Below are 56,848 nucleotides of genomic sequence, written 5' to 3' on the forward strand. Positions count from 1 at the left end.
CCGCCGACGCCGCCCTGGCCGCCCCCTTCGGCCCGGAGAACCTGCGCGGCAAGCGCGCCTGCAAGCGGGCCCTGCAGCGGGAACTGGGCCTGGAGCCCGACCCGACGGTGCCGATCGTCACCATGGTCACCCGCCTCGACACCCAGAAGGGGCTGGACACCGTCGAAGAGGCCTGGCGGGACCTGGTGAAGCGGAAGCTGCAGTTCGTCCTCCTCGGCACCGGCGAGGAGGCGCACATGAAGCGCTTCGCCCGGATCGAGGGGAGCCGCCCCGGCCAGGTCTCCATCAACCTCTCTTTCGACGAGGCCCTGGCCCGGCGCATCTACGCCGGCAGCGACCTCTTCCTCATGCCGAGCCGCTACGAGCCCTGCGGCCTCGGGCAGCTCATCGCCCTGCGCTACGGCACGGTTCCGGTCGTGCGCAGGACCGGGGGATTGGCGGACACGATCACCGACCCGCGGGAGAGCCCGCGCCGGGCCAACGGCTTCAGCTTCGAGGAGCCGAGCGCCGCCGCCCTGATGGAGGCCCTCGACCGGGCCCTCGACCTCTACGAGCGCCGCCGCCCCTGGCTGACCCTGGTGCGGCGCGGCATGTCCCGGGACTCCTCCTGGGCCCGCTCGGCGGAGCGCTACGTAGAGCTCTACCGCCGGGCGATGGAGATGCGCGATGTCTGATGGGGGGGAAAAGGACACGGCCGGGGCCGGCCGGCAGGGAACCATCGGGGAGGAGACAGCCGCGATGGCCGCCGACCTGGACGCCATTCAGCAGGAGGTGGGAAAGCGCATCCGGGACAACCGGCGCTTCCTCGCCCGGTTCATGGACGAGGACTTCATGGACGAGGACTTCATGGACGAGGACTTCGAGGACGAGGACGAACGGGGAGAGGACGTCGAAGGAGAGGGGGATGCGGACGGGGAGTGATCCACGAGAAGGAGGGTCGAGGGGCCTACCCCTTCCCTTCGAGCCGCGCCAGGTACTCCCCCCACTCCACGGGCAGCAGCGACTGCTTGCGGCTGTTGCACTCCTTGCAGGCCGCCACGCAGTTGCCCTTGGTGCTGCGGCCGCCGCGCACCAGGGGCACGATGTGGTCGAGGGTCAGCTCCTTGGGAGGAACCTGCGCCCCGCAGTAATGACAGCGGCCCTGGCCGACGCGGTTCTTCCACCACTGGCTGCGGCGCAGCTCCCGCGCCTTGGACCGCTCCCGGCGGATCTGCTCCTCGGAAACCTCGATGATCGGATCGGACACGCTCCCCTCCCTTGTTAAAAAACCGACCCCATTGTAGCCAAGCCACCGGCCCGGCACAACCCCTGCCCGCCCCCCTGCCGCCGCACATCTTGCACAAATTTCCAAATTGTGCGATGTATACGATCGTCGTCGCCGGGGATTTTCTCCGGCGTCCCCCTTTTCACAGAGAACCGCGGACATGAAGATACTCATCATCGGCGCCGGCCAGGTCGGCTACTTCCTCTGCGAGCGCCTCTCCCACGAGGGTCACGAGGTGACCCTCATCGACCGCAACGAAGAGCAGCTGGGCCGGGTGCAGGACCGCCTCAACGTGCTCGGGATCCTGGGCAACGGCGCCAGCGCCGAAACCCTGGAGCAGGCCGGCATCAAGGAGACGGAGATCTTCATCGCCGTCACCGACATGGACGAGGTGAACATCCTCGCCTGCCTGCTCGCCCGGGAGTACGGGGTGGCCACCCGGGTCGCCCGGGTCAAGAGCATCGAGTACACCGGCCAGAGCGCGGTCCTCTCCAAGGAGAAGCTCGGCATCGACCTGCTCATCAACCCCGACGACGCGGTCGCCGACGAGATCGTCAAGATCGCCACCCGCTCGGGGGCCTTCGACGTGGCCGAGTTCGTCGAGGGGCAGATCCAGTTCATCGGCTACCACATCGGCCAGGAGAACCCCCTGTGCGGCCTCACCCTGCGCGAGCTCGGCGAGATCCGCGGCATGTACCGCTTCGTGGTCACCGCCATCGGCCGCGGCGACCAGACCATCATCCCCCGGGGGGACGACACCATCCAGGCCGGCGACCGGATCTTCATCTTCGCCCACAAGGACGAGCTGCCCTCCATCCAGTACCTGCTCCATGTGGAGGAGCCCTCGCGGCGCGGACACCGGGCCTTCGTCCTCGGCGGCGGCCACATCGGCCTGCGCATCGCCCGCCAGCTGGAGAAGATGCGCTTCGCCGTGCGCCTCGTCGACCGCGACGAGGAGCGCTGCGCGAGGCTCTCGGCGACCCTGAAGAAGACCATGGTGATCCACGCCGAGGGGACAGACATCCGCACCCTGGTCGACGAGGGGGTCGAGAACGCCGACGTCTTCATCGCCGTCACCGATAATGACGAGACCAACATCCTCTGCTCCCTGCTCGCCCGCCAGCACGGCGCCCGGCGCACCCTGACCCTGGTCAACAAGCCCGAGCTGCTCAACCTGGCGCCGACCCTCGGCATCGACGCCTGCGTCTCGGCGCGCCTCGCCGCCGCCGGTGCGATCCTCAAGTACGTGCGCCGGGGCGAGGTCATCTCCCTGGCCGCCATCGAGGGGAGCAACGCCGAGGTCATGGAAATCCAGATCAAGAAGGGAAGCGCCATCCTCGGCACCCCCCTCAAGGAACTCAACTTCCCCGCCGGAGCGATCATCGGGGCCATCGTCCACGGCCAGAACTACGAGATCCCCACCGGGGAGAGCACCCTGAAGAAGGGCGACCGGGTGGTGGTCTTCGCCCTGCCCGAGGCGCTGGCCCCGGTCGAGAGGTTTTTCGAATAGATGAACGGGATGCTGACCCTGCGCATACTCGGGGCCCTTTTGCTGTTTCTCTCCGGCGCCCTGCTCCTGCCCATCCCCCTCGCCCTGCTCGACGCCGACGGCACCGCCGGCCCCTTCGCCCTGGCCGCCGTCGTCACGCTCGCGGCGGGTTCGGCCCTGTTCAAGTGCTGCAAGAGCGGCAAGGAGCTGACCCTTCGCGAGGGCTTCGCCGTGGTGAGCTTCGGCTGGGGCCTCTACGCCCTGTTCGGCGCCCTGCCCTTCGTCTTCTCCGGGGCCATCCCCTCCTTCCTCGACGCCCTGTTCGAGACCATGAGCGGCTTCACCACCACCGGGGCGACCATCCTCACGGACGTCGAGGCCCTGCCCCGCTCCCTGCTTCTGTGGCGGGCGCTGACCCACTGGCTCGGCGGCATGGGGATCATCGTCCTCTCCCTGGCGATCCTGCCGATGCTCGGGGTCGGCGGCATGCAGCTGTTCAAAGCCGAGGTGCCCGGGCCGACCGCCGACCGCCTCAAGCCCCGCATCCAGGACACCGCCAAGCTCCTCTGGGGGGTCTACGTCCTGTTCACCGCCCTCGAGACCCTGCTCCTGATGGCCGGGGGGATGGGCCCTTTCGACGCCGTCTGCCACGCCTTCGCCACCCTCGCCACCGGCGGCTTCTCCACCCGCAACGCCTCGGTGGCCGCCTACGACAGCGCCTTCATCGACTGGACCATCACCCTCTTCATGTTCCTCGCCGGGGTCAACTTCTCCCTCCACTACCACGCCCTGCGGGGGCGTTTCGGGGACTACTTCCGGAGCGAGGAGTTCCGCTTCTACCTCGCCCTGACCCTCGGGGTGACCGCCCTGCTGGCGGTGCTCAACTACGGTTCCAGCTACGACTCGGTGGCCGACACCCTGCGCTACAGCGCCTTCCAGGCCTCCTCCATCCTCACCACCACCGGCTTCGGCACCGCCGACTACGAGCTGTGGCCGGTAGTCGCCCAGTTCCTGCTGGTCTTCCTGATGTTCGTCGGCGGCTGCGCCGGCTCCACCGGAGGCGGCATGAAGGTGGCCCGGGTGCTCCTGCTGTTCAAGCACGCCCAGGTCCAGCTCTTCCGCCTCATCCACCCCCGGGCGGTGCGCCTTGTCAAGCTCGGCGACCTCCCTGTCGACCGCGAGGTGATGCAGTCGATCCTCGGCTTCTTCGCCCTCTACGTCGGCAGCTTCGTCGTCGCCACCTGCCTGATGGCCGCCACCGACCTCGACGTCGTCACCTCGGCCGCCTCGGTCGTCGCCACCCTCGGCAACATCGGCCCCGGCCTCGGCGCGGTCGGCCCGGTCGACAATTACAGCCAGATCGCCCCCTTCGGCAAGAGCGTCCTGATCGGCTGCATGCTCCTCGGCCGCCTCGAGCTCTTCACCGTCCTGGTTCTCTTCTTCCCCTCCTTCTGGCGCAAGTAGCGGCGTCATCTCCCGCACTCCTGGCCCCTCCGGCTCTCTATTGATTTCAACCCCATGACCTGCCGGCCGGCGGACCACGCGGTATACTGGGGGCATGAGCTCCCTTTTCATCCCCGGACGGCGCCACGCCGCAACCCTTCTCGCGGCCCTGGCCGCAGCGATCCTCGCCGTCCCGACCGCCGCGGCCGCCGCCATGGAACACCGCTACATCTACTTTCCCGAACGCCAGCTGGTCGCAACCCCGGCCTCCTACGGCCTCATCTACGAAGACGTTTCCTTCGACGCCGCAGACGGCGTCACCCTGCACGGCTGGTACCTCCCCGGCGAAGAGGGGAGGCCCCTGGTCCTCTTCTGCCACGGCAACGCCGGCAACATCTCCCACCGGGTCGAGAACCTCGCCCTCTTTCACCGCCTCGGCCTGCCGGTCTTCATCTTCGACTACCGCGGATACGGCAGAAGCGAGGGCCGGGCGAGCGAGGAGGGGACCTACGACGACGCCCGCGGGGCCCTCGCCTGGCTGCGGAGCAGGAGCTGGGAGCCGGAGCGGATGGTCTACTTCGGCCGCTCCCTCGGCGCCGGGGTCGCCGTCCAACTCGCCCTCGAAGAGCCGCCGGCGGCCCTCGTCCTCGAGACCCCCTTCCCTTCCATCTCCGCCATGGGCTGGCACCACAGCCCCCTGCTCTACCTCCTGCTCGGCTGGAGCCTCGACGCCCGCTACGACACCCTCGGCAAGATCGGGCAGGTCTACGTGCCGCTCCTGCTGTTCCAGGGGGACCGGGACACCATCGTTCCGGAGAAGCTGGCCCGGCGCGTCTTTCGGGCCGCCAACAAGCCGAAGACCTTTCACCTGATCCGCGGGGCGGGGCACAACAACACCTACGATGTGGGCGGGGAGGCGTACTGGGAGGTTTGGCGGGGGTTTCTGGATGGCCTGTTCGGGAAGGAATAGGCTCCTCAGAAAGTTCCGACGGGACTTGTTTCCCAGCCATCCCCTGCTACCCTTCATAAAGCCGATTCAACACAACAGACCGAAAGGAGACGATCATGATGCGTAGTATAATGTTCGCGGCGGTGACCCTCGTCGCGACGGGGATGCTCCTCATGGGCATGGGCAAGGCCCCCGAGGCCGGCGAGGTGCCCCGGATGACGGCGCAGGAGTTGAAGGGGCAGCTCGGCACCCCCGACTTGGTGATTCTCGATGTACGGAAGGGGAAGGACTGGGAAGAAAGCGACCGGATGATCAGCGGGGCGCTCCGCGCCGATCCCAAGTCCCCCGGAAAGTGGACCGCCGACTACCCCAAGGGAAAGACCATCGTCCTCTACTGCGCGTGACCGAACGAAGGGACCAGTGCCAGTGTGGCACGGCAACTGATGAAGATGGGATACACCAACGTCTATGCCCTCAAGGGGGGATGGAACGGGTGGCTGGAAGCCGGCTACCCGGTGACGGCGAAGTAGTTTTTTCGGCCCTGAACCAGGGGCCCGGCCTTGCGAGAGCTCAGCCTCGGCTAGTTTCTCGAGGGCCAAAATTCAACGGGCGGCCGGATCGGCCGCCCGTTGTTATTTAAGATTCCAGTGCGCTATATCGCCGGAAGAACCTCAGCATTGCCGAAGAAGTGGCACGGGACAACGTGCCCCTCGACTTGCGACTGCCCTGCGGCAGGGTCACTCAAACACTTGATGAATCTTTATGATGACGGGCGGCCCCCAGTCAGTCCACTTCTTGGCATTTCTCTTGGATTGTGAAGAACCCGTCGACAGCTCCTCGATGCTTTTGAACATCGGTTCCTCGACCTCGGGGAACTCGATGGTGATCGTCACGTCGCCGTCGAGCAGCGAAGCGCCATCGAGCAGTCCATCCCTTATCAAGTCATCTGCGGTACTGACATCTTCGGTGGTGATGGTTGTCGTCACCTCCTCGCTGTCCTCTTCGGTAAACAGAAGCGCGTGCGGCGTCTCGCCTACCACCTCATCGATCATGGCATAAATGTCTTCATCAACCATATCGACGGCAAGGTGATGAGCAAATGCAACCGTGAAAGCGAGTACGACCATCATCGTCGTCAAAATTAATACTTTGGCCATGTTGTCCTCCCCAGCCAATCCGATCTTCGTAAGCAGGAACGCTCGTGCGTTGCGAAAAGCCTCGGTCGAATGAACAATCGGTTTCCAGAAGGGAAAAACACTTTCAAATGAACCACCCCCCTTCGTGGCTTGAGGTTCACGGCTTGGTCCCGGGGTGCGCCTGCGTCACCAAGGCCAATTGCCCCCGAGCGGTTTTCGCGTAAAGAAACCCTTTGTTTCCTGAATAATGACAGGGGCCCACCTGCTGTCAATCGCTTTTTACGTTAAATTAGGTGGATTCTTTTTCGAACAATTTCAAAAACTTACACAAACCTGCAAGCAGAAAGTTGTCAACTGCCGCCGCTACCCAATCAACGTACTACGACAATGTGCCGTAAAAGCACTACCGGCAAATACAACAATCAATGCAGTACAAATCAAAGGATCATTTCAGGCGCCAGGCGAATGAAACCGGTCTGTGTCCGGAAAATTGTTCAAAAACGCCATGGGTGCGAATGACCTCGGGTTAAGCTGCTGTCAGTTAACTACTTAAGAACGTCCCCCAGCCCGCCTCATTATTCCCCCCCCTTCAGTTCCCGAGGCAATCCCTGGGATTCTTTGCCCAAGCGAGTGAGCGGGCCATCTTCAACTGACAGAGGCGGAAGGAGCACACCAGTTCCAGGCTCGGTGCCGGGTCGCCGTAGATCTGCCACGGCCCCCGGCAACTCAACGGCTCCAGCCCGCAGCCCATGAAACCGAGAACATCCTTGAGAGGATAACCGAGGATGACGCCGACTTCGTGGGGCATCCCCCCCTCGTCGAAGCGCAGCTGCATCTCCCGCAGCAACTGCTCCGTTCCCCCCTCCGGATTGAAACCCCGTTCCCGTAAGAACCCAGTCACCGCGGGGCAGGCGAGTTGGCGCTTCAGCAAATCCTCGCGGTAGAGATAGACCAGCGTGTTGCGTCCGTTGTCGCGCAGGGTGAAGGCCAGCAGGGGGCTCTCGGCGAGGAGGTCGGCGCCGTGGCGTAGCCAGAGCTCGTACATGTACTGCCCGCAGGCCATGTGGCGATTGACGATGTTGACCAGGTTCCCGGGTTTGGCCCCGCCGAGGACTTCGGCAGCCTCGAATGCGAGGAAGGATGCAAGGCACTCCTTCCCCTCGAACCGCCGGCCGATCGGGGCCCAAATCGGCGGTTTGACAAGGGCGTCTGGCAACGCCTCCCTTAACGTGGTCATCGGCGGACTCCTCTTGGTGGAATTGAAAGTCGTTTTCAGTTTGCGTGAAAATACCCCGATCTGTCAATGTTTTTTTTGGCCATTTCGTTGAGGGTGGCAGGTGAAGCGGCGGGGGGAAATCAAAGTCGCCGGGTTATCGGCGAGCGGGGGGCGCGGGATACTATCGGTTTTGTGCGGGTCGAGAAAACGTACCTGAAATTTTGAGTTTCCCCTGGTCCGCCTGATTCTACATGCAATATTTGGGTTTTCGCATTGGGGCGGGGAAACGTAAAGGGTCACGCCTGAAATATCTAATTTTCAAGAACGTCCCCTTTTGTCCTTTTGTCACCCTGTGGGGTGCCCGCTCGGCAGGTTGTTCCCTAGCACAAAGGGGGACCCTGGCAGCCCATTGTCAAAACCTCAACAGCGCCCCCTCCTCCCCCCCACGGAAAAGGCCGAAGATAAGGGACGTCCATGCAGTTATGCGTTTCCCCTCTCGCCCTTTCACCGAGCCGGCTTGCATGCCGTCAGGCCCAAGCCTTGTCGGCGAGACTGCCGTCCCCTTCTTCGTGCGACTTACGCCAGATGTAGCCGATCGCCTCGCGCACGGCCTTGACCGGCCCCTTGTCGCGGTTGCCTTCCCGCCAGCCGAGATTCAAGGGGACCGAGCCCCAGCCCTTGTCCCAGATCAACGCCTTCCCGCTGGCGGCAAGGGGCCGCGCCTCGTCCTCGCGCATGATCCCCACCCCCTGACCGGCGATCACGAGCTCCCGAACGATCTGCTCGTTGGCCGCGGTCACGATCCTGCCGGGAGCCATCCTGAAACCGCCCATTTTCTCCTGCATGACCTGGTAAAAGGGGAACTTGTCGCTGACCCAGACCCAGGGCAGGTCGGCGAGTTCCTGCCAGTCGCGCGGCGGGCCCGCGGCCGCCAGGTTGCTCGGGATCACCACGCAGATGCGAACCTGGGTGATGGCGGCATGGTCGATGTCGGGCGCCTGCAGCGGGCCGTAAAAGAAGCCGAGGTCGATCGTTCCGTTTCTGAGGCTCTGGGCCGTGCTCGTGGTTTCGCTGGTATGGAAGATCACGTTCAGGTCGGAGCGCAGCAGGGCGAGGCGCTGGTTGATCTCGCTGACCCGCAGAAAGGTCGGGTCGGTATTGAGGCCGATGGTGACCGACGCGGTGATGCCGCGGCTGAGGGTTTCCGCGGTGCGCTGCAGGACGCCGGCCGCCTCGAGGGTGCCCTGGGCGTGGCTCAAAAGGATGCGGCCGGGTTCGCTGAGCCGCATCCCCCGCGCGGTCCGCTCGAAGAGGCTGACGCCGAGTTCCTCCTCGAGGGCCTTGATCTGGCAGGAGAGCGCCGAAGGGCTCAGGTGCCGCAGGTCGGCGGCCCGGGTCAGGTTCCGCTCGCGCGCGATGGCGACGAACGACCTGAGCTGGTAAAGCTCCATGGTCATCTCCGTGGATTCGGCAGCGTTTGAAAAATTCAAACACAGCCTAGAAAAACTTCAATTGGACTGCCAGTGTAAAACACGGTAAAAACTCAGTCCAGCAGTTTCATAACGCTTCAGCTCAACCGGGAGCGTTGCAAAAATATTCACAAAGGAGACGCCAATGTTAGGATTGGAAGGACTGGGAGTGCCGGCCGGCTTCGCCCTGACCCTGCTCAGCGCCCTGCTGTGCATCTGGTACGGAGTGAAAAACTGGAACCGCGGGCACCTGAGCGACGATGAGGCCCGCCGGAAGCAGGCCTGGGCCCGGGAAGAGCAGAAGGTCGAAGAGAACCTTTGAGCCGAGGAGAGCAGAAGTGAGTATTCCGTTGCTGACCAGCGTCGTCCTGGTCTACCTGGCGATCGTCGCCTGTCTGACAGTCAAGGCCTACCGGAGCACCACCAGCGCCGCCGACTACATGCTCGCCGGGCGCGGGATTCACCCCTTCGTCATGGCCATGTCGTACGGCGCCACATTCGTCAGCACCTCGGCGATCATCGGTTTCGGCGGCGCCTCAGCGGTCTTCGGCATGAGCGTGCTGTGGCTGACCTTTCTCACCATCATGATCGGCATTTTCATCGCCTTCGTCTTTTTCGGCCGCCGCACCCGCCTGATGGGCCTCAACCTCGAAGCCCACACCTTCCCCGAGTTTCTCGGCCGGCGCTTCGACTCGCTCGGCCTGCAGGGGCTGACCGCGCTGCTGATCTTCACCGCAATGCCGCTCTACGCCAGCGTGGTGCTGATGGGCGGCGCCAAGTTCATCTCCCAGGTGCTCGCGATCGACTACGGCGTCGCGCTCTTTTTCCTCACCGCGATCATCGCCCTTTACGTGATCATGGGCGGGCTCAAGGCGGTCATGTACACCGACGCCTTCCAGGGAAGCATCATGTTCAGCGGCCTGCTGGTTCTGCTCGGGGTCACCTACTACAAGCTCGGCGGGGTGACCCTCGCTCACCAGCGCCTGAGCGACATGCGGGAGATCGCGGTGCAGGTTTTCGGGGCCAAGGGGCACACCGGCTGGACGGCCTTTCCCGAACTCGGTTCCGAATACTGGCTGATCGTCGTGACGACCATTATCCTCGGGGTCGGCATCGGAGTGCTCGCCCAGCCCCAGCTGATCGTGCGCTTCATGACGGTCAAGAGCAACCGCGAGCTGAACCGCGCGGTCCTGATCGGCGGGATCTTCATCCTCGTCGCCGTCGGGGTGCCGTTCATCGTCGGGCCGCTCTCCAACGTCTTTTTCTACTACGAAAACCCCGCGACCCAGGGACAGATCGCGCTCCTCGCGGCCGAGAAGAACGTCGCCCGGATCATCCCCATGTATATCAGCTCCGCGATGCCCCAGTGGTTCACCGCCCTTTTCATGGTCACCCTCCTCTCGGCGGCCATGAGCACCCTGAGTTCCCAGTTCCACGCCATGGGCACGTCCCTCGGGCGCGACATCTACGAAAAGGCCCTCGGGCGCAGCGGCAACCCGGTGCTGCTGACCCGGATCGGCATCCTCTTCGCCATCATGCTCAGCTACTTTCTCGCCTGGGGGCTCCCCAGCTTCTTCGAGGGGGGGACGGCGATCATCGCCCGCGGCACAGCGATCTTCTTCGGCATCTGCGCCGCCGCCTTTCTGCCGATGTATTTCGGGGCCATCTACTTCCGGGGCATGACCAAGCTGGCCGCCTACGCCGGTTTCGTCTGCGGCACCGCGGTCAGCTTCTTCTGGCTCTTCTTCGTCCACCTCAAGGAGTCGAAGCCGCTGCTGCTGTGCAAGGCGCTGTTCGGGGTCGATTCCCTCGCCATGGGGACCAAGTGGGCGCTCGTCGACCCGCTGGTGATCGCCCTGCCCGCCTCGGTCGCGGCGACGCTCCTCTTCAACCTGTGGGGGCGGCGGCCGTCCCGCCAGCACGTGGAGCGCTGCTTCGACAACGTGAGCTGACCCGCTGCGGGCGCCCTGCCCCGGCGGCAAGAACGACGCAACCGATGACAAGCGCCTCTGAGTCCCCCGGGACCAGAGGCGCTTTCTTGTTGGGGTTTGCGCCCGGCTGTTTGGCGGCGGGCCGCAAACCTTTAATCCCGACGGGGTTGTCGATTTTTCATGTTAAAACTCAAGCCCATGGGGCCACAGAAAAAATATCCAGGAAAAGGGTGAACTCCCCCTGACCGGAGGCCCCTGGCAGGACCGTGAGACGACAGAGTAGACCCCTTCTCAGACCGATGTTCCGCCCGGCCCTTTTTCGGGGTCCCCTTTCAGGTGGTACTTCTTGCGAAGCTGCTCCAACTGCCGTTTCTCCAGTTCCCGCTTGGCCTCGGCCTTGGCTGAGCGCCTGATCGCCTTGTCCAGGTTCTGGCGAGACTCCGCCAGGTCTTCATAAGGCGTGACCGCATCGCCTTCGGCTCCCCGCCTGGGGCCATCCAGCAGCGCCTTCAGATTCTCCTCGATGGCCAGGTTGGCCGCCTCCAGCTCCTGCTCGGCAAGCTCGGCCCGGCTCTGCGCCGCGCCGAGGGCATCCTCGGCCTCGGCCAGCAGGCCGGCGGCACCTTCCTCCGGTTCGGCATCGAGTTCGATCTGTTGCGCGGCAACGACCAGGGCGACCAGTGGCAGCTTCGGCAGAAGGTTGTCGGCGGATTCCCCCGTACAATCGATGATCTGCCCCTCTTTCAGGGCCAAAGGCAAGACCACCAGGCTGGCATCCGCCGAACATCCGATCACCGTGGCGCTTTTGCAGTCCGCGACAACGACGGCTTCGGCGTCGATCCGACCCTGCTCGAGCTCCTTCTTCAAGGCCTCGATCGTCCCCTCGCGATCCTCATTCTGAACCGCGGCCAGCACCCTCAGTTCGGCCTGTTCCCAAAAGGGGGACCGCGTCATCATGTGGGCCAGGAGCAACATCAGCGCGCTGCTCTTTCGATGCTCGTACCAGATATCGATCCGTCGTTCATCGGCGGCCTGATTCTCCAGGCGCTGCCATTCCTGCTCTTTCGCATCGAGCAGCACCAGGTTGTAGCCGAGCCGCAGGCCCGCGCGCAGGTTTTTGCCGAAGTTTTTGAGCTGTTCGGCATAATGCTGCTGGGTGTTGATGCCGTGGTGATTGATCAGGACGGTGTTGGCCCGCAGGGGGCCGACCCCGTAGGATTGCAGCAGCAGCGAACTGCCGACCTCGAAGGACGGGGCATTGACCACCAGCGGAAATGCCTGAACGCCGCTGGCGGCGATATCCTCATACAGTTGACTTTCGGCGGCGGCCTTCTTCAGGGCTCTCTGCGGGCCGCTCTCCTCGAGGATGCGCACCAGGGTTGTCAATCCGCTCCCGCCTTCGAGCCAGGAGGAGAATTTCAGCAGCCGCCCGCGACGGACACGGCTGTCGGAGAAGGCGAGAATCTGCGGCCGCCAGTCCCGCGGGTGCTCCAAGTCGTGCGAGGCCTGCAGCAGGTGCTCGCGCACCCGCTGCAGGTGGTAGGAGCGGCGGCTGTCGGCCCAGCGGCTTTGCTGTGCGGTGCGCTGCAGGTACTGATAAAGGCTAAACAGCACCGCCACCGCCAATGCCCCGGATTTCCAGTCGATGGCCAGCATCGCCACCAGGCAGACCAGGGCTCCGGCGAGGCTGGCGTGTTGATGAAACCACTTGAAGCGCGGTCGGAACGAGGGGCTGGCGGCCTTGGCTTCAAAATAGGTCGCGTAGTTGAGCAGACCGTAGGAGATCAAAAAGAACATCGCCACCACGCTGGCGATCAGGTTCAGGTTGCCGAGGCCGACGGTCAGCACGGCGATCGCCGCAGCCAGCAGGACGCCGCGTTGAGGGTTGCTGGCAGGCCCCGCCCCCTTGGAAAAAGGGTTCAGAAGGGGAAAGATTTTGTCGCCCGCCAGCGACTGCAGAATCCGGGGGGCGCCGAGAAAAGAGGCCATGGCCGAAGAGAGGGTCGCCGCGAAAACCCCGGCGACGATCAAAAAAGGCAGCCAGGCGACCCGGTTCATGGCCTCGTAATCACCGACCATCAGTTCTTGGGGCAGGGTGCCGGCAAACAAGAGTGCAGCGGCGAAATAGACCAGGACCGAAACGCCCACGGCAAGGAAGGTTCCCAGCGGCAGACTCTTGCCCGGATCGCGAAGGTCTCCCGACATGCTCACGCCCTGGGTGAAGCCGGTGACGGCGGGGAAAAAGACCGCGAACAGCGCCCAGAACCCGGGGCTCTCCCCCGCGGGCCGCCAGTTCGCCTGCAGAAGTTCGCCATCCCATTGCTGCAGCCCGCCGAGGAAAAAGGAGACCAGGGCCAGGCAGAGAATCCCCATAACGGCATACTGAAACCGGGTCGCCCAATCGGCCCCCTGCCAGGCGAGGACGAACAGGCCGGCGATCGCCAGCAGCGCAATGACCTGCGCCCCGCCGCCGCCCACCCCGAACAGCCCGGCGGCCACCTCTCCGAAACCGATGCAGTAGAAGCCGATCGAAACCGATTGGGCCAGAAAGAGCACCAATCCCAGTGCGCCGCCGAACTCCAGCCCCAGGGTGCGGGAGATCAGGTAATAATCGCCGCCGCCGCGGACCGTCAGGTTGGTGGCGATGGCCGACAGCGAGATGCTGGTCAGCACCGAGATGGTGTTGGCAATGAGAATGATCAGCAGGGCCTGCTGCAAGCCGGCGGCTCCGACCACGTAGCCGAGCCGCATGAAAAGGATGATCCCGAGGATGGTCAGAACGCTCGGGGTGAAGACCCCGGCAAAGGTTCCCAGCTTGTTCGTGTCCTCCAACTGCCGTCGCTGGTTGCTCATCGATTCTCCCCGAAGGCCCGAAGCCGGATCGTGGCGACACCATGAAAGTCTACTACCTCCGGAGAAGATCCGCTATCAAGGCGAGTGCAAAAGTGGCCAGCCCTTGATGCCGGACAGATTCAACCTCGGCGGGACTTTTTTTGCCCGCAGCTCCCTGCCGCCGGCGGGACGCTCAACGCCCTCCCTCAGTCACTTTCCTACCCCACAACCGCCAGCTCCGTCCCATCTTCCCGGTAGAGCGCCCCGGCGCCTGAACCATTGACATTCCGGAGGGGTGTTTTAGCTTTTCAGTAAGGAGCGGGCACTTTCGAGGCCACCGCGGCAAAGACGGCTTCGGCCCGGCATGAAAAGATGAACATGCCCCTACCTTTCCTGCAGGGCCCCGACGCCCCGTTGTCGAACTTGGTGCTCCTTTTCCTGGCGGCGTTTCTGCTCATCGGCATCTCCCCCTTCCTGGGCAAGGTCGTTGCCAGAATGCGCGGATCTTCCGGCAGGCCGGGCCGACCGAAGGAGCCGGGGAGAGCCGCTCTTGAGCAGCCCTCCGGAGAAATGAACGAGCCCCTGCACTTGAACGCCTACGAGGCGATCGTCCTCAGGCGACTGGCACAGGCCGGCAGGCGGGGCGTCTCCCTCCGGTCTGTCGACACGGACCTTGGCATCGCCCCGTCGCTCATCGCGAGCGCGTTGGAGTCGCTGCACGCCAGGGGTTTTGTCCGCCTGGCGATAACGCTTTTAGGCCGCACCCGTGTCCATTTGTCGGGAAAAGGTCGAGGCTACGCGCAAGAGCACGGCTATGTGCCGACCCTTGGGAGCTGGCATTGAGGGGGAGATACGGCGATGCTAGCCGGCGAGACGGTCGAGAAACTCGACCACGTAGGGGGTGAACTTGTCCGGTTCGACGAGAAAGGAGTCGTGGCCGTAATCCGAGTCGATGAGGCGGTATTCCACCGGCTTGCCGAGGCTCTCGAGGACCGCCACCACCTCCTCGGTCTGGTTCGGGGGGTAGAGCCAGTCGGAGGTGAAGGCGAACCACAGGGAGGGGCAGCGCAGGAGGCCGAGGGCCTCTTCAAGGGAGTCGAAGTTCCAGGCGACATCGTACAGGTCGAGGGACTTTGCCAGGTAGAGGAAGCTGTTGGTGTCGAAGCGGCCGACGAAGTTGCCGCCGTTGTACTCAAGGTAGCGCTCCACCTCGTACTGACCGAAGAAGTCGAAGAGTCCGTCGCGGGCCGAAAAGCGCCGCCCGAACTTGAGGTGCATGGAAGCGTCGGAGAGGAAGGAGATGTGGCCCATGGCCCGGGCCAGGGCGAAGCCGTCGGCGGGCGGGTGCTCCGGCTTGTAGTTCCCCTTTTTCCACAGCGGGTCGTTAAAGATCGCCTGGCGGGCCACGGCGTTGAGGGCGATGGCCATGGGGGAGGTGCGCCCGGTGCCGGCGATAGGGATGATGGAGCGCACCGCATCCGGGTAGAGGATGCCCCACTCAAGAGCCTGCATCGCCCCCATGCTGCCGCCGATGACGGTCACCAGGGAGTCGATGCCGAGACGCTCGAGGAGCATTTTCTGGGCGCGCACCATGTCGCGCACCATGACCACCGGAAAGGACAGGTTGTAGGGGCGCCCGGTGCGCGGGTTGGTGCTGGCCGGACCGGTGGAGCCCTTGCAGGAGCCGATGACGTTGGAGCAGATCACGAAGTAGCGCTCGGTGTCGAGCACCTTTCCGGGGCCTATCATGTCGTCCCACCAGCCCGGCTTGCGGTCTTCCGGCGCGTAGCGGCCGGCCGCGTGGGCGTCGCCGGTCCAGGCGTGGGTGACGAGGATGACGTTTGACCGGTCAGCGTTGAGCGCTCCGTAGGTCTCGTAGGCAAGCCGGATCGGGCCGAGCAGGCGACCGCTTTCCAACTGCAGTTCGGTGTCGAACTCGGCGTATTCAGTTGTGACGATGCCGACCGATCCGCTCAAATCATATCCCTATGACCACCAGGCGCTGCACCGAAGTGCAGGGGTTGCTGGAAAAAAGGCCCCTTCCCGGATCAGATGGGAAGGGGCCTTCGGATACATGAATGGAGCGTATCGTCTGGCTCCGTCCTCATCTTCCCCCGCTGCCGGGGAAGGAATTAGCACCTGGCGTCCGCGCCGCGCGAACCGGTTGCTGTGGTTTCACAGGGCCTTATCCCTCCACCACTCTTGATAAAGACGTTGCACTATCTATTTGTAAGGACAGACTCTAACGAAAAGCCGGGGCATTGTCAAACGGATTTGGCGGCCTGACGCCGGTCTCAGGCGGCGAGGGGCGAGTGCCGGTTTTTGGTTCGATGGGTGTCCGTCGATCGCCCTGCCTGTCCGGGAAGGGACGTATTGGCCTTTCAAGGCACCGCCCTGCCGTTGGGAGAAACCGAAGGGGCGCCTCTCCCCCCGGCTTGACAGAGAGGCCTTTGCCTATATGCTGAGGGTGAAAGTGGGCATCTCGGGCCCGGAAAACTCCGGACCTTTGGGCCCTCGACCCGAACCATCACGAAAAGGGGAGGTGTGACCATGGCAGGGATTCAGGACTTCATTCAGATGGCGAGCCAGAACCTGGGGATCAACCAAGAGACCGCCAGCGCGGCGACCGGTGGCATCCTCGGTTTTATGAAGGAGAAGGTCGGCGGGGCCGACTTCGATGAGTTGCTCGGCAGACTGCCGGGTGCGGAGAACCTTCTTCACGGCTCCGAAGAGGGGGCCGAAGAGCACCACGAAGGGATGATGGGCGGCCTGATGAAGAAGGTGACAGAGATGCTCCACATCGGCGGCGGAGCCGGCCTGGCCGGGATGCTGGGCGGCTCGGGTCTCGACGCCGCGAAACTGGGGCCCTTCGTTTCGATGTTCGTCGGCTTCCTCAAAGAGAACGCCAACGGGGGCCTGGCGGGCCGGCTCCTCGACAAGGTGCCCGAGTTGAGCAAGTTCATGGGAAAATAGGGGCCGGATTCAGGCGATCCGGAATCGCCGATCGACTCTACCAGACGAAAAAAGGCCGGGTCGCCCCTCCTCCCCGGAGGGGCGACCCGGCCTTTGCCTTTCCTTCCGCCCTCCCCCCCCGGCCCGTCACGGCAACCACCGCTTGAGCAGAAAACCCACCCCCTTCCTGCCGGCCAACTTCTCCGCGCTTGCCTGACCTTCCCCCTCGGGCGCCCGCGCCGACGGCGGGGACGACTCGCCTCGGTCTTCCCCGAGAAGCCCGGCCGCGCTGTTTAAATTGCAGGCATTGGCGCCCAATAAAGGTGCAGCAAACCGTCCAAGGGGGGGGCGTGGATCTCCGCCCCCCCCGAAACGAGGCGCTTTTAAGGACGGCATGGGAGTTGAAAGAGGACCTCGACAACTTCGGCGACAGCGGCGTCGCCGAAAAATAAGACGAGGAGGTCTTGGACGATGGAGTCTACGGTGCAATCCCTGCAGCACGGCGGTGACGTGCTGTTTCTCATGCTGGGCGCGGTCATGGTCTTTGCCATGCACGCCGGTTTCGCTTTTCTGGAGGTGGGCACGGTTCGCAAGAAGAGCCAGGTCAACGCCTTCGTCAAAATCCTCTCCGACTGGTCCGTTTCCACGGTCGTCTATTTCATGATCGGCTACCCCATCGCCTACGGGGTCCACTTCCTGGTCCCCGCGGGGGAGTTGCTCGGCGGAAACCAGGGCTTCGAGCTGGTCCGCTTCTTCTTCCTGCTATGTTTCGCGGCCTGCATCCCGGCCATCATCTCCGGCGGCATTGCCGAGCGCGCCCGCTTCTGGCCCCAGGTCCTGGCCGGGGCGGTCTTCGCGGGGCTGACCTACCCCCTGTTCGAGTCGTTTATCTGGGGGCGGAACAGCGGCGGTCTGCAGGCTTTCTTCGAGAGCACGTTCGGGGCCCCCTTCCACGACTTCGCCGGCAGCGTGGTGGTCCATTCCATGGGCGGCTGGCTCGCCCTGCCCGCGGTCCTTATTCTCGGCCCCCGGCTGAACCGCTTCGTGCGCGGCAAAAGCCAGCCCATCCCTGTCAGCAACATTCCCTTCCTCGCCCTCGGCAGCTGGATCCTCGCCGTGGGTTGGTTCGGCTTCAACGTGATGAGCGCCCAGAGCCTGGAGGGGATCTCCGGGCTGGTGGCGGTCAATTCCCTGATGGCCATGGTCGGAGGCGTCCTCTTCGCCCTCGTGGCGAGCAAGAACGATCCCGGCTTCGTGCACAACGGCGCCCTGGCCGGCCTGATCGCCATCTGCGCCGGTTCAGACCTGGTGCACCCGATCGCGGCCTTCGCCATCGGCGGGCTGGGATCGCTGATCTTCGTCTACGGCTTTCAGTGGGAGCAGGAGAAACTGCGCATCGACGACGTGCTCGGGGTCTGGCCCCTGCACGGCATTGTCGGCACCTGGGGGGGGGATTTCCGCGGGGATTTTCGGCGGTCCGCTTTTCGGGGGAATGGGGGGAGTGTCCTTTATGAGTCAGCTGGCAGGAAGCCTGCTGGCCGTGGCTTACGCCCTGGTGACCGGCACCGTGGTCTACTTTATTATCTCCAGGGTATTCGGCTTCCGCATGGAGGACGAGGAGCAGTTCGCCGGTCCGGACCTGTCGATCCACAGCATCCACGCCTACCCCGAGGACTATGTCAAATAGCCCTGCCAATTTGACGGAGGGGCGTTCAGGACGTACAATTTAAAGCACAAGTGATTTCAAGGGGAGCTGGACGCAGCTTCCTTCATCGCCCTGGACGACTTGCCCTCCTGGTCTCCAGGGTGTTTTTTAGCTGCCCAAAACCGACGGCCGCACCGATCTTCATTCGGTGCGGCCGTCGGTCATTTCTCGCGATCCCTGCCCTGCGCGGTTCACTCGGCCGGGGTGTCCTTTTTCGACATTTTTCCCTTCTCGGCCAGAGCCCCCAGGTTCAGTGTCTCCTGCCGGGCAAGGTGGGCGAAGTTGTAGCGGTCGAGAATGGCCATGATCTCGTCCTGAACTTCCCTCCAGGCTCCGTGCATAGGGCAGAAGACGTCCCGGTCGCAAAAACCGTCATGGGCCAGGCACTGGTTGAGGTAGAGAGGGCCTTCTTCGGCCTTGACAACGTCGAGAAGGGTGACTTCGGCGGGGGCCTTGAGAAGGTAAAACCCACCTCCCACGCCTCGCTGGGAACCGACGATGCCTTCCTTTATGAGAGGCTGGAGGAGTTTTGTGAGGAACGCCGGCGTGACTCCCTGGGTCCTGCAAATGTCCTTCTTGAGGACGATCTCCCCACGGGGTTGCTTGGCCATGAAGAGCAGGGCCCGAATGGCGTACTCGGTTGCACGGGTGATGATCATTGCCAGCCTCCCAATAGATTACCGATGGGGTAATGGATACCTCCCGGGAGGGGTTTTGTCAAGGCCGGGGTCATGCCCCGGATCGGGAAAAGCGGTTCAGGCGGCGCCCCGCGCGGTTTCCGCAAGGGCCTGGCGGACCCGCCGCGTCAAGGAGAGAGCGGTGAAGGGCTTGCGCAAAAAGCCGTCGGCCCCAGAGGAGCGTGCCAAGCCTTCCAGTTCTTCGGCCGGCTTGGTGGACATGAGCAGAACAGGGATGTGACGACTGGCCTCGCGCTCCTTGAGAAGACGGACCTTGCGGTCGCCGTTGAGCATCGGCATCATGACGTCGAGGAGGATGAGGTCGGGCCGGCGCATCGGAGAGTAGATGATGCTGTTGGCCTCGATCCCGGATCCGGCGGTGAACACCTCGAATCCGGCCTGTTCCAGAGCCTCGGAGGCGATGGCCAGAACCAATTCGCTGTCATCGATAACCACGATTCTCTTCGGCATGACCCCTCCACAAAAGACAGTGTTTGTAAAATTAAATCCTTACAGGGAAAACGTCTTGCCGGAACGATCGCATTCCCACCACCAAGGTGCCGCAAAATAAATAACAGTGTTCTACTTAGAGGGGTTTCCGGGAAAAGTCAATGGAATTCTCTTTCCCGCCCCGGACCCCCTCCGCGTGGGCTGTTGACAGGGGGCCGCCGGCTGGGCATCATCATGGGACCTTGTTTCCCGGAGTTATTTCTTCATGGACCGTCAGCACCCGACACCCCAACCGACCGTCGGCCGCTTTGCCCCCAGTCCTACGGGTGCGCTCCATTTCGGCTCCCTGGTCACGGCGGTCGGCAGCTATTGTCTCGCCCGGCAGACCGGGGGAAAGTGGCTGATGCGCATGGAGGACCTGGACACCCCGCGGGTCGTCCCCGGGGCGGCGGACGAGATCCTGTGGACCCTGGAGGCGCTCGGGTTCGAGTGGGACGAAGAAGTGCTCTACCAGAGCCGCCGCACCGACCGCTACGAAGCGGCACTGGAGCGACTGCGAGAGCAGGGACGGATCTTCGACTGCGGCTGCACCCGAAAGGAGATCCTGGCCAGCGCCCCTCATCCCGGCGAAGAGGGCCCCGTTTATCCCGGAACCTGCCGGCACGGGCTTGCCGCTGGACGGCGCCCCCGGGCGCTGCGGGTCCGGGTTCCGGAGGAGAAGGTCTGCTTTGCCGACGGCCTTTTCGGGGCCGTAGAGCAACACCTGGTCAGCGCGGTGGGCGATTTCGTGCTGCGCCGGGCCGACGGGCTCTTTGCCTACCAGCTCGCGGTGGTGGTGGACGATGCCGAATGCGGGGTAAACCAGGTGGTCAGGGGAGCGGACCTTCTGTCCTCTACACCACGGCAGGTCTTTCTTTATGCCTGCCTGGGCTGGCCGCCCCCCCGCTTCGTCCACCTGCCCCTGGCCCTGGCCCCCGACGGCGAAAAGATCAGCAAACGCCACGGGACGCTGGCACGGGGCGACCTCCAAGAAGGCGGGGGGAGCCTCTGCCGGGCGCTGAGGTTTCTCGGCCAGCAGCCTCCCGCAGGCCTGGACCTGGCGCCCGCCCGGGATGTGCTTTCCTGGGCGATCGCCCATTTCGACCTGAAGCGGGTCCCTTCCCGGTCCCGGCCGGCGGAAGGGTGAAGACCGACCCGCGTGCCCCAGGAAGAGGACTTTCCCTTTCGCCCATCAGGCCTCTTCCCCTTCCAGCCGTCTTCTGGTACCGTTGTTCCATGACAGCACTGCCCGCCGTGGGCCGACTGCCCTCGCACCGGGCAAGGAAGGCGACGAAGCCGGGCATTTTCGTTTGAAAGGCAGGTGCATCATGTTGCGAGCTTTAGCGTTTACCCTCCTGGTCCTGCTGAGCGGCTGCGCCGGCGTGTTGCCGGGCGGGGCGGAAAAGGACCGGGCCGCGGTCCGGACCCTCGGGGTCCTGCCCCTCCTGGTGGACGAGGGCTCCGCCATCGGACACCCCGAGCGCCAGGGGGTCGTTGACCTCCTTTACCGCCACAACGTTCTGAAAGAGAGTCGCCTGACGGCCCTGCTCAAGGAGAGGCGCAAGTTCTTCGACATCAGGCCCATCTCCGGCGACCCGGCCCGGCTTTATGCCCGCTTGGTCCGGGAGCGAGCCCTCGCCGGAGAAGGGCCGGGACAGACCTGGCAATACCGATTAAATCCTTCTGCGGCGGCCGAACTGGCCCGGGAGGGGGCGGCCGAAGCACTGCTGGTGATCGTTTTCAACGGAATCGACCGGAAGGAAAAGCGCTGGGACCGCACCCGGCTCAACTTTCTCGAGGGCGAGTTCAATGCCCTTCTCGCCACCGCCATGGTGGTCTTGCCCTCGGGGGAGGTGGTCTGGGAATCCTCCGGGGCACCGGGAAAGGCCTTTGCCCTGCTCCAGTACCCCGATTTCGACGAGGCCTTCTACAACCTGACCGACCAGGTGCAGGTCAAGTTCGTCACCCTCGCCGGTCTGGAGCGCGCCCTGGCCGAACCGGAGCGCGGAGTCTTCGCCCGAAGCCCTTTTCCGCGCCGCTACGGGAAACTGTTCGAGGAGATCGCATCCGAGCTAAAACCAGACCGCCTGGTTCCGCAGGGGGGCGTCCGCTGACCTGCCCCCCCTGCCCTTCCCCGGCGGAAGAGCGGCCCGGAGAAGACCCTTTTGGGAAAAAAGAAAAATAACCGATTGACAGGTACGGACAAAGATAGTACATAGATAAGTGACAGTCACCTCGATAGCCTCCGGTCAAGTTGCAGTCCTGAGCAGTCCATTCGGAACCCATCCAAACTCAATTTTCGTTCATTTAGAAATCTAAATCGCCAGTGGCGGGGGTACCCGCCGCGCTCCTGTGCGGGTGTCCGAATCAAGGGCAGCTCCCCGCCAACCCACCTCATAATTTGACCTCTGAATCTCATAGAGACACCGAAAATCCTACCCATTACATTGTAGCCCGCGGGCGAAAAACCGCGGGGCGGTGCGTCCGGCAGAGCATGCGGCCGAGGAGAATCCATGAACCTGAAAGAACTGAAAGAGAAGAAGGCCACTGAACTGGCGGCCATTGCCAACAACCTGAACCTTGAAGGCACCGCCGGGATGCGCAAGCAGGACCTCATCTTCGCCATCCTCAACGCCACTGCGGAAAAGAACGGAGCCATTTTCGGCGAGGGAGTCCTGGAGATCCTCCCCGACGGGTTCGGTTTCCTGCGGGCACCGGACGCCAACTACCTGCCCGGGCCGGACGACATCTACGTCTCGCCCTCCCAGATCCGGCGCTTCAACCTGAAGACCGGCGATACGGTCTCGGGTCAGATCCGGCCCCCCAAGGAGGGCGAACGCTACTTCGCCCTGCTCAAGGTCTCCGAGGTCAACTTCGAGAACCCTTCGGTGGCCCGGGACAAGACCCTCTTCGACAACCTCACCCCCCTCTACCCCGAAGAGCGCATCCTTCTCGAGACCGAGCCGGACAACCTCTCGGCGCGGGTCATCGACCTGGCGAGTCCGATCGGCAAGGGCCAGCGCGGCCTGATCGTGGCCCCGCCGCGCACCGGCAAGACGATGCTGCTGCAGAACATCGCCAACTCCATCACCGCCAACCACCCCGAGGTCTACCTCATCGTGCTCCTTATCGACGAGCGCCCGGAGGAGGTGACGGACATGCAGCGCAGCGTCAACGGCGAAGTGATCTCCTCGACCTTCGACGAGCCGGCCACCCGCCACGTCCAAGTCGCCGAGATGGTCATCGAAAAGGCCAAGCGCCTGGTGGAGCACAAGCGCGACGTGGTCATCCTGCTCGATTCCATCACTCGCCTTGCCCGCGCCTACAACACGGTGGTCCCCCCCTCCGGGAAGATCCTCTCCGGCGGGGTCGATTCCAACGCCCTGCACAAGCCGAAGCGCTTCTTCGGTGCGGCGCGCAATATCGAGGAGGGCGGCAGCCTGACCATTATCGCCACCGCCCTGATCGACACCGGCAGCAAAATGGACGAGGTCATCTTCGAGGAGTTCAAGGGCACCGGCAATTCGGAGCTCCACCTCGACCGGCGCCTGGTGGACAAGCGCACCTTCCCGGCCATCGACATCAACAAGTCGGGCACCCGCCGCGAAGAGCTTCTCCTGGACCAGGTCAGCCTGCAGCGCATCTGGCTGCTGCGCAAGGTGCTCTCCTCCATGAACGTGGTCGACAGCATGGAGTTCCTCCTGGACAAACTCAGCGATACAAAAACCAACCAGGAATTTTTCGATTCCATGAACCAGTAACCCCTTCGGGGCGGACAAAGCTCTTGCAAATTGGCCCCAAAAGTGGTATCCGTCCCCTTTGCACTTCACAACCCGAACCGAGGCCTGTACAAGCCAGGCCGCCGAGGAGAATCCCATGAGAGAAGGCATCCATCCCAAGTACGAAGACGTCACGGTCAAGTGCCACTGCGGCGCAACCTTTGAGACCCGCTCCACCAAGGGCAGCGACATCACTACGGAGATCTGCTCCTCCTGCCACCCCTTCTTCACCGGCAAACAGAAGCTGATTGACACCGCGGGGCGCATCGAGCGTTTCCGGAAAAAGTACGGGCAGCCCAAGTAAGCTTCGGAGACGGCCCATCGAGGCCGTCTCTTTTTTTCGATCCGGCAGATCATGCTTGTTCAACTATTGACCCATACCCCCGATCCGGAGCAGGTGGTGGCCTCGGCCGCCCGCCTGTGCTACTCCGCTGCGTCCATCGACCAGCTTCAGGAGAAGAGCCGGGCCGACAGCGAGACCCTGATCGGCAAGATTCTCGATCTGGGCCACCTCTCTGTGCTGGAGCACGCCTCGTTTACCTTCGGGGTCGAGGGGATCAGCCGGGCCTGCAGCCATCAACTGGTGCGTCACCGGCTGGCCTCCTACAGCCAGCAGAGCCAGCGCTACGTGGCCCTGAAGGAGCGCTTCGCCGCGGTGACGCCCCCTTCCCTTGCCGCAAAGCCCGAACTTCTGGAGCGCTACGAGGCCCTGCTGGAGGAGATCCACGGGGTCTACCGGCAGTTCATGGAGGCGGGAGTTCCCGCCGAGGACGCCCGCTTCGTCCTGCCCAATGCCGCCGCCACAAAGATCGTTCTGACCATGAACGGCCGGGAACTGCTCCATTTTTTCAACCTGCGCTGCTGCCGCAGGGCCCAGTGGGAAATACGGGCCCTGGCCAAGGAGATGCTGCGCCTGGTCCGGCAGACCGCCCCCGGCCTCTTCGCCAAGGCGGGGCCCGGCTGCCTGCAGGGAGCCTGCCCTGAAGGTCCGATTACCTGCGGCCAGATGGCCGAGGTGCGCCGGGAATACGCTGACCTGTAGGGCCGCCCTTCGTCCGTCGCGCTTCGAGGTCCTGTTGACAAGAGCCTCCTCCCCCCCTTCTGACCGCCGACAGCTGTCGGCGAATTAAATTACTTATGTTCAGCAAACTCGAAGAAGTCGTCGACCGCTTTCGGGAAATCGAAGGCCTGCTTTCCGACCCGGCCACCATGGCCGACCAGGGCAAGTTCCGGGCGTTGACCAAGGAGCACGCCGGTCTGTCGGAACTTGTCGAGGTCTATGGGGAGCTCCGCAAGACAAACGAGGAACTGGGAGGCAACCGGGAACTGCTAAAGGATTCCGACCCGGAAATCCGTGAGATGGCCAAGGCCGAGATCCTCGAACTGGAGGAGCGCCAGGGGGAGCTCGAAGGGCAGCTCAAAATACTGCTCCTTCCCAAGGACCCCAACTACGAAAAGAACATCATCCTCGAGATCCGCGCCGGCACCGGCGGCGACGAGGCGGCCCTGTTCGCCGGAAACCTTTTTCGCATGTATACCCGGTACGCCGAGGGAAACCGCTGGAAGGTTGAGATCATGACCCTTTCCGAATCGGACGCCGGCGGATGCAAAGAGGTCATCGCCATGATCAGCGGCGACCGGGTCTACTCGCGGCTCAAGTTCGAGAGCGGCACCCACAGGGTGCAGAGGGTCCCGGAGACCGAGGCCCAGGGGCGCATTCACACCAGCGCCTGCACGGTGGCGGTGATACCCGAGGCTGAGGACGTCGATGTCGACATCGACCCCTCGGACCTGCGCATCGACGTGTACAGGGCTTCGGGGGCCGGCGGGCAGCACGTCAACAAGACCGAGTCCGCGGTGCGCATCACCCACATCCCCAGCGGGGTGGTCGTCTCCTGCCAGGACGAGAAGTCCCAGCACAAGAACAAGGCCAAGGCGATGAAGGTCCTCAAGTCGCGCATCCTCGACAGCATGCTTGCCGAGCAGCATGCCCAGATGGCTGCCGACCGCAAAAGCCAGGTCGGCAGCGGCGACCGCTCGGAGCGGATCCGCACCTACAACTTTCCCCAGGGCCGCTGCACCGATCACCGCATCGGCCTGACCCTCTACCGCCTCGACGCCATCATGCAGGGGGAGATCGACGAGATCATCGACGCCCTGGTGACCGATTCCCAGACGGCGGCCATGGCCAGCCAGGAGGGTTGAGCTTGGGCGAGACCTGGACGGTGCTCCGCATCCTGCAGTGGACCGCGGGGCATTTCGCGCAAAAGGGGATCGAAGGGGGGCGGCTCGACGCCGAACTCCTTCTCGGCTACACTCTCGGCCTGGACCGGGTGGGGCTCTACATGAATTTCGACCGCCCCCTCACCCCCGAGGAACTCGGCCGCTTCCGGCAACAGGTTCAGCGGCGGGCCGGGCGTGAGCCGCTGGCCTACATCCAGGGAGAGACGGAATTCTGGTCCCTGCCGCTTCGGGTCGGGCCGGATGTCCTCATCCCCCGCCCGGAGACGGAGATCCTTGTGGAGGAGGCGCTGAAGAGGGCGACCCCCTCCAGCATCGTCCTCGACGTGGGGACGGGCAGCGGCGCCATCGCCGTGGCCCTGTCGCACGAACTTCCCGGAGCGTCGGTCACGGGGTTCGACATTTCGCCCGGAGCGCTTCAGGTGGCGGCAGAAAACGCCCGGCGCAACGGAGTACAAGGGCGCCTGAAGTGGATTGCGGGGGACCTGGCCCGGCTGCCTGCCGGGCCCTACGACCTGATCGTTTCCAACCCCCCCTACATCCCGAAGGGAGAGATGGCGGGGCTTATGCCGGAGGTGGGCGGCTTCGAGCCGCACCTCGCCCTGTGCGGCGGCGCCGACGGCCTGGACTGCTACCGGCACCTGGCCCGCCAGGCTCCCGGTTGCCTGCGCAGCGGAGGCTGGCTGCTATTGGAGGTCGGGGCCGGACAGGACAACGCGGTGCGCGACCTGCTGGACCGGGCGGGGCTGACCGAGACCTTTTGCCGGGCGGACTACGCGGGAATCGGCCGGGTGGTGGGCGGCCGTCTGAGCGACCAAGACATCTAACGACTGCAACGGTTCTGGATTTGGAAAAAATCATCATACATGGCGGCCGGCGACTTCGGGGCGAAGTTCGTGTCAGCGGGGCCAAGAACGCCGCCCTGCCCCTGCTCTTCGCCACCCTGCTGGCGCCCGGAGTTCACCGGGTGGACAACGTCCCCCGGCTGCGCGATATCGCCACAGTGGAGAAGCTCCTCTCCACCCTCGGCGCAGGTGTCTCATGGAGGGACGACCTCTTCGAAGTGGAGGTCGGGGAGCTGCGCGAGGTGGAGGCCCCCTACGACTTGGTGCGCACCATGCGCGCCTCGGTCCTGGTGCTCGGCCCCCTGCTGGCCCGGCTCGGTCAGGCGCGGGTGAGCCTACCCGGCGGCTGCGCCATCGGCGCACGGCCCATCAACCTGCACCTGAAGGGCCTTGAAGCCATGGGCGCCCGGATCACCCTCGACCACGGCTACGTCGAGGCCAGGGCCAAGCGTCTGCATGGCGCCCGAATCTATTTCGACATCCCCACCGTGGGGGGGACCGAGAACCTGATGATGGCCGCATCCCTGGCGAAAGGGACCACCGTCCTGGAGAATGCCGCCTGCGAGCCGGAGATCGTCGATCTTGCCGAGGCCCTGAACAAGATGGGGGCCAGGGTCGAGGGAGCCGGCACCGAGACGGTGACCATCGAGGGGGTGGACGAGTTGCGGCCCCTGCGCCACACGGTTATGGCCGACCGCATCGAGGCCGGCACCTTCATGGTCGCCGCCGCCATCACCCGCGGCGACATCCGGGTGGAGGGGGCGGACCCGGCCCACCTGGGGGCGGTGATCAGCAAGTTGCGCGAGGCCGGAGCGGAGGTCATCGAGGAGCAGGGCGGGGTCCGGGTCAGGGGCCCTCGCCGAGTCCTTCCCGTTGACATCAAGACGATCCCCCACCCCGGGTTTCCCACCGACATGCAGGCCCAGTTCATGGCCCTCATGAGCCTCGGTTCGGGGACCAGCATCATCAACGAGAACGTTTTCGAAAACCGCTTCATGCACGTCTGCGAGTTGCAGCGAATGGGAGCCGACATCAGCATCGAGGGGCACATGGCCACCGTCAAGGGGGTCAGGGGACTGCTCGGCGCACCGGTCATGGCCACCGACCTGCGAGCCAGCGCCTGCCTGATTCTGGCCGGCCTGGCAGCGGAGAACACCACGGAGATTTCCAGGGTCTACCACCTGGACCGCGGATATGAGAGAATCGAGGAGAAGTTCAACTCTCTGGGCGCCGCCATCGAGCGGGTCAGGGAATAAGCCACTGACAAGTGAGGCGAGGCATGGATCCGGGTATTCACCCCCCACCTCGCCACGTTTCACGGGCATCGAGGGTTTGACATGAGCGACTACATCACTTTCGCCCTCCCGAAGGGGCGCATTATGCAGGACTCCATGGAGATGCTGGGCAAGATCGGCATCACCTGCCCCGAAATGGAGAAAGACAGCCGCAAGCTGGTCTTCGAAAACCGGGAAGACAGGTACCGGTTCATGGCGGTGCGCGCCACCGACGTGCCGACCTACGTGGAGTACGGCTGCGCCGACCTGGGGGTGGTGGGCAAAGACACCCTTCTCGAGCAGGGCAAGGACCTCTACGAGCCCCTCGACCTGAACTTCGGCTACTGCCGCATGGTGGTCGCCGAGCCCAAGGCGCTTCTCGGGGAGGACGATCCGGCCAACTGGTCCAATATCCGGGTGGCCACCAAGTATCCCAACATCACTGAGGAGTACTTCGCCGCCAAGGGCATCCAGGTGGAGCTCATCAAGCTCTACGGTTCCATCGAGCTGGCGCCCCTGGTCGGGCTGGCCGAGCGGATCGTCGATCTGGTCTCCACGGGGGCGACGCTTCGGGACAACGGCATGGTGGAGGTGGAGACCATCGCCGAGGTCACCACCCGGCTGATCGTCAACCGGGCGAGCCTCAAAACAAAGCACCAGCGGATCACCCGGATCATCGAGGGGCTGGAGCAGGTGGTCGCCGAGCGGCCCACCATTTCGGTCTGAGTCCCCCGCCGGGGCAACGGGCGAGGAGCATGTCATGATTCGTACGCTGCGATTTTCAGATCCCGACTTCGAGGAGGCGTTCCGCCGCATCGTCGAGCGCGGGGAGACCGCCCAGGCCGGTGTTGAAGAGACCGTCCGGGAGATCATCGCCGAGGTGCGCCAAAGGGGGGACGAGGCCCTCATCGAGTACACGGGGCGCTTCGACCGGCAGGAACTGACCGCCGACACCCTGCGCGTCTCCGACGAGGAGATGGAGCGGGCCCTGGCCGCTGTCAGCAAAGAGTCCCTGGCGGTTCTCGAGCTGGCCACCCGGCGCATCGCCGCCTTCCACGAAAAGCAAAAGGAGAAGACCTGGCTCTCCACCGAGGAGGAGGACATCCTGCTCGGGCAGATGGTGCGGCCGCTCGACAAGGTCGGCATCTATGTTCCCGGGGGCAAGGCGGCCTACCCGTCTTCGGTGCTGATGAACGCCGTGCCGGCCAAGGTCGCAGGGGTCGAGCAGGTCGTGATGGTCGTGCCGATGCCGGGCGGGGAGGTCAACCCCCATGTCCTGGCGGCGGCCCACCTGGCCGGAGTCGATCAGATATTCAAGGTCGGCGGCGCCCAGGCGGTGGCGGCCCTGGCCTACGGCACGGCGAGCGTGCCGCGGGTCGACAAGATCACCGGACCCGGCAACATCTTTGTTGCGACGGCCAAGCAGATGGTCTTCGGCCAGGTCGACATCGACATGATCGCCGGCCCCAGCGAGATCCTTGTGATAAACGACGGTTCGGGAGAGCCGGCCCACATCGCCGCCGACCTCCTCTCCCAGGCCGAACACGACGAACTGGCTTCCTCCGTCCTCATCACCACCGAGGAGGGCTTCGCGCAGGCCGTGGCCGGCGAAGTGGAGAGACAACTGGGGGAGCTGCCCAGGGAGAGGATCGCCCGCCAGTCCATCGACAGCTACGGCGCCATCATCCTCGCCGCCAACCTCGACGAGGCGATCGCCTTTTCCAACCGCATCGCCCCCGAACACCTGGAGTTGGCCCTGGAGAACCCCTTCGAGGTGCTTCCCAGGATCCGCCACGCAGGCGCCGTCTTCATGGGGCACCACACCCCCGAGGCGGCCGGCGACTACCTGGCCGGCCCCAACCACACCCTGCCCACCGGCGGGACAGCCCGCTTCTTCTCCCCCCTGGGGGTCGATGACTTCGTCAAGAAGTCGAGTATCGTCTCCTTTACCCGCGGAGGGCTGGAGCGACTCGGCAGGGACATCGTGCACATCGCCGAACTGGAAGGGCTTAGCGCCCACGCCCGTTCGGTGTCGATAAGGCTGAAAGAGCAGTGTTAGGTTTCAAGTTTTAGGTTTTAGGTCGCTTAAAACTTAATACTCGTGACCCGAAACTGATTTTCCAGGAGGGAACCATGGCCCGCAGCGCCACCATCGACCGCAAAACCCAGGAAACCCAAATCCGCCTGACCCTGGAACTCGACGGCAAAGGAGAGAACCGGATCGTCTCCTGCGTCCCCTTTTTCGACCATATGCTGACGCAGGTGGCCAGGCACGGTTTCTTCGACCTGACGGTGGAGGCGCAGGGGGACATCGAGGTCGACGCCCACCACACCGTGGAGGACCTGGGGATCTGCCTCGGCGAGGCTTTCAAAAAAGCCCTCGGCGACAAGGCGGGCATCCGCCGCTACGGCCGGGGCACCATGCCGATGCACGAGGCCCTCGCCTCGGTGATCATCGACTTCTCAGGACGGCCCTTCCTGGTCTTCAACGTCGACATGCCCAAGGCCAAGGTCGGGGAGTTCGACACCGAGTTGGTGGAGGAGTTCTTCGTCGCCTTCTGCAACCACGCCGGAGCCAACATCCACGTCAACCTCGCCTACGGGGACAACCTGCACCACATCATAGAGGGAATCTTCAAGGCCTTCGGCCGCGCTCTCGACGAGGCCACGGGGTTCGACCCCCGGGTGGAAGGTGTTTTGTCGAGCAAGGGAAAGCTGGAATAGTTACCCATGATCAATATCATCGACTACGAAATGGGAAACCTGCGCAGCGTCGAGAAGGCCTTTGAGACCCTTGGCTTCGCTGCGCGGGTCAGCGCCGACCCGAAGGATATAGCAACAGCCGAAAAGGTTGTGTTGCCGGGGGTCGGATCCTTTCGCGATTGCATCCACAACCTGCGCGCCGGAGGTTTCGTCGAGCCCCTGATGGCCCATATCGAAGCGGGCAAGCCGATGCTCGGAATCTGCGTCGGCATGCAGATGCTCTTCGACGAAAGTGAGGAGTTCGGCCGTCACGAGGGGCTCGGCCTGATCCCGGGCAGGGTGGTGCGCTTCCCTTCCGGGATGGAAGAGGACGGCGAGCGGCTCAAGGTGCCGCACATGGGGTGGAACGACATCAGCCTGCGCAGCCCCTCGCCGCTCTTCGCCGGGGTGGAGGACAACAGCTTCGTCTACTTCGTCCACTCCTACTATTGCGCGGCACAGGACCCGGAGGTCGTCGCCGCCAGCTGCCGCTACGGCGAGGTCGAGTTCTGCGCCTCGGTCCGGCACGGCAACATCATGGCGACCCAGTTCCACCCGGAAAAGAGCCAAAGCATCGGCCTGAAAATTTTCAAGAACTTCGGAGATTTGCCATGATTATTCTGCCCGCGATCGATCTCAAGGAAGGACGCTGCGTCCGCCTGGAACAGGGGCTGATGGACAAGGACACGGTCTACAACGACGATCCTGCGGCCCAGGCGCGCATCTGGCAGGAGCAGGGCGGCGAACTGCTGCACATCGTCGACCTCGACGGCGCCTTTGCCGGCGTACCGAAGAACAAAGAGGCGATCAGGGCGATCGTCGAGGCGATCGACATTCCGTCTGAACTCGGCGGCGGCATTCGCGACATGCAGACGATCGAAGCCTACCTGGAGCTCGGCATCGACCGGGTCATCCTCGGGACCGTGGCCAAGGAGAATCCGGCCCTGGTGCAGGAGGCCTGCGCGAAGTATCCCGGCCGGATCGTCGTCGGCATCGACGCCAAGGACGGCCTGGTCGCGGTGCGAGGCTGGGCGGACGTCACCACGAAGCTGGCCACGGAGATGGCCAAGGAGATGGAAGGTTTCGGCGTCGAAGCGATCATCTACACCGATATCGCCCGCGACGGCATGATGCGGGGTCCGAACATCGCGGCGACCAGGGCGCTGGCCGAATCGATCGCCATCCCGGTGATCGCCTCCGGCGGCCTGTCCACCCTCGACGATATCCGCCGCCTGATGGCGATCGAAACCTCCGGCGTCACCGGCGTCATCACCGGCAAGGCGATCTACTCCGGGGCGATCGACCTGCGCGAAGCGGTCGCCTTGACCAAGGGGCAAATTTAACGGCGGACGTCAAAACCAAGCATCGTGTCTCACGCAAAGCCGCAAAGACGCCAAGAAATTCAAAGATCAAGTTCCATTATAGGTTTCCTTTGCGTCTTAGCGTCTTGAGTGAGCAAAGCGAACGAGCGTGAGGCCGATGTTGATTGCAAAACCATGACCCTGGCTTGCGCTAAGCCGCAAAGGGCGCCAAGGACGGCGACAAGCCCGAGTCTCAACGGTTTTCTTTTCGCCTTGCATCACCCCTTTGCGCCTCTGCGTTAAATCCTTGATTTTGGTTATTAATCCGGAAAAGGTGTTGAAATGCTGACAAAACGCATCATCCCCTGTCTCGATGTCAAGGACGGCCGCGTCGTCAAGGGCGTTAACTTCGTTGGACTGCGCGACGCCGGCGACCCGGTCGAGGCGGCCGAAGCCTACTGCGCGCAGGGCGCCGATGAGCTGACCTTTCTCGACATCACCGCCTCGAGCGACAAGCGGGGGATCATTCTCGACGTGGTGCGGCAGACCGCCGAGCGGGTCTTCATGCCCCTGACCGTCGGCGGCGGGGTGCGCGAGGTCGCCGATATCCGCAACCTGCTCAACGCCGGCGCGGACAAGGTTTCGATCAACACGGCCGCCGTTCACCGGCCCGAGTTCGTGCGCGAAGCGGCCGAGCGTTTCGGCTCGCAATGCATCGTCGTCGCCATCGACGCGCGTCGCGTGCCCGGTTCCGATCCCCTGCAATGGGAGGTCTACACCCACGGCGGCCGCAATCCGACCGGCATCGACGCCATCGAATGGGCGGTGCGGATGGCGGATTACGGCGCCGGAGAACTTCTGCTCACTTCGATGGATTGCGACGGCACCAAGGACGGTTACGACATTCCCCTGACCCGGGCCGTCAGCGATGCGGTGGGAATCCCGGTGATCGCCTCCGGCGGCGTCGGCAACTTGGAGCACATCCGCGAAGGGGTGGTCGAGGGAGGCGCCAGCGCAGCCCTGGCGGCCAGCATCTTCCATTTTCGAGAGTACACCATCCGCCAGTGCAAGGAGTACCTCGACCAGCACGGCGTGGCGGTGCGCCTCGATCGACTGGCTTTGACAGGGGACAACAATGAATGACGAACGAAGCGAAGATATCCTCGATGCCGTCTACCGGGTGATCCGGGAACGGCGCCAGAACCCCACCGAAAAATCCTATGTCGCCTCCCTGTACTACAAAGGGCTCGACAAGATCCTCGGCAAGGTCGGCGAGGAGGCCACCGAACTCGCTGTGGCGGGCAAGGGAGGCGACCCCGAGGAGATCGTCTACGAGGCGGCCGACCTCTTCTTCCACGTCCTGGTGCTGCTCGGCCATTACGACCTTCCTCCCGAGCGGATTTACGCCGAACTCAGGCGCCGCTTCGGCATGTCCGGGATCGAAGAAAAGCAAAGCCGCAACAAATAGCTTGACCCGCTCGTAAAAAAGAGATAGGTATGGAAATTTACTGCAGAGGGGCAGCGGGGGACCGCGTGCCCTCTTTTGCGTTTTTCTTGCCAACCAACCCGGGGCGGTATCCATGAACATTCAAGACAGCCTGATCGAAGCCATGAAGGCGGCCATGAAGGCCAAGGACGCCCTGCGCCTCGCCACCATCCGCCTCGCTCGGACGGCCATCAAAAATAAAGAGATCGAGCAGAGGTGCGAACTCGACGGGGCAGCGGCCATCGCCGTGCTGTCGACCCTGGTGAAGCAACGCAAGGAGTCGGCACAGCTTTATCGCGAGGGCGGTCGCCTGGAGTTGGCCGAGAAGGAAGAGCAGGAAGTCGCGGTACTTCAGGAGTTCCTTCCCTCCCAGTTGAGCGAGGACGAGATTCGGGCCCTCGTCGAGGAGGCGGTGGCCGAGACCGGCGCCTCCTCCATGAAGCAGATGGGTGCTGTCATGAAGATCGTCACCGGCAAGACCCGGGGCCGGGCCGACGGCCGCCTGGTCAGCGACTTGGTCAAGGCGCGCCTTACCGTTTAGGGCGCCGACCTGCAGGTAAGGAGGGAAGATGGGCGTTGTCGATATCGCCATCCTGGTATTGCTGGCGGTCTCCCTGATAAAGGGACTGTTGCGGGGCCTGCTCAAGGAGGTTTGCTCCCTGGCCGGGCTGGTTGTGGGGGGCTTTTTGGCCTTTCGCTTTCACGCGCCGCTGGCCGAGTGGATGATCCAGAGTTTTGACCTGCCGGCCAAACTCTGCGTGGTGGCCGCCTTCCTGGCCCTGTTCCTTTCGGCCCTGGTGGCCTTCTCGGCCCTCGGATTTCTGCTCTCGAGGCTTGTCAAGCTGGTCTTTCTCGGCGGATTCAACCGGGTGGCTGGCGGCCTGTTCGGCCTGGCCGAAGGGGTGCTGCTTCTGGCAGTTGTCCTCTACGGCCTCTCCTTCGCCAAATCCGAGACGGTCGCCGTCTTTCTTCGAGGATCGCAACTGGCTCCACCCTTCGTGAAACTCGGCGAGGCCGCTTTCCACGGCAGCCTCGAAACCTTTGCCGAGCGGCGCTAATCCGAACTCCCGGGACGTCCAGAAGCGTTGATGAACGAAAAGAGCCTCCGGGTTCTGGAATACGACAAGGTCAAGGACCTGCTTGCAGGGTTCACGATCACCGATCCCGGCAGGGAGAAGGCTGAGGCCATCGCCCCCCTCGGGAGCCGGGAGGAGGTTGTCGAGACCCTCTCCGAGGTCACGGAAACGATGGCCCTGCTGAAGGAGGCCGGCCGCCCCCCCGTGGGGGGATGCCAGGACCTGCGCCCTTACCTGAGACAGGTCCGGGCCGAAGGGGCATGGCTGTCGCCGACGGCTCTGCTGGAGGTGCTCTCCAGCGTGGAGGCGGCCCGGGATTGCCGTCGCCACTTCAGCGGCCACGACCGGGCCCCGCGGCTCGCCGCCCTGAGCGGCCGGCTGAACCCCCTCAAGTAACTGGGGCAGGCCCTGCGCGAAAGCATCGGGGCCCGCGGCGAGGTCCTGGACAGCGCCTCGCCCGAACTGGGGGATCTGCGCAGACAGACTCTCGTACTGCGGAGCCGGATCCGCAGAGCCCTGGAGGATCTCCTCGTCTCGGAGAGACTGGCCGCCGCCTTTCAGGATCGGATCATTACCGAGCGGGGCGGACGCTACGTGGTTCCGCTTCGGGCCGACCACCGCGGCCAGGTCAAGGGCTTCATCCACGACGAGTCGGCCAGCGGCCAGACCCTGTACCTGGAGCCGGTTGCAGTCCTGGAACGGAACAACGAACTGCAGGCGTTGCAGCGCCAGGAGCAGCGGGAGGTCGAGAGGGTCCTGCGCCGCCTCTCCAGGGCGGTGCGCCAGGCGTCCGCGGAGCTCGGGGAGAACCAGGAGGTCCTGGCCCGGCTCGACCTGCTCTCTGCGGCCGGGCAATTCGCCCTGCGCAGCGGCGGCGTTGCACCGCAACTGGCCGAGGGGCCGGTGGTCGAACTGAGGCAGGCGCGCCATCCCCTGCTCCTCTTTACCGGTGACGGCTCGCCCCGGGATCGTCCTGCCGTGCCGGTCGACCTGCTCCTGGGCGAGGATTCCGACACCCTGGTGATCAGCGGACCCAACACCGGCGGCAAGACCGTGGCGCTGAAAACTGCGGGGCTGCTCGTACTGATGGTGCGCTCCGGGTTGCCCGTTCCCTGCCGACCCGACAGCCGGGTCGGGCTCTTCGGCAAGGTGTTCGCCGACATCGGCGACGAACAGAGCATCGAAGAGGACCTGTCCACCTTTTCCGGGCACCTGACCCGCATCGGACAGATCCTGGAGCAGGCCGACGGCGATTCCCTGGTACTGCTCGACGAGGCCGGCACCGGCACCGACCCGGCCGAGGGCGGAGCCCTGGCCATGGCGGTACTCGACTCCCTGCGCGACAGGGGGGCGCGAACCATCGTCACCACCCACCTCAACCTGGTCAAAGGCTACGCCCAGATCGAAACCGGGGTGGAGAACGCGGCGGTGGAGTTCGACGAGCAGACCCTCGCCCCGACCTACCGGCTGCACTACGGCATTCCCGGAGCGAGCAGCGCCTTTACCATCGCCCGCCGCCTCGGCCTGCCCGAGGACGTGCTCGAGCGGGCGGGGGGCTACCTTCGGGACGAGGAGCGCGAGGGGCTGAACCTGCTGGAGAGGCTCAACCGGCTGCGCAAGGAACTGGAGCAGGACCGGGTCGAGGCGGCCGAACTGCGCCGCCGCGCTCACCAGGAGCGTGAGCGGCGCAAGGCGCTGCTCACGGAGCTGGAGGAAAAGAAGCGGGGCATCCTGGAGAAAGCGACCCGGCGCGGCGAACAGATGGTGCGCGAGACCGAGGGCCGCCTCAAGACACTCCTGAAAGAGGCCGGCGCCGCTGCTCCGGACACCGCCGCCAAGGCCCGCATCGGGGGCGAGTTCAGGGACGTGCGGGAAGACCTGGCCCGCCGCCGTCCCGCCCCGCCCCGCCGGGGGCTGGTCCCGAAGGAAGTCGCGGTCGGGGAGATCCTGCGCGTACCCGCCCTGGGGGCCGAGGCGGAAGTAGCCCGGGTGCAGGGCAAAGAGGCGGAACTGCTGGTGCAGGGCAAGAAACTGCGCCTGCTCCTGGCCGACCTTGAGCAGTTCAGCCCCCGCCGCTTCCGGGGCAAAGCCCCAGCGAGCAGGGTGCGCAGCGCGGTGACCCGGGACGTATTCAACCCCAGGTTGATGCTGGTGGGCCAGCGGGCCGAGGACGCCCTGCTGTTGCTCGACCGATTTCTGGACGATGCCCTGTTGCAGGGGCAAGAACAGCTGGAAGTGGTGCATGGCGCCGGCGAAGGCATTCTGCGCCGGGTGGTCCGCGACTACCTGGGCGGACACCGGGCGGTAAAGGCCTTTCATGCCGCCGACCTGGCTCACGGCGGGAACAACGTAACGGTCGTGGAGTTGAGAGGGTAATGGCGGGACGGATACCGGAGGAGAAGGTTGACGAGATCCGTGAACGCACCGACATCGTCGAGGTGGTCTCCTCCTACATGCCCCTGAAGCGCTCGGGGGCCAACCACCAGGGACTGTGTCCGTTCCACTCGGAGAAGACCCCCTCCTTCAACGTCAACGCTCCCCGGCAGATCTTCCACTGCTTCGGCTGCGGGGTCGGGGGAAACGTCTTCTCCTTCCTGATGAGAATGGAGGGGCTCTCCTTTCCCGAAGCGGTGCGCCGGCTTGGAGAGCGGGTCGGCATCGAGGTCGAGGAACAGCGCCTGACCCCTGCCGAGGAGCAACGCCGCCAGGAGCGGGACCGGCTGTCGAGGGTCAACGAGGTGGCCGCCGAATTCTACCACCAGATTCTTCTCGAGGACCCTCAGGGGGGACCGGCCCGCCGCTATCTCAAGCAGCGAGGCTACGGCGGAGAGACGGCGCGCGCCTTTCAGCTCGGCTTCGCTCCGGCGGAGTGGGAGGGCCTCGCCCGGCATCTGGAGGGCAAGGGGTTCGACCCCAAGGTGGCACGGCAGCTGGGACTTATCCGCGAGGGGCGCCAGGGTCGGGGGGACTACGACCTTTTCCGCAACCGGCTGATCTTTCCCATCCAGGACGCGTCCGGGCGGGTGGCGGCTTTCGGAGGCAGAGTCCTCGACGACAGCCTCCCCAAGTACATCAACTCTTCCGAGTCCCCCCTTTACCACAAAGGGCAGGTCCTCTACGGCCTGTTCCAGGCCAAGGAGGAGATGAGGCGGCGGGACGAAGTGGTGGTGGTGGAGGGATATTTCGACCAACTCGCCCTGCACCGGGCCGGATTCGGCCATGCCGTGGCGACCTGCGGAACCGCCCTCACCGAGGAGCACGGCAGACTCCTGAAACGCTATGCGAAGCGGGTGGTCCTTCTGTTCGACCAGGACCGGGCCGGCCAGCAGGCGACCTTCCGGGCGATGGACGTTCTGCTCGGCCAGGGGCTGACCGTGGCCGTGGCCGCACTGGAGGCGGGGGAGGACCCCGACTCCTTTCTCCAGCGCCACGGGGACGAGGGCTTCGCGAAGAGACTGGAGGAGGCGCGGCCGGTCTTCGAGGCCTACACGGACGCGGTCTTTGCCGCCCGGGGCGACAGCATCGAGGGCAAAGCGCGGGCCGCCGAGGAGGTGGCCGGCAAGATGCGGCTCCTGTCCAGCGACATCGAGCGCGGCCTTTACCTGAAGGCGCTGGCCGAGCGCACCGGCCTGGACGAGTCGCTGCTTCGAACCAAAATGCAGCGGCCGAATCAAAAACCGGCGGCCGTCCCGCCCCGGCCCGCCGCCCCCGCCGGGGCCGCGGCTCCCCGGGAAGAGGGAGGCCCGCCCCGCCAGCGCCCGAAAGAGTCCAAGGCCCAGGCTTGGCTGCTGCAGCTGATGGCCGTCGATGCAGGTGTGCGCGGGAGGGTCGGCAAGGAAGGGGCCGGGGAGCTGTTCATCGGCCCGGACCACCGGGCCGTGGCCGAGGCGATGCTGGAATGTTCCCCGTTCAGCCTGGAGGGCCTGCTCCACGGAGAACGCCTCAGCGAGGACCAAAAGGCGATTGTATCGGGTATTCTTATAAAGGATGACGGGGCTTTTGCCGATAACGCAGAAGAGCTTTTCGAGGGCTGCCGCCGGGCGACGGAAAAGACACGCCTCAAGCTCCGCTGCGACGAACTGAAAAAGCTTATGCGACAGACCGAGCAGGAAGGCGATTGGGAACGCCACGCGGAACACCAGAGGGAATTCTTCGATATTCGAAAACGGCTTGAAGCCCCGGCCAAGAAATAAAGATAGATCCCCGTCGGGGGGAATCGAGAGGAGAAAAACCGGCATGTCCAAGAAAAACAGCATGGAAGAAGTGCAACAGCTCATCGACCTGGGGAAGGAAAAGGGGTACCTCACCTATGATGAGGTCAATGACATCCTTCCCGCGGACATGGTCTCTTCCGACCAGCTGGACGATGTCATGAGCATGTTCGGCGAAATGGATATAGAGGTCGTCGACTCGGAGCAGAAGATCGCCCTGCGCAAGGAGCAGGTCCTCGAGGATGACGGCTCGGACAACGATGAGGAAGAGGAGGAGGCCGAGTTCGAGGCCGGAACCCTGGGTCGCACCTCCGACCCTGTCCGCATGTACCTGCGGGAGATGGGCCAGGTCTCCCTCCTGACCAGGGAAGGCGAGGTGGAGATCGCCAAGCGCATCGAAGAGGGTGAGGCGCTGGTGACCCGGGTCATCATGAAGACCCCCATCGCCTTCAAGGAAGTCATCTCCCTGGGCGAACGGCTGACCAGGGGGCAGATCAGCGTCGCCGAAATCACCAAAGAGTTCGAAGAGGAAGAAGGAAGCGAAGAAGAGGAGAAGCAGAGTCATCGCGTCCTCGAACTGGTGGCCAAGATCTGCGAACAGGAAAGCCGCCTCATGACGCTGCGCGAAGAGCAGAGTGGCAAGAGCGGCGAGGAGCGCAAAGCCCTGGACAAGGAGTGCCGGAACCTCAAGGGGGAAATCGCCGAGCTCATGCGCCAGATCCGGCTGAAGGATTTCCAGGTCGCCAAGATTGTCGACCGGCTCAAGGAGTTGGCCAAGCAGGTCAAGAAGGGCATGGCCGAGATCAAGGCCTGCGAGGGGGAGCTGAAGCAGCCCCACAAGGAGATCAAGCGACTGCTGCGCCGGATGCGCAAAAGCGATGCGGAGGCGAAAAAGGTTTCCGAGGAGCTCGGGGTTCCCATGGAGTCCCTGCTCGTGGTGGAGAAGCGCCTGAAGAGCGCCCAGCGCAAATTCAAGAAGGTCGAAGAGGAGTCGGGCTTCGCCCCCGAGGAACTCCTCGAGTCCCTCAAGGAGGTCCACAAGGGGGAGTACCGGGCGTCCCAGGCCAAGTCCGAACTGGTTGAAGCGAACCTGCGCCTCGTGGTCTCCATCGCCAAGAAGTACACCAACCGCGGCCTGCAGTTCCTCGACCTGATCCAGGAGGGGAACATCGGCCTGATGAAGGCGGTGGACAAGTTCGAGTACCAGCGCGGCTACAAGTTCTCCACCTACGCCACCTGGTGGATCCGCCAGGCCATTACCCGAGCCATCGCCGACCAGGCCCGCACCATCCGCATTCCGGTGCACATGATCGAAACGATCAACAAGCTGATCCGGACCAGCCGCCAGCTCGTGCAGGAAATGGGGCGCGAGCCGGTCCCCGAGGAGATCGCCGAGCGGATGGAACTCCCCCTGGAGAAGGTCCGCCGGGTGCTCAAAATCGCCAAAGAGCCGATCAGCCTCGAAACCCCTATCGGCGAGGAGGAGGACTCCTCCCTCGGCGACTTCATCGAGGACAAGGGGGTGATCTCTCCCCTCGAGGCGGTCATCAAGGGCAACCTCTCCGACCAGACAGCCAAGATCCTCTCGACCCTGACCCCGCGGGAAGAGAAGGTACTGCGCATGCGCTTCGGCATCGGGGAGAAGTCGGACCATACCCTCGAGGAGGTGGGACAGGACTTCTCCGTCACCCGGGAGCGCATCCGGCAGATCGAGGCCAAGGCCCTGCGCAAATTGCGCCACCCGAGCCGGGCCCGGCGCCTGAAGAGCTTTCAGGAGACGACCTGACGCCCCGCAATAGGCCTTGACAGGCCAGGGCCAAAACCATAAACTGAAGCTTCTTGTTTGGGCCTATAGCTCAGCTGGCAGAGCCACCGGCTCATAACCGGTCGGTCCCAGGTTCGAATCCTGGTGGGCCCACCACCAAGGAGCGAAATGAGTCCAGAACTCATGCCGATATGTCACAAATCACTGTTAGCCCAGAGTGCGACGACACCAGAGTTGCACTCTCTTTTTTTCCGCCCCCGGAGAGCATGAAAAGGGAGTCTGTCGTTCGCATTCAGTACCTGGTCGGTCTGGTCCACGCCCTCTATCCCCCGGCGCTTGCCGAAGAGTGGGACAATGTCGGACTCCAGGTGGGGGACCCCGCCGCCCCGGTCGAGCGGGCCCTGATCTGCCTCGACCCCACGGAACGAGCCCTGGACGCGGCCTCTGAGGCCGGCGCCAAGCTCCTGATCACCCACCATCCCCTCATTTTCAAGCCCCTCAAGAGCCTGGTCCCCATTGACGCCACCGGGCGTTTCCTGTTCCGCGCCGTACGCGAAGGGATCGGGGTACTGAGTGTCCACACCAACCTCGACCGTGCCGCCGGGGGCCTCAACGACTGGCTCGCCGACCGGGTGGGACTGGACCAGAGGCGGCCGCTCCTGTCCGCCGCCGGCGACCTTCACAAGCTGGTTGTTTTCGTCCCGGCGGGCCACGAGGACTCGGTCGCCGAGGCCCTGTTCTCCGCGGGAGCCGGCAGGGTCGGGAACTACGACCGCTGTTCCTTTCGCTCCGCGGGGACGGGAAGCTTCCGCCCCGGGCCCGGCACCCGGCCCTTTCGGGGAAGGGTGGGCGAGGACGAACGGGCCGAGGAGGTCCGCCTGGAGACAATTCTCCCCCGGGAGGGCCTGAACCGCGCGGTAACCAAAATGATCAAGGTCCACCCCTACGAGGAGGTGGCCTACGACCTGATCCCCCTTGGCAACCGCCGCGGCGATGTGGGACTGGGGCGGATCGGCCGCCTCGCCGAGGCGACCACCCTGGGGGTGTTCGCCGAGCGGGTCAAGAAGGCCCTCGGCGCGCCGGCCCTGCGGCTGGTGGGAGAGCCCGGAAGGAAAATCCGCAAGGTGGCCCTGTGCGGAGGAAGCGGCGCCTCGGTCCTCGCCGAGGCGGCCCGGCAGGGAGCCGACCTGTTGCTCACCGGGGACGTCAAGTACCACGAGGCCCAGAGCGCCGAAAACCAGGGGGTGGCCATCATCGATGCCGGGCATTTCGCCACTGAACACCTGATGGTCAAGGGACTGGCCAGAGCCCTCGGGAAGGCGGCGGAAACGCGCCGCATCACTGTCGAATTTCTGGAAATGGAGGGGGAGCAGGACCCGTTTCGGGTGATCTGAGTCCCCCTTTTCTTTACACTCTAACAAGGCCGTCGATACCACAGGAAGCGGATGGGAGGTACACAGGTGCAAGAAAAGATGGGACTGCTCATCGAGCTGCAGGAACTCGATCGTGAAATGATCAAAACGCGCGAGAACCGACGGGAATTCGAAACTGAACAGGCTTCGCTCGCTGCCGAACTGGAAACGGTGCAGTCCATGTTGGACAGTCTGGTAGACGAGATCGAGGCCCTTCAGGCCCAGCACAAAGAGCTGAGGCAGGCTCTGGAGATAGAGCAGGCCAACATCGAGAAGGCCGAGGGAAGGCTCCCCGCCATCAAGACCCAGAAGGAGTACGTCGCGGTCCTGAAGGAGGTTGACACCGCCAAGAAGCTCAACAAGGAGATTCAGGACCGGATCGAGGCCAAGAACGCCGAGATCGAGGTCCTCGACAAGGATCGACAGGAGAAGTCGGGCGAAGTGGAGACCATCGCCTCCAGGGTGAAGTCCCGCAACGCGGAGATCGCATCTTCCCTGGCCGATTACGACCAGGTTCTGGGCGAGTCGGACGGCAAAAGAAAAGTCCTGCTCGACCAGATTCCGTCTTCGATGCGCAAGCGCTACCAGATGCTTCTCGATCGACGCGGCGGCCTGGCCGTGGTCGAGGCGCGCAGAGGCACCTGCCTCGGCTGCAACATGCACCTGCCGCCGCAGTTGTTCAACAGCCTTCTGCGAAGAAACGAGATCTACACCTGTCCCCACTGCAACCGACTCCTCTATGTTCACCAGGAGCAGTAAGGCGAAGGGCCCTTTTCCTACCGGGGCGACAAGGGTACAATGACAATTGTGGTCGAAGAAGGCCAGATGATCGCCGGCCCCTTCGGGGGCGGGAGGAAAGTCCGGGCTCCGCAGAGCAGGATGGTCCTTAACGGGGACCGGGGGCGACCCTAGGGAAAGTGCCACAGAGAGCAGACCGCCCGCCCAAGCTTCGGCCACGGCGGGTAAGGGTGAAAGGGTGAGGTAAGAGCTCACCAGTTCCGGCGGCGACGCCGGAAGCTAGGCAAACCCCATCCGGAGCAAGGCCAAATAGGGGAGCGTTCGAGGGCGGCTCGTCCGAGGCTCCCGGGTTAGGCTGCTTGAGGCCGTCGGCAACGGCGGTCCTAGAGGAATGATCATCGCCCCGTTCCGGGCAACCGGTGCGGGGAACAGGACCCGGCTTACGGCCTTCTTCGGCCACTTTTTTAAGCCAAACGGCGCAACCGCTTTCCGGCTGTGCCGTTTGTTTTTTCCACCAGAGCGCCGGGGTCCCCATCGAGCTCCGGCGCCCGACCGGCCAGGACCGTGAAGGGGTCTGCGACATGACTGAATGTCCCCACAGCCTGCTCTCGACCTGGCGCAACGCGGTGGAGCGCGTAACGGCCGAGTTGGCCCGCCAGGTTCAAACCGAGGAGGCCTGGATGTCTCCCCGCCTTGAGCGCATTGCTGCTGTGCAGCGGCAGATCCACGAGCTCTTTTCGGCGGCCGAGGGACAGGAGTGCTGCCGCGGCTGCGGGGGGCTGTGCTGCGACCGGGGCAAAAACCACCTGTCCCTGGTCAACCTGCTCGGCTTCCTGTGTTCCGGCCAGTCCCCCCCTGAGCCCGATTTCACACGCCCCTGTCCCTTTCTCGGAGAGGGCGGGTGCCGGCTCGACCCGGGGCGGCGCCCTTTCAACTGCGTCACCTTTATCTGCGAAGAGGTCGAGGCGCGCATGGCGCCTGCGGACCGGGAGGCCTTCTACCGACTCGACGCCGACCTGAGACGGCTGTACGGGGAGTTCGACGGGCGCTACGCCGGCTCCAGCCCCCGCGGCCTGTTCATACGACTGGCCCGCCTCGGAGACGCTCCCCTGCTGGCCCGCGACGGGCGGGAGCAGGGATAGCCACGGCACCGTGAGAGGCCCCGCGGGGCCGGATACGAGAGAGGGATATCGATGAAACTGAATTTCAGCCGATCCAACAACGAACTCGACGAACTGATCGACGACATCCTGCGCATGACGGTGGTCAACCACCCCGGCATTATCCGGGAGATGATCATCACCGCCCTCAAGGCCGGCCAGGAGACCGACTACCTGGCCGACCTCAAGCTGATGCGCACCACCATGAAGGAGATGCGCTATACCAACAAGGTGTTCTGTCCTCACCGGGACCGAATGAAGGTGACCATCTTCGGCTCGGCCCGGACCAGCCCGGAAGAGCCGATCTACCAGAAATGCGTGACCTTCTCCCGGATGCTTGCCGAACGGGGCTTCATGGCCATTACCGGCGGCGGGGGAGGCATCATGCAGGCCGGCAACGAGGGCGCGGGAGCTGAGAACTCCTTCGCGGTGAACATCCGCCTCCCCTTCGAGCAAGAGACCAACCCGGTAATGAACGGCAGCCGCAACGTCATCACGTACAAATACTTCTTCAACCGCAAGGTGGCCTTTCTCAAGGAGGCCCAGGCGGTTGTCCTCTTCCCCGGCGGGTTCGGCACCCTCGACGAGGCGATGGAGACCCTGACCCTGATTCAGACGGGCAAGAACCCCCCTATTCCCCTGGTGCTCATCGACGACGACCAGGGGGACTACTGGGAGAAATGGTTCCACTTCATCAAGGAGACCCTGCTCAAGCGGGGGCTGATCTCCGGTGAAGATTTCAGCCTCTTCTCCGTCACTCGCGACCCGGCCGAGGCGGTGCGGATCATCGAGGACTTCTACCGGATCTACCACTCCAGCCGTTTTGTCGGAGATACCCTGGTCATTCGCCTCAACCGCCCCCTGACCGCCGAGCAATTGGACATCCTGGAAAAGGAGTTCCACGAGATCATCGAGCCCGGCAGCTCCCTTCGGATTACCGGTCCCCTCCCCGAAGAATTGGACCAGCCCGACCTCGTTCACCTGCCGCGTCTCAGCTTCGAATTCAACCATCACAGCTACGGCCTGCTCAAAGCCTTTATCCGCAGGATCAACGCTTTCTAGGCTGCCTCCGCTCAACTCCTAGACCCTTCAAAAGGGAGCCCGCCGGGCTCCCTTTTTTCATGAAACCTTGACAGGCCCTGCCGTTCTGGTAAGTTTCTCATGAAATTCACCTCGCCGGGGTCTTGATCAAACGCACGCTCCCCGGCCCTTCAGAAGGCCATCACCAGGAGGATATTATGAGAACAGGCGCAGTGCTGGCCATCGTCGCCTTTCTGCTGTTCGGGTGCAAGGGAGAGCAACAGGCGACAGTCGAAGCCCCGGACGCGCAGAAATCCGCCGCCATGCGATTCGCCACCATCGGGACGGGGGGAGTCACCGGAGTTTACTACCCCACCGGGGGCGCCATCAGCAAAATGGTCAATAAGAAGGCCAAGGAATACCGCCTGCGGGCGACCGTGGAGTCGACCGGCGGTTCAGTCTTCAACGTAAACGCGATCATGACCGGGGACCTGGAGTTCGGCATCGTTCAGTCCGACCGTCAATACCAGGCCTACCACGGGCGAGCGGACTGGGACGGGAACCCACAGCAGAGACTGCGCGCCGTCTTCTCCATCCATCCCGAGTCGGTGACCCTGGTCGCGGCCGTGGACAGCGGCATCCAGACTCTCGCCGAGCTCCGGGACAAGACCGTCAGCATCGGCAACCCCGGCTCCGGCCAGCGGGGCAATGCCGGCGACCTCTTCGAGGCGGCCGGCATCGACCCGGAAAACGATTTTCGGGCCGAGGGACTCAAGGCCGCCGAATCGGCCGGGATGCTTCAGGACGAACGCATCGACGCCTACTTTTATACCGTCGGCCACCCCAACGGGTCGGTCAAGGAAGCAGTCGCCGGGGCCCGCAAGGTCCGTTTCGTCCCGGTGGACGAGGCGACCGTCGCCAAACTGACCGCCCGGTTCCCCTACTATGCGCCCTCGCTCATTCCGGTCGAGTTCTACCCCGGAGTCGCCAACGAGGCCGACGTGCCGACCTTCGGGGTCAAGGCGACCCTCTGCACCTCGGCCGACGTGCCCGAGGACGTCGTCTACGCAGTCACCAAGGAGGTCTTCGAGAACTTCGACGAGTTCAAGGGCCTCCACCCCGCTTACAAGGTCCTGACCAAAAAGTCCATGCTCCAGGGGCTCAGTGCCCCCCTGCACCCGGGGGCGGAGCGGTATTTCAAAGAAGCGGGGCTGATGGAGTAAAGGGATAGAGGGGGTAGGCGATGCGGACCCCTGCTTTTTTTCTTCCTGGGGCCGGCGAAACTGTCCCCTCGCTTTGAATTGAAGGGGAAAGCGGGGACTCGCCCCCGCAGGGGGCCAGGGGATTGCCCGCCCAATTCCCTGGCCCCCTGTGCGTCCCCAACGCCTTGCCCGCCCTCGCCTCGCGAGGGCGGTTTCCCTCCGCTGCGCAGATGACGTTGGCGCGGACGAAAACCTGCCTTCGGCTTCGGACAGTCGTCCGCATCTTTCCAAATGCATCCACTCCGCTCCGGCGGCGGCGAAGGGGGAGGCAGAATGCCCCCTTTCGTCGAATCCCCAAAATCTCGGAAAACTTACGGCCCCGATTTCCACTGGGGGGACCACCTTCCTTTGCCCTTGTTCCAGGAGTCAGTGTATGGCCGAAGACCATTACAGAGGCAAAGGCACCGGGCTCGAGGCCGCACGGCGGATGCAGGAAGAGGAGGAACTTGGCCTGCGCCGGCCCAGGGGTTGGCAACGGCAAGTGGTTCCGACGGTGGCCCTGATCTGGTCCCTGTTCCAGCTCTCTCTGGCCAGCTGGCTGACCCTTGATTCCACCTACTCCCGGGCCATCCACCTCGCCTTCGCCTTTGTCATCGTCTTTCTCTCCTACCCGACCCTGCGAAGACGGCTTTCTCTTCCGGGGCTGCGCTGGCTCGGGGAGACGCGCACGATTCCCGCGGCCGATTTCCTTCTCGCCTCCCTGGCGGCGGGGGCGGCCCTCTACATCGCCATCGACTACGAGGGGCTCGCCACCCGGGTCGGCCTGCCGATCGGCCGCGACATGCTCTTCGGCATCCTGCTGGTAGTGGCGTTGCTGGAGGCGACGCGCCGGGTGATCGGCCCGGCCCTGCCGATCATCGCCATCCTCTTCTCCCTGTACGCCTTCTTCGGGCCCTACATGCCCGACTTCCTGGCCTTCAAGGGGGTCAGCCCCGGCCGCTACGTGGGGCAGATCTCCCTGACCACCGAGGGGATCTTCGGCATCCCCCTCGATGTCTCGGCGCGCATCGTCTTCCTCTTCGTCCTCTTCGTGGCGATGCTCGAGAAGGCCGGGGGGGGCAAGTTCTTCATCGACCTGGCGATGAGCCTTCTCGGCCGCTACAAGGGGGGGCCGGGCAAGGCCGCGGTGATGAGCAGCGGCCTCACCGGCCTGGTCTCCGGTTCGAGCATCGCCAACGTTGTGACGACCGGGACCTTCACCATCCCCCTCATGAAGAAGGTCGGCTACCCGGCGAAGAAGGCGGCGGCCATCGAGGTGGCGGCGAGCACCGACGGCCAGATCATGCCCCCGATCATGGGTGCGGCCGCCTTCATCATCGCCGAGTACGTGAACATCCCATACCTCGAGGTCTGCAAGGCGGCCGCGATCACGGCCTTCGCCTCCTATGCCACCCTCTTTTTCCTGACCCACATCGAGGCCTCCAAGCTGGGTCTGGAGGGACTGCCCCGGGCGGACCTTCCCCGTTTCTTCGCCACTCTCCTCTCCGGACTGCACTACCTGCTGCCCCTCGGGGTGCTCCTCTACGAGCTTATCGTTCCCCGCCATTCCCCCGACCTGGCCGCCTTCAGAGCCACCGCGGCGCTGACCGTCATCATGCTGCTGCAGCATCCGCTGCGGGCCGCGAGGACGGGGGGGGACATCGCCGGGGCCCTGCGCCGCGGATGGGGCGAAATTGTCGCCGGCCTGATCGCCGGGGCCCGCAACATGGTGAGCGTGGCGGTGGCCACCGCCGCCGCCGGGATCATCGTCGGGGTGGTGACGATGGGGCTGGGCGGCTTGATTACCGAGATCATCGATCACCTGAGCGGGGGCAACATCTACCTGATGCTCGCCATCACCGCCTTTGCCAGCCTGTTGCTCGGCATGGGCCTGCCGACCACCGCCACCTACATCGTCATGGCCTCCCTCACCGCGCCGGCGATCGTCACCATCGCCGGCTGGCAGGGGTTTGCCGTTCCCCTGATCGCCGCCCACCTCTTCTGTTTCTACTTCGGCATCCTTGCAGACGACACCCCGCCGGTGGGCCTGGCGGCCTACGCGGCGAGCGCCATCGCCCGGTCTGAGCCGATCCCGACCGGGCTGCAGGGCTTCATGTACGATATCCGCACCGCCGTCCTCCCCTTCGTCTTCATCTTCAACCACGATCTGCTGCTGTGGGGGATCGACAGTTGGCCCCTGGGCCTGACCATCTTCGCCATGACCTGCGCCGGCGCCTTCTGTTTCGCGGGGGCGACCCAGGGCTGGTTCGTCGCCCGCAATCGCTTGTACGAGGTGCCTCTGCTCCTGGCCGTGGCGGCGGTCATGTTCCGCCCCGATTTCTTCGCCGGTCTTGCCGGGGTGGGCAACCGCTACCTCATGTATCCGCTCGGCCTGCTCCTGCTGGGGCTGGTCTATGCCCTGCAAAAAGCCCGTTCCCGCCGCGGCGGCTCTGCGCCCGGCAGCACAGGAGGGATGCCGTGATTCCCACGTACCGGACAATTCTCTACGCGACCGACCTCTCGCCCAACGCCGCCCACGCCTTTCGTCACGCCCTCGGCATCGCACGCTGCCACGACGCCAATATCCACATCCTTCACGTCCTGCCGGAGATGGATGCGGCGACCGTGAACTACGTGGCGACGGTCATGGGCGAGGAGCGCTTCGCCGATCTGGAACTGGAGCACGAGTCTGAGGTCGCCGAGAAGATCCGGAAGCGACTGGCCGATTTCGTCCGGGAGGAGCTTGCCGGCCGGGATGAGGAGACGGAACGGGTTGCAGGGATCGAAGTTCATCACGGCCCCCCGGCGCTCGGCATCCTGGAGGCGGCCGAACGCCTCGGCGCCGATCTGGTCGTCATGGGAAGCCACGGCAAGGGCCTTTTGAAACACGCATTTCTCGGCAGCGTCGCCGAGCGGGTGCTACGCAAGGCCCCCTCTCCGATCATGGTCGTTCCCCTGCCCAGATCCTGACGGGCGGCCCTGCGGGAGTTGACGAAAGGGGCCCCGGAGATAAACTTGTATCAAACCTTGAATGCGTAGAGTCTGACCGGAAATCAACACAAGCCCTCGACCTGCTTCGGCGTCCCATGAACCACGGAGAGGCTGCGGGTGCGACTCAGATGTTTCGGGACACTTTATAAAGGCCAGGTACGCGCCCTTTTCCCCTAGCCCACGTATTCAGGGTAACCATCCCTCGCACCGATAGGGAATAACCATGCAACGCTTCGCTGTGACGCTCCTCGCCCTGACCCTGCTGGCTCTGAACGGAGGCTGTTTTCACGCCATCTCCAAGGATGCCCTCTCAAAGGTCGATCCGGAAGTCGATTTCACCCGGGTCCTGGAAGAACCCGAAGCATACAGGGGCACGGTGCTTTTGGTCGGCGGGCAGATCATGGAAGTCGAGGCCGGCCGCGAGGGCTCGGCCCTTGAGATCCTTCAGTTCCCTCTCGACAAATACGGAGAACCGGAAACCGACAAGGCCTCGGAAGGGCGCTTTCTGGCCCTGACCAACCGGTTCCTGGAGGCGGAGGACTACAAGCCCGGGCTCTTCGTCACCCTGACAGGGAGCGTCGAAGGGGCGAGGGTCAAGCCCCTCGGCGAGGGCGAGTACCGCTATCCCCTGCTGCGCATCGGGGAGGCCTCGGTATGGCCCTCCTATGCCCGGGACTATCCCTCCCCTTATTCCCCCTGGACCTACAGGCCCTATCCCTATTACAAATACAGGGGCCTCTATCCCTATTACGACCCCTTCTGGCCTCCCCTCGGCCCCTATCCCCATTACCCCTACCGTTACTGGTAGCCCCCTGCGAAGACCCTGCCCGGCCGAAGGAGTCCTTATCGTCTGCATCGGACCCGGCGCACGATTTTAGTCCCCTGCCTTGCAAATGTGCATTGAGGGGGTAAAGTCTTTCTGGTGTATACGCAGACCCTCCCAAAGAAGCGAACTTTCAGTCGAAACAAAGGTTTTAACGCAAAGACGCAAAGGGGTGCAGCAAGGCCAGGGATAAGGTCTGATGTTCCGGGACGCGGGTCTTTACACTTCGCGTCACCCTCCTCCCCCCGCCGGCCCCGATCGAAGAGCGATTGATTTTTGACGAAATCCTTTCGGATACTGATTCCGGGAAAACAGGTGAACGCTATGATTCAAGCTCAGGCGCTGGTCGATTACGAAAAGTTCTGCTGTGCCAAGGTGGCCCTATTCGTCGATATCGCCAAGGTCTCCCAGTCCCACGCCCTTGTGGACAAGCACCGCGAGGCCATCACCCGGATCGCCAACCTTTTCTCGGCGCGGGTGCTGCTGGTCGACCAGAGCCGGCTGCAACCCTAACAGATCCTCGAGAACGAGGTCGCCGACGCTTGGATCCTCCTCGTCTCCGATGGCCGCAACCGTGCCCTGGCCACCAAGAAGAACCCCCAGCGGATCAACGTCGATACCGCCACGGGCTGGGAGGGTTACGCCTTCAAAGAGCTCGTTCGCCAGATCATTGAATCGACCCAGATCATCGAGGACGTAACAAGCCATTACAGCCGCTTCGTCCTTCCCGCCGAGAGCGCCCCGGCCCCCCGCCCCCGCCCCAACTGAAGGGACCTGCCCTGGCGGACCTTCGGCCAGCCGTCCCATCCTCCCCTTCCCCGCAAATTCCGCAAACAAAATTTGACATGACAAACCGGGCCGATCGGGATAAACTCTTGAAATCATTTTGCGGAGTTCGGCCGCGCCGCAAGGCCGCCAGCACGCCGGGTCGGACGAGGGATTCTCCATGGACGACGGCGCCCCGACAACCAGGCAAGTCGAAACCGGAGCGGGGGAGACGGTCGCGCCTCCCCACCGGTCCGGCCTCCGGAGCCGGCTGACCCTCGCCGGACTCGGCGCTCTCGGCCTGGTTCTGCTCTTCCCCCTGTCCCGCCACAACTACCTCCTCTTCCACGGCATCGTCGAGATCCTCAGCGTGGCCGTAGCATTCACCGTCTTCAGCATCGGCTGGAACTCCCGCTCCTTCAGCAGGAACAACGCTCTGCAGCTGCTCGCCGTCTCCTTCCTCGTGGTCGGCGCTCTCGATTTCCTGCACGTCCTGGCTTACAAGGGGATGGGGGTCTTCCCCGGCCGCGGCTCCGATCTGCCGACCCAACTCTGGGTTGCCGCCCGCTACGTGCAGAGTCTCTCTTTTTTGCTGGCCGCCCTGGTCCTGGGACGGCCCCGTCCGGTGCGCCCCCTCTTCTTGCTCGGCGTCTACCTTCTTGTCGGCGTGACCCTGGTGACGGTCATTGTCCCCTTGAGGATCTTCCCGGCCTGCTTCGTGGAGGGGACCGGCCTGACCCCTTTCAAGGTCGGCAGCGAGTACCTCATTTCCGGGCTTCTGGGGCTCTCCGGGGCGCTCTTCTGGCGCAAGCGGGCGGCCATCAACGGCCGCATTCTCACCCTGCTGCTCGGCGCCGTGGCGGTCACGATCCTGGCGGAACTGAGTTTCACCCTCTACGCGGACGTGTTCGGCTTTTTCAACTTTCTGGGGCACGTCTTCAAGCTCCTCTCCATCGTCCTGGTCTATGCCGCTCTGGTCCAGGGATCGCTGCGCACCCCCTACGAGTCCCTGTTCCGGGGGCTGGCCCGCTCCGAGCGCGAGCTGAAAGCCGAACTCGTCGAGCGCAGCCGGATCGAAAAGGCGCTGCGCGAGAGCGAAGAGCGTTTCCGGACCCTCATCGAAACCACCCCCGAAGGGATCGTCGAAAACGATCTGGCCGGGGTTGTGACCTTCAGCAACCGTGCCCACCACCAGATCCTCGGTTTTGACGAAGGCGAGTTGCTTGGCGGGGCGATCTGGGCGACCCTTCCCACCGAGGAGTCGAGGCGGGAATTGCGGGATTTCCTGGCCCACCTGGTGGCGGAACAGCCGCCGCCCGAGTCCTTCGAGGCCCGGAACCGCACCCGTGACGGGCGCCTCGTCGACCTGCAGGTGGACTGGAACTACAAGCGCGACGTCCGGGGCGAGGTCATCGGGTTCGTCTCCGTGATCACCGACATCACCGAGCGCAAGCGGGCCCGCCAGGAACTGGAGCGGGCCAAAGAGGCCGCGGAGGCGGCCAACCGTGCTAAGGGCGCCTTTCTGGCCAACATGAGCCACGAGATCCGCACCCCCATGAACGCCATCATCGGCATGACCGACCTCACCCTCGGCACCGGGCTGGAACGGGAGCAGCGGGAGTGGCTCGGCATGGTCAAGACCTCGGCCGAATCCCTTCTGCGGGTGATCAACGACATCCTCGACTTCTCCAAGATCGAGGCGGGCATGCTGGAACTGGACAGCCGCTCCTTCGATCTGCGGGAGACCGTGGAGGGGACCGTCGAGGTGCTGGCCGTGCAGGCGCACCAGAAAGGCCTGGAACTGGCCTGCCACATCGCCCCGGAGGTTCCGTGGGGGGTGGTCGGCGACGCCGGCCGCCTGCGCCAGGTACTGATCAACCTGGTGGGCAACGCCATCAAGTTCACCGCGGAGGGGGAGGTGGTGCTGCGGGTAGAGCAGGAGCCCGACGGGCCTGCTTCCGGCCATTGCCTGCTGAAGTTCACGGTCAGCGACACCGGAATCGGCATCCCCGCCGACAAGATGGACCGGATTTTCCGGAGTTTCACCCAGGTGGACGGCTCCACTTCACGGACCCACGGGGGAACCGGGCTAGGTCTATCCATTTCCAGGCAGATCGTGGAGCTGATGGGAGGGACTGTCGGGGTGGAGAGCGTCGAGGGGCGGGGGAGCACATTCCATTTCACCCTCGATTTTCCCATGGCGATCGAGACGCCCCCGGCCGCTTCCGATGTCCTCACCCCCCAACTGCGCGGACTCCGAACCCTGGTGGTCGATGACCACGCCACCAGCCGGCTCTTTCTGGAAAAGGTGCTCACACGCTGGGGCCTGGAGGTGACCCTGGCCGGGGGCGGCGAACAGGGTCTGCGGGCCCTGCGCGACGCCGGCGACCGCCGAAACCCTTTCCAGCTCCTCCTCCTCGACTCCGGCATGCCCGGTATGTACGGTTTTGCCCTGGCCGAGCAGATCCGGCCCCAGCGGGACATGACAGGGCCGGCGCTGATGATGGTGACCACCGAGGATGTCGGACGTGCCGCGGCACGCTGCCGCGATCTGGACATCGCCTGCTACCTGGTCAAGCCGCTCAGGCAGTCCGAGCTTTTCAACGGGATTCTCGCCTCCCTGGAGTCGCCGGCCGGAGCGCCGGCGGCCAAGGGCGTTCCGCCTGTGGGACCAGTCCCGGTCGGGGCAGGAGAGGGGTCAGGCCTTCCCGAAGTTCCGTTGCGGGTTCTGCTGGCCGAAGACAACCCGATCAACCAGAAACTGGCTCGCGCCCTTCTGGAGGCCAGGGGGTGGAAGGTCACTGCGGTGTCCAACGGGGCGGAAGTGGTGCGGCAGGCGAAGGAGGGGGGTGTCGATCTGGTGCTGATGGACGTGCAGATGCCCGAAATGGACGGTCTCGACGCCACCCGGGCCATCCGCCGTCTGGAGGGTTCGGCCGGCACCGTTCCCATCATCGGGCTGACCGCTCATGCCATGAAGGGAGACCGGGAGATCTTCCTGTCGGCCGGGATGGACGACTACGTGGCCAAGCCGATCAAGCCGGAGGAACTCTTCGGCGCCATCGTTCGCTGTTTGGACCCGGCCCGGCCCTCCCCGGTGCCCACCATCGACCTCTCGCCGACCCTCGAGGCCCTCAACGGCAACCGGACCTTTCTTGACGAGCTGGTCGGGGATTTTCTTCGGGACTGTCCGGGGCAGCTGGACAGGATGCGCCGGGCCTTGGAGGAGGGCAACGAGGAACAGCTGGAGCGCCTCGCCCACAATCTGAAGTCGGTGGCCGGCATCTTCGGGGCCCAGGCGGCCATCATGCTGGCCGACGAGCTGGAGACCCTGGGGGAAGCGGGAAAACTGGCGGGTGCCCCCGGGGTGCTGGAGAGGCTGGAGCGGGAGCTGGGCCGGGTCTGCGACTGCCTGGCCCGGACCTAGAGGGCGCTGGTCTCCCGGGAGACTAAAGTTCGAGGAGCATTTCTTCCGGTTCCTCCACGCAGTCCTTGACCTTGCGAAGGAAGCCGACCGCCTGGCGCCCGTCGACGAGCCGGTGGTCGTAGCTCAGAGCCAGATTCATCATGGGGCGGATCACGACCTGGCCGTCCCGGGCCACCGGCCGCTCCTGGATCGCGTGCATGCCGAGAACGCCGCACTGGGGCGGGTTGAGCAGGGGGGTGCTCAGCAGCGACCCGTAAACCCCTCCGTTGCTGATGGTGAAGGTCCCTCCCTGCAGGTCTTCCAGGCCGATGCGGTGGGTCTGCACTTTTTCGACGAATTCGCCGATCTTCTTCTCGATCTCCGAAAAGTGCAGCCGCTCGGCGTCCCTCAGCACCGGCACCACCAGCCCCTTCTCCGAGCCGACCGCGATGCCGATGTGGTAGAAGTGCTGGTAGACGATGTCGGTTCCCTCGATGCGGGCGTTGACCTCGGGGAACTCCTTGAGCGCTTCCACGCAGGCTTTTACGAAGAAAGACATCAGGCCGAGGCCGACGCCGTGTTTTTCGCGGAAATGCCCCTGATGCTTTCTGCGCAGTTCCTTCACCCGGGTCATGTCAGCCTCGTTGAAGGTGGTGAGCAGGGCGGCCTGCTGTTGGCCCGCGACCAGCCGTTCCGCGATCTTCTGGCGGATCGGGCTCATCGGCTGGCGGGTGATCCGTCCTTTCGGCTCCGGGGCGGCCGGTTTCGCCTGGGCGGCCGGGGACTCTTTTTTTTCTCCCCGGGGCGATTCTCCGGAGGGCTTGGCCGCCGGCGCTTCGGAGGGGGCAGCCTTGGGCGCGGCCTCCTCTTTCGCTTCCTGCACGGCGCTCTCGCCGCTCCCGGCTTCCTCCCGGATCGTGCCGATGGGACTTCCGACCTTCACGGTGTCGCCTTCGGCCGCACCGACCGCGAGCACCCCCCCGATCTCCGCATGCAGCTCCAGCGTGATCTTGTCGGTTTCCAGCTCGCACAGCAGCTCGTCCTTGGCCACCGTCTCCCCGTCTTTTTTGTGCCACTTGGCCAGGGTCGCCTCGAACACCGATTCGCCGATCTGTGGAACCTTGATTTCCATGGAAAATCCTCCTTGGGCCGCGGCCGTCGCCGCGGTCAGTCGCCGAATGCCTCGGCCAGAATCTGTTCCTGCTCCCGGGTGTGCAGGCGGTGGGAACCGACCGCCGGGGAGGCGGCCGCATCCCGTCCGACGTAGCGCGGCTCCTTCCCCAGCAGGGCGGTCAGGCGGGGGCGGAGAAAGGGCCAGGCCCCGCCGTTCTCCGGCTCCTCCTGCACCCAGACGACCTCGGCGCCTGCGAAGGGCTCCAGCGTTTCCTTCAGCAGGTCGGAGCGCAGCGGGAACAGCTGTTCGAGGCGCACGATCGCCACCCCCCGGCGTCCCGATTTTCTCCGCCGGTCGTCCAGGTCGTAGTAAACCTTGCCGCTGCACAGCAGGACCCGGGTCGTTTCCCCGGTGTCGGTCTCCTCCGGAAGGACCTCGCGGAAGGGGCCGCCGGCGAAGGCGTCCAGCTCCGAGACGCATTCGGGGTGGCGCAGCAGGCTCTTGGGAGTAAGGACGATCAGCGGCCTCCGGAAGCTCTGCAGGACCTGCCGCCTCAGCAGGTGAAAGTACTGGGCCGGGGTGGAGGGGACGGCGACCACCAGGTTGTCCCCGGCGCAGAGCTGCAAAAAACGTTCGATGCGGGCGCTCGAATGCTCCGGACCCTGCCCCTCGTAGCCGTGGGGCAGGAGCAGGGCGAGGCCGCTGGCCCGGTCCCACTTGGCCGCGCCGCTGGCGATGAACTGGTCGATGATGACCTGGGCGCCGTTGACGAAGTCGCCGAACTGGGCTTCCCAGAGGGTCAGCCCGCCGGGGGTCTCCAGGGAATAGCCGTACTCGAAGCCGAGCACCGCCGCCTCCGAAAGCGAGCTGTCGAAGGGGCGGAAGGCGGCCCCGCCCGGGAGGGCGGCGAGGGGAACGTGAGTTCGCCCGGTCTCCATGTCGACAATGGTCGAATGGCGCTGGCTGAAGGTCCCCCGTCGCGAGTCCTGGCCGCTCAGGCGCACCGGGACCCCTTCGGCGAGAAGGCTTCCGAAAGCGAGGGCTTCGGCGGCGGCCCAGTCGATGCCGGCGCCGGCCAGGACCGCCTCGCGCCGTTTTTCCATCAGCCTGGCGGCCTTGGGGTGGGGAGTGAAGCCGGCGGGCAGTTCGGCCAGCTGGCGGGCCAGCGCTTGAAGCCGGTCGGTCTCGACCCCGGTGAAGACCGCCTTCGGGGAGTAGTCCCGTTCGATTTCCCCCCACTTGTCGCGGAAACCGAGGTCGACCGGCTCGGAGGGCCGGTCGAGGCCCTCTTCCAGGCGCCGGCGGATCGCCTCGGCCCCGGCCGCCACCGTCTCGGGGCTCTTCCCCTCGGCGACGCGGCGCGCGGCGTAGACCTCGTGGGCGGGGGGGCGGTCCTTGATCTTGCCGTACATCAGGGGCTGGGTGAAGTAGGGTTCGTCCCCCTCGTTGTGGCCGTGGCGGCGGTAGCAGATGATCTCCACCACGGCGTCGCGGCCGAAGGCCTGCCGGTAGTCGAGGGCGAGGTGGACGGCGGACACCGCCGCCTCGGGGTCCTCTCCGTGGACGTGGAAGATCGGCACCATCAGCATCTTGGCGACGTCGGTGGCGTACCGCGTGGAGCGGGCATCGGCGGCGGCGGTGGTGAAGCCGATCTGGTTGTTGACCACGATGTGCACCGTGCCGCCGGTGCGGTACCCTTCGAGCCCGGAGAGGTTGAGGGTCTCGGTGACCACGCCCTGGCCGGCGAAGGCGGCGTCGCCGTGGATCAGTACCGGCAGCACAAGTTTCTCCCCGTCGGCGCCGTAGCCCTCCTGGCGGGCCCGGCACTTCCCCTCGACGACCGGGTCGACCGCCTCGAGGTGGCTGGGGTTGGAGGCGAGGGAAAGGTGGATGGGGTGCTCCCCGT

Annotated in this window: 51 protein-coding genes, 1 tRNA gene, 1 other RNA gene, 1 pseudogene and 1 riboswitch (1 of these 55 cut by a window edge); of the genes and pseudogenes, 44 read left to right on the forward strand and 10 right to left on the reverse strand. The window is 64.4% G+C overall.

Going from position 1 to position 56,848, the window contains the following annotated elements:
• Together C0617_RS10130 and C0617_RS10135 are read left to right on the forward strand one after the other, a co-directional pair.
• Window positions 1-674 (forward strand): glycosyltransferase (locus C0617_RS10130; protein ID WP_291316908.1); only part of this gene is annotated, 674 nt, incomplete at its 5' end.
• Window positions 667-921 (forward strand): hypothetical protein, encoded by a 255-nt coding sequence (locus tag C0617_RS10135; protein WP_291316909.1) that lies wholly within the window; start codon window positions 667-669, stop codon window positions 919-921. The genes C0617_RS10130 and C0617_RS10135, both read left to right, overlap by 8 nt.
• Window positions 922-946: 25 nt before the next feature.
• On the opposite strand, the gene C0617_RS10140 is transcribed toward C0617_RS10135, so the two are convergent.
• Window positions 947-1,246 (reverse strand): HNH endonuclease, encoded by a 300-nt coding sequence (locus C0617_RS10140; RefSeq protein WP_291316910.1) that lies wholly within the window; start codon window positions 1,244-1,246, stop codon window positions 947-949.
• Window positions 1,247-1,424: 178 nt separating this feature from the next.
• Here C0617_RS10140 and trkA point away from each other — a divergent pair, with 178 nt between their 5' ends.
• From trkA to C0617_RS10160, 4 genes are all read left to right on the forward strand, one after another.
• Entirely contained in the window at window positions 1,425-2,774 is a 1,350-nt protein-coding gene (trkA, locus tag C0617_RS10145) for a Trk system potassium transporter TrkA (protein ID WP_291316911.1), read from the forward strand.
• Window positions 2,775-4,217, forward strand: coding sequence for a TrkH family potassium uptake protein (locus C0617_RS10150; protein WP_291316912.1), 1,443 nt, complete (start codon window positions 2,775-2,777; stop codon window positions 4,215-4,217).
• A 94-nt stretch (window positions 4,218-4,311) separates the two neighbouring features.
• Window positions 4,312-5,166: an alpha/beta hydrolase gene (locus C0617_RS10155; RefSeq protein WP_291316913.1), complete on the forward strand. Its 855-nt coding sequence runs from the start codon at window positions 4,312-4,314 to the stop codon at window positions 5,164-5,166.
• A gap of 143 nt (window positions 5,167-5,309) precedes the next feature.
• Complete coding sequence (locus tag C0617_RS10160; RefSeq protein WP_291316973.1) at window positions 5,310-5,675, forward strand: rhodanese-related (seleno)protein; 366 nt, start codon at window positions 5,310-5,312, stop codon at window positions 5,673-5,675.
• Between the two features lie 207 nt (window positions 5,676-5,882).
• Here the strand turns inward: C0617_RS10160 and C0617_RS10165 are convergent, their stop codons facing one another.
• From C0617_RS10165 to C0617_RS10175, 3 genes are all read right to left on the reverse strand, one after another.
• Window positions 5,883-6,302 (reverse strand): hypothetical protein, encoded by a 420-nt coding sequence (locus C0617_RS10165; protein WP_291316914.1) that lies wholly within the window; start codon window positions 6,300-6,302, stop codon window positions 5,883-5,885.
• 568 nt (window positions 6,303-6,870) lie between these two features.
• Window positions 6,871-7,518: a DUF3793 family protein gene (locus tag C0617_RS10170; protein ID WP_291316915.1), complete on the reverse strand. Its 648-nt coding sequence runs from the start codon at window positions 7,516-7,518 to the stop codon at window positions 6,871-6,873.
• Window positions 7,519-8,024: 506 nt separating this feature from the next.
• The gene (locus C0617_RS10175) at window positions 8,025-8,948 is read right to left on the reverse strand and encodes a LysR family transcriptional regulator (RefSeq protein ID WP_291316916.1); all 924 of its coding nucleotides are present in this window, start codon (window positions 8,946-8,948) and stop codon (window positions 8,025-8,027) included.
• Window positions 8,949-9,111: 163 nt separating this feature from the next.
• Between C0617_RS10175 and C0617_RS10180 the strand changes: the two genes are divergently transcribed.
• Window positions 9,112-9,288: a symporter small accessory protein gene (locus C0617_RS10180; protein WP_291316917.1), complete on the forward strand. Its 177-nt coding sequence runs from the start codon at window positions 9,112-9,114 to the stop codon at window positions 9,286-9,288.
• 16 nt (window positions 9,289-9,304) lie between these two features.
• A complete protein-coding gene (locus C0617_RS10185; protein ID WP_291316918.1) occupies window positions 9,305-10,918 on the forward strand; it encodes a sodium:solute symporter family protein in 1,614 nt (537 codons plus the stop codon).
• A gap of 270 nt (window positions 10,919-11,188) precedes the next feature.
• On the opposite strand, the gene C0617_RS10190 is transcribed toward C0617_RS10185, so the two are convergent.
• Entirely contained in the window at window positions 11,189-13,750 is a 2,562-nt protein-coding gene (locus tag C0617_RS10190; protein ID WP_291316919.1) for an amino acid permease, read from the reverse strand.
• Between the two features lie 357 nt (window positions 13,751-14,107).
• Between C0617_RS10190 and C0617_RS10195 the strand changes: the two genes are divergently transcribed.
• Window positions 14,108-14,572 (forward strand): hypothetical protein, encoded by a 465-nt coding sequence (locus tag C0617_RS10195; RefSeq protein ID WP_291316920.1) that lies wholly within the window; start codon window positions 14,108-14,110, stop codon window positions 14,570-14,572.
• 18 nt (window positions 14,573-14,590) lie between these two features.
• On the opposite strand, the gene C0617_RS10200 is transcribed toward C0617_RS10195, so the two are convergent.
• Entirely contained in the window at window positions 14,591-15,706 is a 1,116-nt protein-coding gene (locus C0617_RS10200; protein WP_291316921.1) for a homoserine O-acetyltransferase, read from the reverse strand.
• Between the two features lie 124 nt (window positions 15,707-15,830).
• Window positions 15,831-15,941: riboswitch (SAM riboswitch) on the reverse strand.
• A gap of 338 nt (window positions 15,942-16,279) precedes the next feature.
• Between C0617_RS10200 and C0617_RS10205 the strand changes: the two genes are divergently transcribed.
• Window positions 16,280-16,702 (forward strand): DUF2780 domain-containing protein, encoded by a 423-nt coding sequence (locus tag C0617_RS10205; protein WP_291316922.1) that lies wholly within the window; start codon window positions 16,280-16,282, stop codon window positions 16,700-16,702.
• Between the two features lie 450 nt (window positions 16,703-17,152).
• Window positions 17,153-18,368 (forward strand): annotated as a pseudogene (locus tag C0617_RS10210) (ammonium transporter).
• Between the two features lie 209 nt (window positions 18,369-18,577).
• Here the strand turns inward: C0617_RS10210 and C0617_RS10220 are convergent.
• Both C0617_RS10220 and C0617_RS10225 read right to left on the reverse strand, forming a co-directional pair.
• Complete coding sequence (locus tag C0617_RS10220) at window positions 18,578-19,045, reverse strand: Rrf2 family transcriptional regulator (protein WP_291316923.1); 468 nt, start codon at window positions 19,043-19,045, stop codon at window positions 18,578-18,580.
• A 96-nt stretch (window positions 19,046-19,141) separates the two neighbouring features.
• Window positions 19,142-19,534, reverse strand: coding sequence for a response regulator (locus tag C0617_RS10225; protein WP_291316924.1), 393 nt, complete (start codon window positions 19,532-19,534; stop codon window positions 19,142-19,144).
• A 244-nt stretch (window positions 19,535-19,778) separates the two neighbouring features.
• Here C0617_RS10225 and gluQRS point away from each other — a divergent pair, with 244 nt between their 5' ends.
• The 33 genes from gluQRS (at window position 19,779) to C0617_RS10390 (ending at window position 53,849) form a co-directional block, all read left to right on the forward strand.
• Window positions 19,779-20,699, forward strand: coding sequence for a tRNA glutamyl-Q(34) synthetase GluQRS (gene gluQRS, locus C0617_RS10230; protein ID WP_291316925.1), 921 nt, complete (start codon window positions 19,779-19,781; stop codon window positions 20,697-20,699).
• Between the two features lie 181 nt (window positions 20,700-20,880).
• The gene (locus C0617_RS10235; protein ID WP_291316926.1) at window positions 20,881-21,666 is read left to right on the forward strand and encodes a hypothetical protein; all 786 of its coding nucleotides are present in this window, start codon (window positions 20,881-20,883) and stop codon (window positions 21,664-21,666) included.
• A gap of 399 nt (window positions 21,667-22,065) precedes the next feature.
• Window positions 22,066-23,313, forward strand: a complete 1,248-nt coding sequence (gene rho / locus C0617_RS10240) for a transcription termination factor Rho (RefSeq protein WP_291316927.1) — start codon at window positions 22,066-22,068, stop codon at window positions 23,311-23,313.
• Between the two features lie 115 nt (window positions 23,314-23,428).
• Window positions 23,429-23,635 carry a 50S ribosomal protein L31 gene (gene rpmE / locus C0617_RS10245; RefSeq protein ID WP_291316928.1) on the forward strand — a complete coding sequence of 69 codons (207 nt, stop codon included), beginning with the start codon at window positions 23,429-23,431 and terminating at the stop codon, window positions 23,633-23,635.
• Window positions 23,636-23,686: 51 nt separating this feature from the next.
• The gene (gene thyX / locus C0617_RS10250; RefSeq protein WP_291316929.1) at window positions 23,687-24,373 is read left to right on the forward strand and encodes an FAD-dependent thymidylate synthase; all 687 of its coding nucleotides are present in this window, start codon (window positions 23,687-23,689) and stop codon (window positions 24,371-24,373) included.
• Window positions 24,374-24,468: 95 nt separating this feature from the next.
• Entirely contained in the window at window positions 24,469-25,536 is a 1,068-nt protein-coding gene (prfA, locus tag C0617_RS10255) for a peptide chain release factor 1 (protein ID WP_291316930.1), read from the forward strand.
• Window positions 25,537-25,538: 2 nt separating this feature from the next.
• The gene (gene prmC, locus C0617_RS10260) at window positions 25,539-26,399 is read left to right on the forward strand and encodes a peptide chain release factor N(5)-glutamine methyltransferase (protein ID WP_291316931.1); all 861 of its coding nucleotides are present in this window, start codon (window positions 25,539-25,541) and stop codon (window positions 26,397-26,399) included.
• 20 nt (window positions 26,400-26,419) lie between these two features.
• Window positions 26,420-27,673, forward strand: coding sequence for a UDP-N-acetylglucosamine 1-carboxyvinyltransferase (gene murA, locus C0617_RS10265; protein WP_291316932.1), 1,254 nt, complete (start codon window positions 26,420-26,422; stop codon window positions 27,671-27,673).
• Window positions 27,674-27,754: 81 nt separating this feature from the next.
• Complete coding sequence (gene hisG / locus C0617_RS10270) at window positions 27,755-28,417, forward strand: ATP phosphoribosyltransferase (RefSeq protein ID WP_291316933.1); 663 nt, start codon at window positions 27,755-27,757, stop codon at window positions 28,415-28,417.
• A gap of 34 nt (window positions 28,418-28,451) precedes the next feature.
• Window positions 28,452-29,750, forward strand: coding sequence for a histidinol dehydrogenase (gene hisD, locus C0617_RS10275; RefSeq protein ID WP_291316934.1), 1,299 nt, complete (start codon window positions 28,452-28,454; stop codon window positions 29,748-29,750).
• Between the two features lie 74 nt (window positions 29,751-29,824).
• Window positions 29,825-30,415 (forward strand): imidazoleglycerol-phosphate dehydratase HisB, encoded by a 591-nt coding sequence (gene hisB / locus C0617_RS10280; protein WP_291316935.1) that lies wholly within the window; start codon window positions 29,825-29,827, stop codon window positions 30,413-30,415.
• 6 nt (window positions 30,416-30,421) lie between these two features.
• A complete protein-coding gene (gene hisH / locus C0617_RS10285) occupies window positions 30,422-31,048 on the forward strand; it encodes an imidazole glycerol phosphate synthase subunit HisH (RefSeq protein WP_291316936.1) in 627 nt (208 codons plus the stop codon).
• Window positions 31,045-31,776, forward strand: a complete 732-nt coding sequence (gene hisA, locus C0617_RS10290; protein WP_291316937.1) for a 1-(5-phosphoribosyl)-5-[(5-phosphoribosylamino)methylideneamino]imidazole-4-carboxamide isomerase — start codon at window positions 31,045-31,047, stop codon at window positions 31,774-31,776. Before hisH ends, hisA begins: the two co-directional genes overlap by 4 nt.
• Window positions 31,777-32,076: 300 nt before the next feature.
• Window positions 32,077-32,877 (forward strand): imidazole glycerol phosphate synthase subunit HisF, encoded by an 801-nt coding sequence (gene hisF, locus C0617_RS10295; protein ID WP_291316938.1) that lies wholly within the window; start codon window positions 32,077-32,079, stop codon window positions 32,875-32,877.
• On the forward strand, window positions 32,870-33,202 hold the full coding sequence (locus C0617_RS10300; RefSeq protein WP_291316939.1) for a phosphoribosyl-ATP diphosphatase: 333 nt from the start codon (window positions 32,870-32,872) through the stop codon (window positions 33,200-33,202). The genes hisF and C0617_RS10300 overlap by 8 nt, the downstream gene beginning before the upstream one ends.
• A gap of 112 nt (window positions 33,203-33,314) precedes the next feature.
• Window positions 33,315-33,761 carry a GatB/YqeY domain-containing protein gene (locus tag C0617_RS10305; RefSeq protein WP_291316940.1) on the forward strand — a complete coding sequence of 149 codons (447 nt, stop codon included), beginning with the start codon at window positions 33,315-33,317 and terminating at the stop codon, window positions 33,759-33,761.
• Between the two features lie 28 nt (window positions 33,762-33,789).
• A complete protein-coding gene (locus tag C0617_RS10310; RefSeq protein ID WP_291316941.1) occupies window positions 33,790-34,278 on the forward strand; it encodes a CvpA family protein in 489 nt (162 codons plus the stop codon).
• Between the two features lie 30 nt (window positions 34,279-34,308).
• Window positions 34,309-34,692, forward strand: coding sequence for a hypothetical protein (locus tag C0617_RS10315; RefSeq protein ID WP_291316942.1), 384 nt, complete (start codon window positions 34,309-34,311; stop codon window positions 34,690-34,692).
• Between the two features lie 12 nt (window positions 34,693-34,704).
• Complete coding sequence (locus C0617_RS10320) at window positions 34,705-36,672, forward strand: endonuclease MutS2 (RefSeq protein ID WP_291316975.1); 1,968 nt, start codon at window positions 34,705-34,707, stop codon at window positions 36,670-36,672.
• Window positions 36,672-38,489, forward strand: a complete 1,818-nt coding sequence (dnaG, locus tag C0617_RS10325; RefSeq protein ID WP_291316943.1) for a DNA primase — start codon at window positions 36,672-36,674, stop codon at window positions 38,487-38,489. Before C0617_RS10320 ends, dnaG begins: the two co-directional genes overlap by 1 nt.
• 22 nt (window positions 38,490-38,511) lie before the next feature.
• Complete coding sequence (gene rpoD / locus C0617_RS10330) at window positions 38,512-40,293, forward strand: RNA polymerase sigma factor RpoD (protein WP_365889190.1); 1,782 nt, start codon at window positions 38,512-38,514, stop codon at window positions 40,291-40,293.
• Between the two features lie 59 nt (window positions 40,294-40,352).
• Window positions 40,353-40,428, forward strand: a tRNA-Ile gene (locus C0617_RS10335).
• Window positions 40,429-40,538: 110 nt separating this feature from the next.
• Window positions 40,539-41,666 carry a Nif3-like dinuclear metal center hexameric protein gene (locus C0617_RS10340; RefSeq protein ID WP_291316945.1) on the forward strand — a complete coding sequence of 376 codons (1,128 nt, stop codon included), beginning with the start codon at window positions 40,539-40,541 and terminating at the stop codon, window positions 41,664-41,666.
• A gap of 66 nt (window positions 41,667-41,732) precedes the next feature.
• Window positions 41,733-42,443: a C4-type zinc ribbon domain-containing protein gene (locus C0617_RS10345; protein ID WP_291316946.1), complete on the forward strand. Its 711-nt coding sequence runs from the start codon at window positions 41,733-41,735 to the stop codon at window positions 42,441-42,443.
• A gap of 54 nt (window positions 42,444-42,497) precedes the next feature.
• An RNA gene (rnpB, locus tag C0617_RS10350) (RNase P RNA component class A) lies at window positions 42,498-42,880 on the forward strand.
• Window positions 42,881-43,003: 123 nt separating this feature from the next.
• Entirely contained in the window at window positions 43,004-43,564 is a 561-nt protein-coding gene (locus C0617_RS10355) for a hypothetical protein (RefSeq protein ID WP_291316947.1), read from the forward strand.
• A 51-nt stretch (window positions 43,565-43,615) separates the two neighbouring features.
• Window positions 43,616-44,644: a TIGR00730 family Rossman fold protein gene (locus C0617_RS10360; RefSeq protein ID WP_291316948.1), complete on the forward strand. Its 1,029-nt coding sequence runs from the start codon at window positions 43,616-43,618 to the stop codon at window positions 44,642-44,644.
• 176 nt (window positions 44,645-44,820) lie between these two features.
• A complete protein-coding gene (locus tag C0617_RS10365; protein WP_291316949.1) occupies window positions 44,821-45,825 on the forward strand; it encodes a TAXI family TRAP transporter solute-binding subunit in 1,005 nt (334 codons plus the stop codon).
• 412 nt (window positions 45,826-46,237) lie between these two features.
• Entirely contained in the window at window positions 46,238-48,325 is a 2,088-nt protein-coding gene (locus C0617_RS10370) for a TRAP transporter permease (protein ID WP_291316950.1), read from the forward strand.
• Window positions 48,322-48,813, forward strand: coding sequence for a universal stress protein (locus C0617_RS10375; protein WP_291316951.1), 492 nt, complete (start codon window positions 48,322-48,324; stop codon window positions 48,811-48,813). The genes C0617_RS10370 and C0617_RS10375 overlap by 4 nt, the downstream gene beginning before the upstream one ends.
• 244 nt (window positions 48,814-49,057) lie before the next feature.
• The gene (locus tag C0617_RS10380; protein ID WP_291316952.1) at window positions 49,058-49,642 is read left to right on the forward strand and encodes a Slp family lipoprotein; all 585 of its coding nucleotides are present in this window, start codon (window positions 49,058-49,060) and stop codon (window positions 49,640-49,642) included.
• 339 nt (window positions 49,643-49,981) lie between these two features.
• Window positions 49,982-50,170 carry a hypothetical protein gene (locus C0617_RS10385; protein ID WP_291316953.1) on the forward strand — a complete coding sequence of 63 codons (189 nt, stop codon included), beginning with the start codon at window positions 49,982-49,984 and terminating at the stop codon, window positions 50,168-50,170.
• Window positions 50,171-50,603: 433 nt separating this feature from the next.
• On the forward strand, window positions 50,604-53,849 hold the full coding sequence (locus C0617_RS10390) for an MASE3 domain-containing protein (RefSeq protein WP_291316954.1): 3,246 nt from the start codon (window positions 50,604-50,606) through the stop codon (window positions 53,847-53,849).
• Between the two features lie 22 nt (window positions 53,850-53,871).
• On the opposite strand, the gene sucB is transcribed toward C0617_RS10390, so the two are convergent.
• The gene (gene sucB, locus C0617_RS10395; RefSeq protein WP_291316955.1) at window positions 53,872-54,960 is read right to left on the reverse strand and encodes a dihydrolipoyllysine-residue succinyltransferase; all 1,089 of its coding nucleotides are present in this window, start codon (window positions 54,958-54,960) and stop codon (window positions 53,872-53,874) included.
• Window positions 54,961-54,995: 35 nt separating this feature from the next.
• Window positions 54,996-56,848 carry the 3' portion of a 2-oxoglutarate dehydrogenase E1 component gene (locus C0617_RS10400; protein ID WP_291316956.1) on the reverse strand. The gene runs 832 nt beyond the window's last position, so the window shows 1,853 of its 2,685 coding nt (coding positions 833-2,685); the start codon falls outside the window, past its right edge; it ends in the stop codon at window positions 54,996-54,998.

Origin of the sequence: Desulfuromonas sp., assembly GCF_002868845.1 — a bacterium.
Classification (GTDB): Bacteria; Desulfobacterota; Desulfuromonadia; order Desulfuromonadales; family BM501; genus BM501.

What these genes read in the sequence shown, in the direction of transcription:
- C0617_RS10165 (WP_291316914.1), bottom strand. Translation starts at nt 6,302, where the DNA reads ATGGCCAAAGTATTAATTTTGACGACGATGATGGTCGTACTCGCTTTC.
- C0617_RS10380 (WP_291316952.1), top strand. Translation starts at nt 49,058, where the DNA reads ATGCAACGCTTCGCTGTGACGCTCCTCGCCCTGACCCTGCTGGCTCTG.
- C0617_RS10150 (WP_291316912.1), top strand. Translation starts at nt 2,775, where the DNA reads ATGAACGGGATGCTGACCCTGCGCATACTCGGGGCCCTTTTGCTGTTT.
- prfA (WP_291316930.1), top strand. Translation starts at nt 24,469, where the DNA reads ATGTTCAGCAAACTCGAAGAAGTCGTCGACCGCTTTCGGGAAATCGAA.
- hisH (WP_291316936.1), top strand. Translation starts at nt 30,422, where the DNA reads ATGATCAATATCATCGACTACGAAATGGGAAACCTGCGCAGCGTCGAG.
- C0617_RS10225 (WP_291316924.1), bottom strand. Translation starts at nt 19,534, where the DNA reads ATGCCGAAGAGAATCGTGGTTATCGATGACAGCGAATTGGTTCTGGCC.
- C0617_RS10300 (WP_291316939.1), top strand. Translation starts at nt 32,870, where the DNA reads ATGAATGACGAACGAAGCGAAGATATCCTCGATGCCGTCTACCGGGTG.
- C0617_RS10355 (WP_291316947.1), top strand. Translation starts at nt 43,004, where the DNA reads ATGACTGAATGTCCCCACAGCCTGCTCTCGACCTGGCGCAACGCGGTG.
- dnaG (WP_291316943.1), top strand. Translation starts at nt 36,672, where the DNA reads ATGGCGGGACGGATACCGGAGGAGAAGGTTGACGAGATCCGTGAACGC.
- C0617_RS10180 (WP_291316917.1), top strand. Translation starts at nt 9,112, where the DNA reads ATGTTAGGATTGGAAGGACTGGGAGTGCCGGCCGGCTTCGCCCTGACC.
- hisD (WP_291316934.1), top strand. Translation starts at nt 28,452, where the DNA reads ATGATTCGTACGCTGCGATTTTCAGATCCCGACTTCGAGGAGGCGTTC.
- C0617_RS10340 (WP_291316945.1), top strand. Translation starts at nt 40,539, where the DNA reads ATGAAAAGGGAGTCTGTCGTTCGCATTCAGTACCTGGTCGGTCTGGTC.
- trkA (WP_291316911.1), top strand. Translation starts at nt 1,425, where the DNA reads ATGAAGATACTCATCATCGGCGCCGGCCAGGTCGGCTACTTCCTCTGC.
- C0617_RS10155 (WP_291316913.1), top strand. Translation starts at nt 4,312, where the DNA reads ATGAGCTCCCTTTTCATCCCCGGACGGCGCCACGCCGCAACCCTTCTC.
- C0617_RS10385 (WP_291316953.1), top strand. Translation starts at nt 49,982, where the DNA reads ATGATTCAAGCTCAGGCGCTGGTCGATTACGAAAAGTTCTGCTGTGCC.
- C0617_RS10365 (WP_291316949.1), top strand. Translation starts at nt 44,821, where the DNA reads ATGAGAACAGGCGCAGTGCTGGCCATCGTCGCCTTTCTGCTGTTCGGG.
- C0617_RS10390 (WP_291316954.1), top strand. Translation starts at nt 50,604, where the DNA reads ATGGACGACGGCGCCCCGACAACCAGGCAAGTCGAAACCGGAGCGGGG.
- hisG (WP_291316933.1), top strand. Translation starts at nt 27,755, where the DNA reads ATGAGCGACTACATCACTTTCGCCCTCCCGAAGGGGCGCATTATGCAG.
- C0617_RS10220 (WP_291316923.1), bottom strand. Translation starts at nt 19,045, where the DNA reads ATGATCATCACCCGTGCAACCGAGTACGCCATTCGGGCCCTGCTCTTC.
- rho (WP_291316927.1), top strand. Translation starts at nt 22,066, where the DNA reads ATGAACCTGAAAGAACTGAAAGAGAAGAAGGCCACTGAACTGGCGGCC.
- C0617_RS10205 (WP_291316922.1), top strand. Translation starts at nt 16,280, where the DNA reads ATGGCAGGGATTCAGGACTTCATTCAGATGGCGAGCCAGAACCTGGGG.
- C0617_RS10315 (WP_291316942.1), top strand. Translation starts at nt 34,309, where the DNA reads ATGAACGAAAAGAGCCTCCGGGTTCTGGAATACGACAAGGTCAAGGAC.
- C0617_RS10360 (WP_291316948.1), top strand. Translation starts at nt 43,616, where the DNA reads ATGAAACTGAATTTCAGCCGATCCAACAACGAACTCGACGAACTGATC.
- rpmE (WP_291316928.1), top strand. Translation starts at nt 23,429, where the DNA reads ATGAGAGAAGGCATCCATCCCAAGTACGAAGACGTCACGGTCAAGTGC.
- gluQRS (WP_291316925.1), top strand. Translation starts at nt 19,779, where the DNA reads ATGGACCGTCAGCACCCGACACCCCAACCGACCGTCGGCCGCTTTGCC.
- C0617_RS10310 (WP_291316941.1), top strand. Translation starts at nt 33,790, where the DNA reads ATGGGCGTTGTCGATATCGCCATCCTGGTATTGCTGGCGGTCTCCCTG.
- thyX (WP_291316929.1), top strand. Translation starts at nt 23,687, where the DNA reads ATGCTTGTTCAACTATTGACCCATACCCCCGATCCGGAGCAGGTGGTG.
- hisA (WP_291316937.1), top strand. Translation starts at nt 31,045, where the DNA reads ATGATTATTCTGCCCGCGATCGATCTCAAGGAAGGACGCTGCGTCCGC.
- C0617_RS10235 (WP_291316926.1), top strand. Translation starts at nt 20,881, where the DNA reads ATGTTGCGAGCTTTAGCGTTTACCCTCCTGGTCCTGCTGAGCGGCTGC.
- sucB (WP_291316955.1), bottom strand. Translation starts at nt 54,960, where the DNA reads ATGGAAATCAAGGTTCCACAGATCGGCGAATCGGTGTTCGAGGCGACC.
- C0617_RS10195 (WP_291316920.1), top strand. Translation starts at nt 14,108, where the DNA reads ATGCCCCTACCTTTCCTGCAGGGCCCCGACGCCCCGTTGTCGAACTTG.
- hisF (WP_291316938.1), top strand. Translation starts at nt 32,077, where the DNA reads ATGCTGACAAAACGCATCATCCCCTGTCTCGATGTCAAGGACGGCCGC.
- C0617_RS10190 (WP_291316919.1), bottom strand. Translation starts at nt 13,750, where the DNA reads ATGAGCAACCAGCGACGGCAGTTGGAGGACACGAACAAGCTGGGAACC.
- C0617_RS10170 (WP_291316915.1), bottom strand. Translation starts at nt 7,518, where the DNA reads ATGACCACGTTAAGGGAGGCGTTGCCAGACGCCCTTGTCAAACCGCCG.
- C0617_RS10305 (WP_291316940.1), top strand. Translation starts at nt 33,315, where the DNA reads ATGAACATTCAAGACAGCCTGATCGAAGCCATGAAGGCGGCCATGAAG.
- hisB (WP_291316935.1), top strand. Translation starts at nt 29,825, where the DNA reads ATGGCCCGCAGCGCCACCATCGACCGCAAAACCCAGGAAACCCAAATC.
- C0617_RS10135 (WP_291316909.1), top strand. Translation starts at nt 667, where the DNA reads ATGTCTGATGGGGGGGAAAAGGACACGGCCGGGGCCGGCCGGCAGGGA.
- C0617_RS10370 (WP_291316950.1), top strand. Translation starts at nt 46,238, where the DNA reads ATGGCCGAAGACCATTACAGAGGCAAAGGCACCGGGCTCGAGGCCGCA.
- C0617_RS10175 (WP_291316916.1), bottom strand. Translation starts at nt 8,948, where the DNA reads ATGGAGCTTTACCAGCTCAGGTCGTTCGTCGCCATCGCGCGCGAGCGG.